The 56365-nt window shown below is 69.0% G+C and carries 56 protein-coding genes, 1 tRNA gene, 1 other RNA gene and 1 pseudogene (1 of these 59 cut by a window edge); 31 read left to right on the plus strand and 28 right to left on the minus strand.

Translation table 11 applies throughout. The annotated features are described in order from the left end of the window. From MCHUDSM44219_RS20165 to ffs, 3 genes are all read right to left on the minus strand, one after another. Positions 1 to 1412 (minus strand): DNA polymerase III subunits gamma/tau (locus MCHUDSM44219_RS20165; RefSeq protein WP_048420038.1); only part of this gene is annotated, 1412 nt, incomplete at its 3' end. 27 nt (positions 1413 to 1439) lie between these two features. Beyond that, positions 1440 to 2738, minus strand: a complete 1299-nt coding sequence (locus tag MCHUDSM44219_RS20170; RefSeq protein ID WP_048420039.1) for an aspartate aminotransferase type Ic — start codon at positions 2736 to 2738, stop codon at positions 1440 to 1442. A gap of 41 nt (positions 2739 to 2779) precedes the next feature. After that, positions 2780 to 2874, minus strand: an RNA gene (gene ffs / locus MCHUDSM44219_RS29120) — signal recognition particle sRNA small type. A 60-nt stretch (positions 2875 to 2934) separates the two neighbouring features. Here ffs and MCHUDSM44219_RS20175 point away from each other — a divergent pair. From MCHUDSM44219_RS20175 to MCHUDSM44219_RS20195, 5 genes are all read left to right on the plus strand, one after another. Beyond that, a tRNA-Ser gene (locus MCHUDSM44219_RS20175) sits at positions 2935 to 3020 on the plus strand. 70 nt (positions 3021 to 3090) lie between these two features. After that, on the plus strand, positions 3091 to 3831 hold the full coding sequence (locus tag MCHUDSM44219_RS20180) for a lipid uptake coordinator LucA (RefSeq protein ID WP_048420040.1): 741 nt from the start codon (positions 3091 to 3093) through the stop codon (positions 3829 to 3831). 47 nt (positions 3832 to 3878) lie between these two features. After that, entirely contained in the window at positions 3879 to 4898 is a 1020-nt protein-coding gene (locus tag MCHUDSM44219_RS20185) for a S1C family serine protease (RefSeq protein WP_413783629.1), read from the plus strand. A 15-nt stretch (positions 4899 to 4913) separates the two neighbouring features. Next, on the plus strand, positions 4914 to 5984 hold the full coding sequence (locus MCHUDSM44219_RS20190) for an NAD(P)H-dependent amine dehydrogenase family protein (RefSeq protein ID WP_048420042.1): 1071 nt from the start codon (positions 4914 to 4916) through the stop codon (positions 5982 to 5984). A gap of 55 nt (positions 5985 to 6039) precedes the next feature. Continuing rightward, positions 6040 to 6939 carry a DMT family transporter gene (locus tag MCHUDSM44219_RS20195; RefSeq protein ID WP_048420043.1) on the plus strand — a complete coding sequence of 300 codons (900 nt, stop codon included), beginning with the start codon at positions 6040 to 6042 and terminating at the stop codon, positions 6937 to 6939. Here the strand turns inward: MCHUDSM44219_RS20195 and MCHUDSM44219_RS20200 are convergent. From MCHUDSM44219_RS20200 to MCHUDSM44219_RS20215, 4 genes are all read right to left on the minus strand, one after another. Continuing rightward, a complete protein-coding gene (locus tag MCHUDSM44219_RS20200) occupies positions 6896 to 7648 on the minus strand; it encodes a thioesterase II family protein (RefSeq protein ID WP_048420044.1) in 753 nt (250 codons plus the stop codon). The two genes, MCHUDSM44219_RS20195 and MCHUDSM44219_RS20200, sit on opposite strands and share 44 nt — an antisense overlap. After that, complete coding sequence (locus MCHUDSM44219_RS20205) at positions 7645 to 8148, minus strand: hypothetical protein (RefSeq protein ID WP_048420129.1); 504 nt, start codon at positions 8146 to 8148, stop codon at positions 7645 to 7647. The genes MCHUDSM44219_RS20200 and MCHUDSM44219_RS20205 overlap by 4 nt, the downstream gene beginning before the upstream one ends. A 257-nt stretch (positions 8149 to 8405) precedes the next feature. Then, positions 8406 to 9455, minus strand: a complete 1050-nt coding sequence (gene ligD, locus MCHUDSM44219_RS20210; RefSeq protein WP_048420045.1) for a non-homologous end-joining DNA ligase — start codon at positions 9453 to 9455, stop codon at positions 8406 to 8408. A gap of 1 nt (position 9456) precedes the next feature. After that, positions 9457 to 10497 (minus strand): ATP-dependent DNA ligase, encoded by a 1041-nt coding sequence (locus tag MCHUDSM44219_RS20215; RefSeq protein ID WP_048420046.1) that lies wholly within the window; start codon positions 10495 to 10497, stop codon positions 9457 to 9459. Positions 10498 to 10650: 153 nt separating this feature from the next. Between MCHUDSM44219_RS20215 and MCHUDSM44219_RS20220 the strand changes: the two genes are divergently transcribed. Next, the gene (locus MCHUDSM44219_RS20220) at positions 10651 to 12069 is read left to right on the plus strand and encodes an FAD-dependent oxidoreductase (protein WP_236695528.1); all 1419 of its coding nucleotides are present in this window, start codon (positions 10651 to 10653) and stop codon (positions 12067 to 12069) included. Between the two features lie 2 nt (positions 12070 to 12071). Here the strand turns inward: MCHUDSM44219_RS20220 and MCHUDSM44219_RS20225 are convergent, their stop codons facing one another. The 7 genes from MCHUDSM44219_RS20225 to MCHUDSM44219_RS20255 form a co-directional block, all read right to left on the minus strand. Further along, positions 12072 to 13145: an acyltransferase family protein gene (locus MCHUDSM44219_RS20225; RefSeq protein WP_048420048.1), complete on the minus strand. Its 1074-nt coding sequence runs from the start codon at positions 13143 to 13145 to the stop codon at positions 12072 to 12074. Between the two features lie 47 nt (positions 13146 to 13192). Beyond that, the gene (locus MCHUDSM44219_RS20230) at positions 13193 to 13528 is read right to left on the minus strand and encodes a hypothetical protein (RefSeq protein WP_048420049.1); all 336 of its coding nucleotides are present in this window, start codon (positions 13526 to 13528) and stop codon (positions 13193 to 13195) included. Between the two features lie 25 nt (positions 13529 to 13553). Further along, positions 13554 to 15203 carry an acyl-CoA synthetase gene (locus tag MCHUDSM44219_RS20235; protein WP_048420050.1) on the minus strand — a complete coding sequence of 550 codons (1650 nt, stop codon included), beginning with the start codon at positions 15201 to 15203 and terminating at the stop codon, positions 13554 to 13556. Positions 15204 to 15232: 29 nt separating this feature from the next. After that, positions 15233 to 15415, minus strand: coding sequence for a hypothetical protein (locus MCHUDSM44219_RS30045; RefSeq protein ID WP_048420051.1), 183 nt, complete (start codon positions 15413 to 15415; stop codon positions 15233 to 15235). Between the two features lie 150 nt (positions 15416 to 15565). Then, complete coding sequence (locus tag MCHUDSM44219_RS20245) at positions 15566 to 15832, minus strand: hypothetical protein (RefSeq protein WP_112744707.1); 267 nt, start codon at positions 15830 to 15832, stop codon at positions 15566 to 15568. A 92-nt stretch (positions 15833 to 15924) separates the two neighbouring features. Further along, a complete protein-coding gene (locus MCHUDSM44219_RS20250; RefSeq protein WP_048420053.1) occupies positions 15925 to 16704 on the minus strand; it encodes a Fic/DOC family protein in 780 nt (259 codons plus the stop codon). 6 nt (positions 16705 to 16710) lie between these two features. Continuing rightward, positions 16711 to 17748: a putative nucleotidyltransferase substrate binding domain-containing protein gene (locus tag MCHUDSM44219_RS20255; RefSeq protein ID WP_048420054.1), complete on the minus strand. Its 1038-nt coding sequence runs from the start codon at positions 17746 to 17748 to the stop codon at positions 16711 to 16713. Between the two features lie 123 nt (positions 17749 to 17871). Between MCHUDSM44219_RS20255 and MCHUDSM44219_RS20260 the strand changes: the two genes are divergently transcribed. From MCHUDSM44219_RS20260 to MCHUDSM44219_RS20280, 5 genes are all read left to right on the plus strand, one after another. Further along, complete coding sequence (locus tag MCHUDSM44219_RS20260; protein WP_048420055.1) at positions 17872 to 19401, plus strand: amino acid permease; 1530 nt, start codon at positions 17872 to 17874, stop codon at positions 19399 to 19401. 27 nt (positions 19402 to 19428) lie between these two features. Continuing rightward, positions 19429 to 20499, plus strand: a complete 1071-nt coding sequence (locus MCHUDSM44219_RS20265; RefSeq protein ID WP_048420056.1) for an ATP-dependent DNA ligase — start codon at positions 19429 to 19431, stop codon at positions 20497 to 20499. A 46-nt stretch (positions 20500 to 20545) separates the two neighbouring features. Beyond that, entirely contained in the window at positions 20546 to 22906 is a 2361-nt protein-coding gene (locus tag MCHUDSM44219_RS20270) for an arylsulfatase (RefSeq protein WP_048420130.1), read from the plus strand. Positions 22907 to 22985: 79 nt separating this feature from the next. Then, positions 22986 to 23858 carry an LLM class F420-dependent oxidoreductase gene (locus MCHUDSM44219_RS20275; protein ID WP_048420057.1) on the plus strand — a complete coding sequence of 291 codons (873 nt, stop codon included), beginning with the start codon at positions 22986 to 22988 and terminating at the stop codon, positions 23856 to 23858. 155 nt (positions 23859 to 24013) lie between these two features. Continuing rightward, on the plus strand, positions 24014 to 24661 hold the full coding sequence (locus tag MCHUDSM44219_RS20280) for an MBL fold metallo-hydrolase (protein WP_048420058.1): 648 nt from the start codon (positions 24014 to 24016) through the stop codon (positions 24659 to 24661). On the opposite strand, the gene MCHUDSM44219_RS20285 is transcribed toward MCHUDSM44219_RS20280, so the two are convergent. From MCHUDSM44219_RS20285 to MCHUDSM44219_RS20300, 4 genes are read right to left on the minus strand one after another with little or no spacing between them, the layout of a single operon-like run. Next, a complete protein-coding gene (locus tag MCHUDSM44219_RS20285) occupies positions 24642 to 26342 on the minus strand; it encodes a diol dehydratase reactivase ATPase-like domain-containing protein (RefSeq protein ID WP_048420059.1) in 1701 nt (566 codons plus the stop codon). The genes MCHUDSM44219_RS20280 and MCHUDSM44219_RS20285 overlap by 20 nt on opposite strands. Beyond that, positions 26339 to 26668, minus strand: a complete 330-nt coding sequence (locus MCHUDSM44219_RS20290) for a diol dehydratase small subunit (RefSeq protein WP_048420060.1) — start codon at positions 26666 to 26668, stop codon at positions 26339 to 26341. The genes MCHUDSM44219_RS20285 and MCHUDSM44219_RS20290 overlap by 4 nt, the downstream gene beginning before the upstream one ends. After that, positions 26665 to 28905, minus strand: coding sequence for a propanediol/glycerol family dehydratase large subunit (locus tag MCHUDSM44219_RS20295; protein ID WP_048420061.1), 2241 nt, complete (start codon positions 28903 to 28905; stop codon positions 26665 to 26667). Before MCHUDSM44219_RS20295 ends, MCHUDSM44219_RS20290 begins: the two co-directional genes overlap by 4 nt. A gap of 23 nt (positions 28906 to 28928) precedes the next feature. Beyond that, entirely contained in the window at positions 28929 to 30467 is a 1539-nt protein-coding gene (locus MCHUDSM44219_RS20300; RefSeq protein WP_048420062.1) for an APC family permease, read from the minus strand. A gap of 195 nt (positions 30468 to 30662) precedes the next feature. On the opposite strand from MCHUDSM44219_RS20300, the gene MCHUDSM44219_RS20305 reads away from it, so the two are divergent. The 14 genes from MCHUDSM44219_RS20305 to MCHUDSM44219_RS20375 are packed head-to-tail and all read left to right on the plus strand — an operon-like array spanning position 30663 to position 43022. Then, positions 30663 to 31937: a class-III pyridoxal-phosphate-dependent aminotransferase gene (locus tag MCHUDSM44219_RS20305; RefSeq protein ID WP_048420063.1), complete on the plus strand. Its 1275-nt coding sequence runs from the start codon at positions 30663 to 30665 to the stop codon at positions 31935 to 31937. Positions 31938 to 31939: 2 nt separating this feature from the next. Further along, positions 31940 to 33493: an aldehyde dehydrogenase family protein gene (locus tag MCHUDSM44219_RS20310; protein ID WP_048420064.1), complete on the plus strand. Its 1554-nt coding sequence runs from the start codon at positions 31940 to 31942 to the stop codon at positions 33491 to 33493. Between the two features lie 3 nt (positions 33494 to 33496). Continuing rightward, complete coding sequence (locus MCHUDSM44219_RS20315) at positions 33497 to 34102, plus strand: BMC domain-containing protein (protein WP_048420065.1); 606 nt, start codon at positions 33497 to 33499, stop codon at positions 34100 to 34102. Continuing rightward, complete coding sequence (locus MCHUDSM44219_RS20320; protein WP_048420066.1) at positions 34099 to 34587, plus strand: hypothetical protein; 489 nt, start codon at positions 34099 to 34101, stop codon at positions 34585 to 34587. Before MCHUDSM44219_RS20315 ends, MCHUDSM44219_RS20320 begins: the two co-directional genes overlap by 4 nt. Then, positions 34584 to 34829, plus strand: coding sequence for a EutN/CcmL family microcompartment protein (locus MCHUDSM44219_RS20325; protein ID WP_048420067.1), 246 nt, complete (start codon positions 34584 to 34586; stop codon positions 34827 to 34829). Before MCHUDSM44219_RS20320 ends, MCHUDSM44219_RS20325 begins: the two co-directional genes overlap by 4 nt. A 47-nt stretch (positions 34830 to 34876) precedes the next feature. Continuing rightward, entirely contained in the window at positions 34877 to 35158 is a 282-nt protein-coding gene (locus MCHUDSM44219_RS20330) for a BMC domain-containing protein (RefSeq protein WP_043413363.1), read from the plus strand. A gap of 9 nt (positions 35159 to 35167) precedes the next feature. Beyond that, positions 35168 to 35821: a microcompartment protein gene (locus MCHUDSM44219_RS20335; protein ID WP_048420068.1), complete on the plus strand. Its 654-nt coding sequence runs from the start codon at positions 35168 to 35170 to the stop codon at positions 35819 to 35821. Beyond that, positions 35818 to 36813: a phosphotransferase enzyme family protein gene (locus MCHUDSM44219_RS20340; protein ID WP_048420069.1), complete on the plus strand. Its 996-nt coding sequence runs from the start codon at positions 35818 to 35820 to the stop codon at positions 36811 to 36813. Before MCHUDSM44219_RS20335 ends, MCHUDSM44219_RS20340 begins: the two co-directional genes overlap by 4 nt. Positions 36814 to 36835: 22 nt before the next feature. Next, positions 36836 to 37615: a 3-oxoacyl-ACP reductase FabG gene (fabG, locus tag MCHUDSM44219_RS20345; RefSeq protein WP_048420070.1), complete on the plus strand. Its 780-nt coding sequence runs from the start codon at positions 36836 to 36838 to the stop codon at positions 37613 to 37615. 54 nt (positions 37616 to 37669) lie between these two features. After that, the gene (locus MCHUDSM44219_RS20350; RefSeq protein ID WP_048420071.1) at positions 37670 to 38446 is read left to right on the plus strand and encodes a GntR family transcriptional regulator; all 777 of its coding nucleotides are present in this window, start codon (positions 37670 to 37672) and stop codon (positions 38444 to 38446) included. 13 nt (positions 38447 to 38459) lie between these two features. After that, positions 38460 to 39344, plus strand: coding sequence for a tRNA glutamyl-Q(34) synthetase GluQRS (gene gluQRS / locus MCHUDSM44219_RS20355; RefSeq protein ID WP_048420072.1), 885 nt, complete (start codon positions 38460 to 38462; stop codon positions 39342 to 39344). A 45-nt stretch (positions 39345 to 39389) separates the two neighbouring features. Next, positions 39390 to 40859, plus strand: coding sequence for an ABC transporter permease subunit (locus MCHUDSM44219_RS29125; RefSeq protein ID WP_201778164.1), 1470 nt, complete (start codon positions 39390 to 39392; stop codon positions 40857 to 40859). Next, positions 40856 to 41635 (plus strand): amino acid ABC transporter ATP-binding protein, encoded by a 780-nt coding sequence (locus MCHUDSM44219_RS20370; RefSeq protein WP_048420073.1) that lies wholly within the window; start codon positions 40856 to 40858, stop codon positions 41633 to 41635. The genes MCHUDSM44219_RS29125 and MCHUDSM44219_RS20370 overlap by 4 nt, the downstream gene beginning before the upstream one ends. Positions 41636 to 41660: 25 nt before the next feature. Beyond that, positions 41661 to 43022 carry a flavin monoamine oxidase family protein gene (locus MCHUDSM44219_RS20375; RefSeq protein WP_048420074.1) on the plus strand — a complete coding sequence of 454 codons (1362 nt, stop codon included), beginning with the start codon at positions 41661 to 41663 and terminating at the stop codon, positions 43020 to 43022. 6 nt (positions 43023 to 43028) lie between these two features. Here the strand turns inward: MCHUDSM44219_RS20375 and MCHUDSM44219_RS20380 are convergent, their stop codons facing one another. Together MCHUDSM44219_RS20380 and tgt are read right to left on the minus strand one after the other, a co-directional pair. Beyond that, the gene (locus MCHUDSM44219_RS20380) at positions 43029 to 44243 is read right to left on the minus strand and encodes a cytochrome P450 (protein WP_048420075.1); all 1215 of its coding nucleotides are present in this window, start codon (positions 44241 to 44243) and stop codon (positions 43029 to 43031) included. Between the two features lie 4 nt (positions 44244 to 44247). After that, the gene (gene tgt, locus MCHUDSM44219_RS20385; protein ID WP_048420076.1) at positions 44248 to 45471 is read right to left on the minus strand and encodes a tRNA guanosine(34) transglycosylase Tgt; all 1224 of its coding nucleotides are present in this window, start codon (positions 45469 to 45471) and stop codon (positions 44248 to 44250) included. 57 nt (positions 45472 to 45528) lie between these two features. On the opposite strand from tgt, the gene MCHUDSM44219_RS20390 reads away from it, so the two are divergent. After that, positions 45529 to 45972: a lipoprotein LpqH gene (locus tag MCHUDSM44219_RS20390; RefSeq protein WP_048420077.1), complete on the plus strand. Its 444-nt coding sequence runs from the start codon at positions 45529 to 45531 to the stop codon at positions 45970 to 45972. On the opposite strand, the gene MCHUDSM44219_RS20395 is transcribed toward MCHUDSM44219_RS20390, so the two are convergent. Beyond that, on the minus strand, positions 45956 to 46867 hold the full coding sequence (locus MCHUDSM44219_RS20395; protein ID WP_048420078.1) for a haloalkane dehalogenase: 912 nt from the start codon (positions 46865 to 46867) through the stop codon (positions 45956 to 45958). The two genes, MCHUDSM44219_RS20390 and MCHUDSM44219_RS20395, sit on opposite strands and share 17 nt — an antisense overlap. 124 nt (positions 46868 to 46991) lie before the next feature. Between MCHUDSM44219_RS20395 and MCHUDSM44219_RS20400 the strand changes: the two genes are divergently transcribed. Then, entirely contained in the window at positions 46992 to 47453 is a 462-nt protein-coding gene (locus tag MCHUDSM44219_RS20400; RefSeq protein ID WP_048420079.1) for a lipoprotein LpqH, read from the plus strand. Here the strand turns inward: MCHUDSM44219_RS20400 and MCHUDSM44219_RS20405 are convergent. Then, positions 47450 to 47794, minus strand: a complete 345-nt coding sequence (locus MCHUDSM44219_RS20405; RefSeq protein WP_048420080.1) for a DUF732 domain-containing protein — start codon at positions 47792 to 47794, stop codon at positions 47450 to 47452. The genes MCHUDSM44219_RS20400 and MCHUDSM44219_RS20405 overlap by 4 nt on opposite strands. A 91-nt stretch (positions 47795 to 47885) precedes the next feature. On the opposite strand from MCHUDSM44219_RS20405, the gene MCHUDSM44219_RS20410 reads away from it, so the two are divergent. Continuing rightward, the gene (locus MCHUDSM44219_RS20410; RefSeq protein WP_048420081.1) at positions 47886 to 48263 is read left to right on the plus strand and encodes a hypothetical protein; all 378 of its coding nucleotides are present in this window, start codon (positions 47886 to 47888) and stop codon (positions 48261 to 48263) included. On the opposite strand, the gene MCHUDSM44219_RS20415 is transcribed toward MCHUDSM44219_RS20410, so the two are convergent. Then, positions 48254 to 49279 carry an NAD(P)H-dependent amine dehydrogenase family protein gene (locus MCHUDSM44219_RS20415; protein ID WP_048420133.1) on the minus strand — a complete coding sequence of 342 codons (1026 nt, stop codon included), beginning with the start codon at positions 49277 to 49279 and terminating at the stop codon, positions 48254 to 48256. The two genes, MCHUDSM44219_RS20410 and MCHUDSM44219_RS20415, sit on opposite strands and share 10 nt — an antisense overlap. Before the next feature lie 175 nt (positions 49280 to 49454). Between MCHUDSM44219_RS20415 and MCHUDSM44219_RS28530 the strand changes: the two genes are divergently transcribed. From MCHUDSM44219_RS28530 to MCHUDSM44219_RS20430, 3 genes are read left to right on the plus strand one after another with little or no spacing between them, the layout of a single operon-like run. Beyond that, positions 49455 to 51170, plus strand: coding sequence for a sensor domain-containing protein (locus MCHUDSM44219_RS28530; RefSeq protein WP_131722334.1), 1716 nt, complete (start codon positions 49455 to 49457; stop codon positions 51168 to 51170). A 15-nt stretch (positions 51171 to 51185) separates the two neighbouring features. After that, positions 51186 to 51482 (plus strand): hypothetical protein, encoded by a 297-nt coding sequence (locus MCHUDSM44219_RS20425; RefSeq protein WP_048420082.1) that lies wholly within the window; start codon positions 51186 to 51188, stop codon positions 51480 to 51482. Positions 51483 to 51488: 6 nt separating this feature from the next. Beyond that, complete coding sequence (locus tag MCHUDSM44219_RS20430) at positions 51489 to 52142, plus strand: SGNH/GDSL hydrolase family protein (RefSeq protein ID WP_048420083.1); 654 nt, start codon at positions 51489 to 51491, stop codon at positions 52140 to 52142. Positions 52143 to 52151: 9 nt separating this feature from the next. Here MCHUDSM44219_RS20430 and MCHUDSM44219_RS20435 read toward each other — a convergent pair. From MCHUDSM44219_RS20435 to MCHUDSM44219_RS20455, 5 genes and pseudogenes are all read right to left on the minus strand, one after another. Further along, positions 52152 to 52373 (minus strand): annotated as a pseudogene (locus MCHUDSM44219_RS20435) (DUF4032 domain-containing protein); the annotation flags it as partial. 152 nt (positions 52374 to 52525) lie between these two features. Next, on the minus strand, positions 52526 to 53614 hold the full coding sequence (locus MCHUDSM44219_RS20440; protein ID WP_048420085.1) for an ABC transporter ATP-binding protein: 1089 nt from the start codon (positions 53612 to 53614) through the stop codon (positions 52526 to 52528). A 50-nt stretch (positions 53615 to 53664) separates the two neighbouring features. Next, positions 53665 to 54534, minus strand: a complete 870-nt coding sequence (locus tag MCHUDSM44219_RS20445; RefSeq protein ID WP_048420086.1) for a carbohydrate ABC transporter permease — start codon at positions 54532 to 54534, stop codon at positions 53665 to 53667. 2 nt (positions 54535 to 54536) lie between these two features. After that, complete coding sequence (locus tag MCHUDSM44219_RS20450) at positions 54537 to 55511, minus strand: carbohydrate ABC transporter permease (RefSeq protein ID WP_048420087.1); 975 nt, start codon at positions 55509 to 55511, stop codon at positions 54537 to 54539. Then, positions 55511 to 56365: the 3' portion of an ABC transporter substrate-binding protein gene (locus tag MCHUDSM44219_RS20455; protein WP_048420088.1), read on the minus strand. It continues 540 nt past the right edge of the window; only the last 855 of its 1395 coding nucleotides appear in the window; its start codon lies off the right edge, out of view — the gene reads right to left on this strand; the stop codon is at positions 55511 to 55513. Before MCHUDSM44219_RS20455 ends, MCHUDSM44219_RS20450 begins: the two co-directional genes overlap by 1 nt.

The following is a 56365-nucleotide window of genomic DNA, read 5'->3' on the forward strand; positions in this document are numbered from 1 at the left end:
GAAGGTCGATGCCCGAGGAGGTGCTGGCGGCAGCGGCGATCTGCGGCAACGGGTTTGGGCACCGGAGCGGGAGCCGGTGCCGGAGCAGGCGTCTCGGGCGCCGGTGGGGGCGCAGGCGTCGGCTCGGGTGGCGGCGGGGGCGCGGCCGCGGGCGCCGGTGCCGGTTCCGCTGCCGGCTCGGCCGCCCTGGTCTTGCGGACGTACTGCTTGACCTGGGCCGCGGGCCGCGCGGCGCCGTTCTCGTCGGCGGGGATCGACATGTCCAGCCGCGTCTCGATGCGCTCGATGCGCTGCAGCAGCGCGGCCTCGGTGTCGCTGGCCGAAGGCAGCAGCAGCCGCGCGCACACCACCTCGAGCAGCAGCCGCGGCGCCGTCGCACCGCGCATCTCCCCCAGCCCGGCGTGCACCACCTCGGCGTAGCGCGTCAGCGTGGCGGTGCCGATCCGCGAGGCCTGCTCGCGCATCCGCTCCATCTCGTCCTGCGCTCCGTCGACCACACCGCGCGCGACCGCGTCGGGCACGGCCTGCAGCACGATCAGGTCCCGGAACCGCTCCAGCAGGTCGGTGGCGAAGCGGCGCGGATCGTGGCCCGCGTCGACCACACCCTCGACCGCACCGAACAGCGCGGCGGCGTCCCCGGCCGCCAGCGCGTCGATCGCGTCGTCGATCAACGCCACGTCCGTGGCGCCGAGCAGTGCCAGGGCCCGCTGGTAGGCGACGTGGTTCCCCTCGGCGCCGGCGAGCAGCTGATCGAGCACCGACAGCGTGTCGCGCGGGGAGCCGCCGCCGGCGCGGATGACCAGCGGATAGACCGCGTCGTCGACGTCCACGCTCTCCGACGCGACGATCTTCTCGATCAGCGTGCGCATCGTGCGGGGAGCCAGCAGCCGGAACGGATAGTGGTGGGTGCGGGACCGGATGGTCGGCAGCACCTTCTCCGGCTCGGTGGTCGCGAACACGAAGATCAGGTGGTCGGGTGGCTCCTCGACGATCTTGAGCAGCGCGTTGAAGCCCGCGGTGGTCACCATGTGCGCTTCGTCGACGATGAAGATGCGGTACCGCGACTGGGCCGGCGCGTAGAACGCGCGGTCGCGCAGCTCACGGGTGTCGTCCACGCCGCCGTGGCTGGCGGCGTCGAGTTCGACGACGTCGACGTTGCCGGGACCGTTGGGGGCCAGCGCGACGCACGAATCGCAGACCCCGCACGGCGTTGCGGTGGGCCCCTGCGCGCAGTTCAGCGACCGCGCCAGGATCCGGGCCGACGACGTCTTGCCGCAGCCGCGCGGACCGGAGAACAGGTACGCGTGGTTGATGCGCCCGGAGTTCAGCGCCACAGACAGCGGCTCGGTGACGTGTTCCTGGCCGACGACCTCTGCGAACGTCGCCGGTCGGTACTTGCGGTAGAGAGCCACGCCGAGAAGGCTACCGACCCCGACCGACTACTTGTCGGCCAGCAACGACTCGGTGGCCGAGAGCAGCGCGCACGTGGCGAGCCCGTCGATGGCCTCCCGCAGATCCGACATCCCGGGGAACGTGGGTGCGATGCGGATGTTCTTGTCGTCCGGGTCTTTTCGGTAGGGGAACGACGCGCCGGCCTCGGTCACCGCGATGCCCGCGTCCTTGGCCAGGGCCACGGTGCGCTTGGCCGTGCCGGGCAGCACGTCGAGGCTGATGAAGTAGCCGCCCTTGGGCTCGGTCCACGACGCGATCTTGGACTCCCCCAACCGCTCGTCGAGGATCTCGAGCACCAGCGCGAACTTCGGTGCGAGCAACTCCTGGTGGCGGCGCATGTGCACCCGCACCCCGTCGGCGTCGCCGAAGAAGCGCAGATGCCGCAGCTGGTTGATCTTGTCCGGGCCGATGGACTTCTTGCCCGCGTGCTGCAGGTACCACGCGATGTTGCCCAGCGATCCGCCCAAGAAGCTCACACCGCCCCCGGCGAAGGTGATCTTCGACGTGGACGCGAACACCAGCGGCCGGTTGGGGTGGTTGGCCGCCGCGGCGAGAGCCAGCACGTCGACCTGCTTGACGAAGTCGTGGGTCAGCGTGTGCACCGCGTAGGCGTTGTCCCACATCAATCGGAAATCGGTTGCCGCCGTGGGCATCTGGACCAGGCGGCGGACCGTCTCCCAGGAATAGGTGGTACCGGTCGGGTTCGAGTAGACCGGTACGCACCACATGCCCTTGATCGCCGGATCGGCGGCCACCAGCTCTTCGATCAGGTCGACGTCGGGGCCGTCCTCGCGCAGCGGCACGGTGACCATCTCGATGCCGAGGGTCTCGGTGATCGCGAAGTGTCGGTCGTACCCCGGCGACGGACACAGGAACTTCACACCGGTGCCGTCGCGCAGGTCGTCGATCCACGGCCGCGGCGAGTCAACGCCGCCGTGCAGCAGCGAGTACACGACCACGTCGTGCATGAATTCCAGGCTGGCGTTGTTGCCCGCGATGAGGTTGGGCACCCCGATGCCGAGCAACTCGCCGAAGATCGCCCGCAGCTCCGGCAGCCCGTGCAGGCCGCCGTAGTTGCGGGTGTCGGTGCCCTCGCCGTCCCGGTACGCGTCGGGGCCGCTGCCCGGCAGGTCGAGCAGACCGTTGGACAGGTCGAGTTGCGCCGGCGAGGGCTTGCCACGGGTCAGGTCCAGGTGCAGGTTCTTGGCTTGCAGCTCGGCGTAATTGCGCTGCTGCAGCTCGTGCTGGCCGACGAGTTCGTCGCGGCCCAGCGACTGAAACGACACCGCTCGCCTTTCACCGTCGTGGGGTGGGAGTCCCGGAGAAACACAGGGGACCCCGCGCACCCGCCAGAGCCCGTTGACCCTTGCTGCCTTCCGGCCCTGGGGGAGTTCACAGGATGGACGCCGCGCGGGGTCCACGGAGAGTCTAGCCGGTGGGAGATGTGGGGAGTCACCATGTCGGTCGGCTACCATGGCCCGCGGAGGATTCGCCTAGTGGCCTATGGCGCTCGCCTGGAACGCGGGTTGGGTTAACAGCCCTCAGGGGTTCAAATCCCCTATCCTCCGCACTCGGCCCGGGGTGCGACCGGCTGACGACTCGCACGGTCGCACCCCGGGCACAGAATCGAGGAGGAGTATGGGCCGCACCGTCGCGGTGGTTTGGCACGCGTCGTTCTCCGTCGCCGCCGGTGTTCTCTACTTCTTCTTCGTCCTTCCCCGCACCCCCGAGCTGTTGGGCGACACCTCGCACACGCTGGGCACGGTGTTGCGCATCGTCACCGGCGCGCTGATCGGGCTCGCCGCGCTGCCGGTGGTGTTCACGCTGCTGCGCACCCGCCGGCCCGAGTTCGGCGTGCCGCGGCTCGCTCTGCGCCTGCGGACCACGTCGATCGCGCTGCACGCGCTCGCAGGTGCCTTGATCATCGGCGCCGCGATCGTCGAGATCTGGCTGTCGCTGGACAGCGTCGGACAGTGGCTGTTCGGCGTCTACGGCGCTGCCGCGGCGATCGCACTGCTCGCGATCCTGGCGTTCTACCTGGCGTTCGTGGCCGAACTGCCGCCGCCGCCGCCGAAGCCGCTCAAGGTCAAGAAGCGCACGTCGCGCCGGCGCGGCCGGAAAGCCGCCGACGGCGACGAGACCGCGGCCGAGGAGACGGAGACCACCGAGGTCGACGAGACCACCGGGGCGGATGAGGACGCGGACGTGACGCCGACGGCCGAGGCGGACTCCCAAGACGACACCGAGGACGACTCCGAGGACGATGCGGAGCCCGATTCCGACACCGGTGGCAAGCTGCAGAACAGGCGCCCGACCGGCAAGGGAACGCTGCTGAGCCGCCGCAGACGCACCCGCGGCGGCGTCGCGGTCGAGGACTGAGCTACCGCCATCTCGTTCGACAGCAGCCCTTCGCACGGCCACTATTGATGGTTATGGGCCCGTTACCCCCGCTTCGGCTTCTCCTGGTCGCACTGGCCGCGATGCTCGCTCTGGTCGCGCCCGCGGCTCCTGCTGCCGCGGCTCCCACTGATCTTCTGGCCGCCTCCGGGCAGGTGGAGCCGTCCGTCGTGCGGATCGACACCCAGGTGGACTACCAGGGCGTCCTCGGGGCAGGAACGGGGTTCGTGATCGACCCGGCCGGCCAGGTGGTGACGAACTTCCACGTCGTCCAGGGCGCCGACCGCATCACCGGGACGGTCAACGGCCGCCCCTATCCGGCCGTCCTCGTCGGCTACGACCGCAAACGCGACGTCGCGGTGATCCAATTGCAGGGTGCGGGCGGGCTCCCTCCGGCCAACATCGGCGACTCCAACGTCCTGGTGCCCGGCGAACCCGTGGTCGCGCTGGGCAACGCGTCAGGCACCGACAGCCCGTTGACGCGTGAGGTGGGGACGTTCACCGCGTTCAACCAGACCGTCACCGCGGAAGACTCGCTCACCGGCGCCAGCGACGAGATCACCGGACTGATCGAGTTCGCGGCGCCCGTGCGCGCGGGCGACTCCGGCGGTCCCGTCGTCAACAGCGCCGGACAGGTCGTCGGGATCACCACGGCGGCGTCGGTGAACTTCAAGATGGGTCCGGGCGGCAAGGGCTTCGCGATCCCGATCAACGATGCGATGGCGATCGCCAACCAGATCCGCGCCGGCGCCGCATCCGACAGTGTCCACATCGGCCCGCCGGTCCTGCTGGGGGTCGGGATCCGGACGGCGCCGCAGAACGAGCCCGGCGTGGTCATCCACGAGGTGCTGCGCGGCGGCCCGGCTGAACAGGCGGGACTGGCCAACGGCGATCTGCTCGTCGCGGTCGACGGGGTACGGCTGGATTCGTCGAAGTCGCTGCCGGCGGTGCTGGATCGCCACTACGCCGGAGACGTCATCGAGCTGACGTGGATCGATCGCAGCGGCGCCACCCGGACCGGCAAAGCGGTGCTCACGCCCGGCCCCTAGCCCTATGCTGAGCGAGTGCACAACACCGCTCCCCACCGCGTCGTCCAATGGACGACCGGGAACGTCGGCAAGAGCGCCGTCGCCGCGATCGCCGCGAATCCGCAGCTGGAACTGGTCGGCTGCTACGCGTGGTCGGCCGACAAGGTGGGCCGCGACGTCGGCGATCTCGCCGGGATCGCACCCCTGGGGGTGAGCGCCACCGATGACGTCGACGCGCTGCTGGCGCTGAAACCCGACGTCGTCGTCTACAACCCGATGTGGATCGACGTCGACGAACTCGTGCGGATCCTCGAGGCGGGGATCAATGTGGTCGCGTCCGCGTCGTTCATCACCGGGCACAATCTCGGCGACGGACGGGCCCGGCTGGCCGAGGCGTGCCGACGCGGCGGAGCCACGTTGTTCGGGTCTGGCGTCAGCCCCGGGTTCGCCGAACTGCTCGCGATCGTGGCGGGCACGGCGTGTGACCGCATCGACAAGATCACGATCGCCGAATCCGCCGACACCACGCTCTACGACTCTCCGGACACCGAACGACCCGTCGGCTTCGGCGCCGCGATCGACGATCCCGACCTGCCGCCGATGGCCGCGACCGGCACGGCCGTGTTCGCCGAGGCCGTCGCGCTGGTCGCCGACGCCCTCGGGATCGAACTCGACGACATCACCTGTGTCTCCGAGTACGCACAGACCACCGAGGACCTGCCGATGGCGTCGTGGACGATCCCCGCCGGCCATGTCGCGGGCGTGTTCGCCAGCTGGCAGGGCACGGTCGGCGGCAGGACGGTCATCGACATCAACGTCCGGTGGAAGAAGGGGCAGACGCTCGACCCGGACTGGAAGCTCGACGGTGACGGCTGGAAGATCACGATCGACGGCCGGCCGACGGTCACCATGAGCGTCGGCTTCCTGCCGCCGCAGGACATGATCGAAAGCGCCACGTCGATCGAGGACTTCTTCGTGCTCGGCCACATCATGACCGCGATGCCGCCCATCCACGCCATCCCTGCGGTGGTGGCGGCTGCGCCGGGCATCGCGACCTACACCGACCTGCCGCTGCCGATGCCGCGCGGGGTGGTGCCCACCGGCTGAGCGCCCGGCGCAATTCGGTTGCGTCGGCGGCCGCCGATGCGGTGGCATGGTGGGTATGAGCGTGCGCGGCTGGGTGCTGTTCGCCGCGATGAGCCTCATCTGGGGCATCCCCTACCTGCTCATCAAGGTTGCGGTGGAGGGGGTTTCGGTCCCGGTGCTGGTGCTCGCACGGACCGCGGTCGGCGCTCTGGTGCTCATTCCGCTGACGCTGCGCCGACAGGCGTGGGCACCGGTGCTCGCGCACTGGAAACCGGTCGCCGTGTTCGCGTTCTTCGAGATCATCGCGGCGTGGCTGCTGCTCTCCGACGCCGAGCGGCACCTGTCGAGCTCCCTGACCGGGCTGCTGATCGCGGCGTCGCCGATCGTCGCGGCGCTGCTGGACCGGCTCACCGGTGGCGAGCACCGGCTGACCCCTGTCCGGCTGGCGGGGCTCGGCGTCGGGCTGGCCGGGGTGGCGGCGCTGGCCGGCCCCGAACTCACCGGCGGCAGTGCGTGGTCGGTGACGGAGGTGCTGATGGTGTCGGTCTGTTACGCGATCGCGCCGCTGGTCGCGGCCCGCTACCTCGCCGACGTCCCGACGCTTCCGATGACGGCGGCGTGCCTGACGCTGGCGGCGCTCGTGTACGCCGCACCGGCGGCGGCCACGTGGCCCGAGGCCGTCCCGGCGACACGTGTGCTGATCGCGATCGCGGCGCTCGCGGTGATCTGCACCGCGACGGCGTTCCTGGTGTTCTTCGCGCTGATCCGGGAGGTGGGCGCCGCCCGGGCACTGGTGTTCACCTACGTCAACCCGGCGGTGGCGCTGGCGGCCGGGGTGCTGGTGCTGGGCGAGCCGCTGACGGCGTGGAATCTCGCCGGGCTGGCGCTGATCCTGACCGGGTCGGTGCTGGCGACGCGACGCAGTCCCGCGGTCAGTCCGGTACCGCCCGCAGCGTCCGTGCGATCACCTCGATGACGCCCTCGGGCTGCTTCTCCAGGTAGAAGTGGCCACCGGTGAACGTGTGCACCGTGCCACCGCCGGACGTGTGCTCGTGCCAGGCCGAGGCGTCGGCCACGGTGGTCTTGGGGTCGTCGGTCGCGGTCATCACGACGATCGGCGCAGAGATGCCGACCTCGGTGCCGCGGTGGTAGGCCTGCAGCGCCCGGTAGTCGTTGCGGAACGCGGGCAGGAACGTCTCGAGCATCTCCCGGTTCTCCAGCACCCGCGGATCGGTGCCGCCGAGTTGGCGCATCACGTCGACCAGTTCACGGTCGTCCTTGTGGTCACGCTCGTCGCCGTACCGGCTGGGTGCGCGTGCGCCGGAGGCGAAGACGGTCACCGGTGTGCGGCCGGTCCGGTTCTCCATCCGGCGGGCCACCTCGAAGGCCAGCACCGCGCCCATGCTGTGGCCGAAGAAGGCGACCGGCCCGGCAGGGACGGCGCCGAGTTCGGCGTGCACCTGATCGGCCAGGTCGTCGATGGTCTCGACGAACGGCTCCTTGTAGCGGTCCTGCCGCCCGGGGTACTGCACGGCGTAGACGTCGAACTCCGGCGAGAGCGCCCGCGACAGCGGGAAGTAGTAGCTCGCCGAGCCGCCCGCGTGCGGGAAGCACACCAGGCGCAGGCGCGCGGTGGGCGCGGGGGTGAAGTTGCGGATCCAGGGGCTGCGCTGAGGGTCGGTCATGGTTGCGGCGGCTCCGCGGGAGGCGGCGGCGGTGGCGGTGCGCCCGGCGGTGGCGGTGGTGGCGGCGGCTCCTCGACGACGCGCAGCACGTTCGCCGACAGTCGCGCACCCGGCGGACCCTCGATCTGGACGTCTTTGTAGATCTCCGCCTTCTCGCCCTGGACGGTGAACTTGCCCGGCTGCGGCTGGTTGCCGCCGGTGACCTCGTACTCCACGGTGAAGGGCGTCTCCGGGAAAGGATGCAGCCCAACGTATTTGGGCTCGATCGTGTAGGTGTAGACGCACGCGCCGACCGGATCGCAGGTCTGGGCGGTGACGGTCACCCCGATGAGGAACTCCTTGACCGTCGGCACCGACGGCGGCGGCGGAGCCGGCGGTTCGCGCCGCGGCGCGCTGGCCTGCTGGTCCGACTGGGAGACCAGGACCAGTGACGCGATGCCCACGCCGCTGGCCAGCACCCCGACGATCGCCAGCGCGGCGAGCAGCTTGCGGAAGGTCACCTGGGCAGGGTAGCGAGTCACCGCCGCGTACCACGCGATCGCCCTCGTCGTGCATCGAATCGTGACCGCGCAACCCGGTTGGTCGGCAAGGGGATGGGTAGTCCGGGAGAAGCGACGGAGAACAGAGAGCTGGTTGCGTTCACTTCTCCACGTCAGACGGCCGTTGGTGCAACTGTGGTGTTGAGCAGTCAGCATCAGACTGGCCGCCGTCGCACCCACCCTGTGCACAGACGCAGTTCACCTTCTTGGGCGGACGGTCATTCCCCCACCCGGTTGCCCTCGTCGTCCCAGTGCGCGGCGACCTTCTTCGACGGCTGCACCCGCGGCGGCTCGCCCGGCATCTTCGGATAGCTCGGCGGGTACGGCAGGTCGCCGAGACCGCGCTCCTCGTCGGCGGCGACCATCTCCAGCAGTCGGTCGATCGACTGGGCCGTGGCGTCGATGCCGGCCCAGGGATCGGGCCGGCCGGCGACGAACTCGGGCACGGTGCGGATCGTGTAATCGTCGGGATCCGCGGTGCGCAGTTCCTCCCATGTCAGCGGGGTCGAGACGGTGGCGATCGGGGTCTTGCGCACCGAGTAGGGCGAGGCGAAGGTGCGGTCGCGCGCGTTCTGGTTGTAGTCGATGAACAACCGCTTCCCCCTCTCCTCCTTCCACCACGACGTCGTCACCGCATCGGGTGCGCGCCGTTCCACCTCGCGGGCCAGCGCGATCCCGGCCCGCCGCACCGCGATGAAATCCCAGTCGGTGGCGATCCGCAGGAACACATGGACCCCGCGTCCGCCGGAGGTCTTCGGATAGCCGACCATCCCGAGTTCGTCGAGCAGCGGCTTGAGCACATCGACGGCGACCGTGCGGGCCTCGGCGAAGCCGGTGCCCGGCTGGGGGTCCAGGTCGACGCGCAGCTCGTCGGGATGTTCGGTGTCCGGGCAGCGCACCTGCCACGGGTGCAGCGTCACCGTGCCCATCTGCGCCGCCCACACGATCGCCGAGGGATGGGTGATCTTCAGCGCGTCGGCCGTGCGTCCGGACGGGAAGGTGACGGTACAGGTCTCGAGGTAGTCGGGATGCTTCTGCGGCACCCGCTTCTGGTAGATCTCTTCGCCGGTGATGCCGTCGGGGAAGCGCTGCAGATGTACCGGCCGGTCCCGTAACAGCGTCACCATCGGGCCGGCCACGGACAGGTAGTACTCGACCAGCTTGCCCTTGGTGCCGTCCTTGCCCAGCTCCGGGAAGTACGGCTTGTCGGGGTTGGTCAATCGGACCTTCACCCCGTGGACGTCGAGTTCAGTTGCGGGCGTTGCCATGTCAGGAACTCTCCAGCACGTCGTAGAGATCGTAGGTGATCGGCACGTCGAGTTGATCGAAGGTGCAGCCGGCGGGGTCGCGGTCGGGGCGCCACCGCACGAACTTCACCGCGTGGCGGAACCGGTCGCCCTCCATCTGGTCGTAGGCGACCTCGCACACCCGCTCCGGGCGGACCGGGATCCAGCGTTTGTCGGCCGCAGAATTCCAGCGGCTCGGCTCGCCGTCGCGCACGTCGTCGCCGATACGCAGCGGCTCCAGGTCGGCGAGCAGACTCAGGCGCGCCTTCGCGGTGAAAGACGCGGCCCCGCCGATCATCTGCAGCTCCCCGTCATCGCGGTACAGCCCGAGCAGGATCGAGCCGATTCCCTCGCCGCTCTTGTGGATTCGGTACCCGATCGCGACGCAGTCGGCGTCGCGGGCGTGTTTGACCTTGACCATGTCCCGCTTGCCGGGCAGATAGGCGCCGTCGAGCCGCTTGGCGATCACCCCGTCGAGGCCGGCGCCCTCGAATTCCTGCAACCACCGGGTGGCCAGGTCGGCGTCCTCGGTGGTGCGGGTGACATGACACCACTGCTTCTCGAAGACGGCCTCGCACAGAGCATTCCGCCGTGTCCGGAACGGTTCTTTGAGCAGCGAGGTGTCGCCGACGGCCAGCGCGTCGAAGCCGATGAAGTGCGCGGGGGTCTGCTCGGACAGCATCCGGACCCGCGATTCGGCGGGGTGGATGCGCTGGCTGAGCGACTCCCAGTCCAGCCGCACCCGGCCGCTGATCTCGCGGGGCACGACGATCTCGCCGTCGACCACGCAGCGCGGCGCGAGTTCGTCGCGCACGGCATCGAGGACCTCGGGGAAATAGCGGGCCAGATCCTTGCCGCTGCGCGACAGCAGCACCACGTCATCGCCGTCCCGGAACACCAACGCCCGGAACCCGTCCCACTTGGGCTCATAAGACCACACCCCCGCGTCGGAGGGCACGGTTGCCTGCGCCTTGGCCAGCATCGGCTCCAGCGGCGGCCGCACGGGAAGGTCCATGGTGTCCATACTCACGCAGACCCGAGTACCCAGGCAATCTCATCGTATGGTCCCGCGGTTCTCACATGGAGTTGAACAACTCGGGGATTTCAGTAGTGCGCTACTGGTGTGCCCTGCCACTCGGCCTCATAACTTGATGTCTGGCGGCAGACACACGACATCGTGAGGGGTCCGACAGTGCTGGTATCAGGGGAACATGCGGTCGTTCTCGGCGCGAGCATCAGCGGCCTGCTGGCGGCACGAGCGCTCGCCGACCACTTCCGAAGCGTCACCGTGGTCGAACGCGACGCGCTGTCCGAGGAGCCCGCGGATCGGCGCGGCGTACCCCAGGGCAGGCAACCGCACGCACTGCTGGCGCGCGGCGCGCAGACGCTCGATGAGATGTTCCCCGGAATCCTCGATGAGCTCGTCGCCGACGGTGCCCCGGTGTGGGACGACGGTGACCTGTCGCGGTTGCACATCTGCCTCGGCGGGCACCTGATGGTGAGGTCGGGCAAGGCAGCCGTCGACGATGTCAAGGCGGCTGCGATGTACCAGCCGAGCAGGCCCCTTCTCGAGTGTCATGTGCGGCGGCGGGTGCAGGGGCTCGACAACGTGACGGTCCTCGGTGGTCATGATGTCGCCGACCTCGTCGCGACCGCGGACCGCAAGCGGATCAACGGAGTTCGCATCGTCGACCGCGACGGCGGAACCGATCGACACCTGGCGGCGAATCTCGTTGTCGACGCGATGGGGCGGGGCGCACATACGCCGGCGCTGCTGGACAGTCTGGGTTACGGGAGACCGGTGGAGGACCACATCGTCGTCCACACCACCTATGTCAGTCAGTCTCTGCGGATCCCGCCGGGAATCTTGAACGAGATGCTGGTCCTCATCGGTCCCGCAGCCGGTCGGCCGACCGGCATGTTCCTGGTCCACAACGAAGACGACAAGTGGATCTTCACGGTGTTCGGCATGGCGGGTCAGGAACCGCCTCGCGACGTGGCGGGCATGACCGAATTCGCCCGGGGTTACGCGCCCGCGCACCTGCTCGCGGCCGTGCGCGCCGGCGAACCCCTGGGCCCTGTGGTGCGGCACCGTCTGCCGTCCAGTCAGTGGCGACGCTACGACAAGATGCGTAGCTTCCCGGACGGGCTGGTGGTGTGCGGCGACGCGATGTGCAGCTTCAACCCGATCTACGGACAAGGCATGTCGGTCGCGTCGATGGAGGCGTTGGCTCTGCAGGATGCGGTGCGGCGCGGCACGGACGACCTGCCGCGGCGCTACTTCCGTTCTGCGGCGAAGGCCATCGGCGTGGCCTGGAGGCTCGCGGCATCATCTGACCTGGCTTTTCCCGAGGTACAGGGACGGCGGACGACGTCGATGCGGTTCGCCAACCGGCTCTCCGATTGGGTGCTCGGAGCCGCCGAAACCGATGCCGTGGTCAATACGCAGTTCTTCAAGGTGACCGGGCTCGTCGATCCGCCCGCCCGGTTGCTGGACCCGCGGTTTCTGTCACGGGTTGCCCGCGTGAACCGGACCCGTGGGCGACAGGACAGGCGACCGGTGACCCCGCCGAGCCTGACGCCGACCGCCCCCTAGGTTCACCGGAGAGATCGTCGGGCCGCGGACTCCACCCGGCCGAACACGGCCACGAGAACCACCAGCACGGCGAGCGGGCCGACCAGCCACAGCCAGCGCTGCGCCCACCAGGCCGTGGTCGGCTCGTCGATCAGCGTGTGCCCCGACCACTCGTAGACCCACACCACCACCAGGTAGGCGGTCATGTGCCAGACGAAGACGGTCATCGCGATCGCGTTGACCGCGACCACCGGCTTCCACACGGCGGGCCGGCCCAGCAGCCTCCTCGCTGCCGGCGCCGCGAGGACCAGCAGCCCGAGCTGGAACACCGCCAGGGCCGCGATCGCGGCGTTCGTCGGGAAGAGGTTCGACTCGGCGGCGCCCACGGTGGCGACCATCGAGCGCGGAAAGCCGGCACACAGCGTCAGGACCAGCAGTCCGGCCAGGCCCGCCGCGGCGATCGCTGCCCGCACCGGAAGCGGCCGGCCGCCGAGATCGGCGCTGCGCCAGCAGTATCCGAGCTGGTGGCAGAACAGCCACACCAGCGCGGCGGTCGGCCAGGCGGCCGCGTCCAGGCCGTCGCCGCGCGTCAGGACCGTGCCGCCGGCGAGAAGTGCAACCAACGCCGCCAGCACGGTCGGGCCGGCGCGGACGTGCAGCGCCGCGGTGAGCGGCACCAGCGCGATCAGCACGCCGTAGACGCCGACGAACCACAGCGGCATGAGATAGCCGGGAAACCACTGCCACATCCAGCGGTGCGGACCCGGCAGCGCGGCCGCGATCATTTCACCGGCGAGCCAGACGGCCGCCCACGCCGCAGTCGGCCAGAGCAGCCGGCGCAGCCGGTCGCCGACGAACCGCACGCCCGAGGTGCCGGTGGCCCGGGCGCGTTCCCACGCCGCCAGGTTGGCGTATCCACCGACCACGAAGAACAGTGGCATGACCTGCAGGATCCACGTCGCGAGCCAGCTGCCCGGCACCGTGTGAACCGGGTTGGGCATCACCAGGGTGCCGTCGGCGGTTCGCTGCGTCACCGACAGCGTCCAGTGCCAGAGCACCACCACCACGATGCAGACGGCGCGGGCGGCGTCGACCACTCGGTCGCGGGAGTCGGGGGTCGCAGCGACCAGTCGATCCAGCGGCGTCAGAATCCGATGCCGATCCCGACGCCCCAGAGGCCGCCGTTGATCCAGATGTCGTCGTCGTGGTTGGGGCAGGAGACGTCGACATAGACGGTCGTGAACGTCTCCGGCGGCGGTCCGTTCAGATCGGGGTTGTGCACGCCGAGTACCTGGCACTCCCCCAGCGGGCGACTGCTCACGCCGCTCACCCAGTTGATCTGGACGTCGTAGCCCTGCCCTTTCAGCTCGTCGATCACTGCGGCGGCCGAGCTCGAGCCCGGTTCGGCGGCACCCGGGGCGGCCGACGCGAGAGCAGCCGCAGCCACGGAGGCGACGACGAGGACGCATCGGGTGGGCATCACTTTATGATGCGCCCTCACCCGGCTACTGCGCCGTCACGTCCATGTCGACCAGGATCCGTCGCAGCACCTTGCCGGTGGCGTTGCGCGGCAACTCCTCGACGAACACCACGTCGCGCGGCACCTTGTAGCGGGCGAGGTTGTCCTTCACGTACTGCTTGATGTCCTCGGCCCGCGGCGAGGTGCCGGGGTGGGGAACGATGAAGGCGCGCAACCGTTTTCCGAACTCGACGTCATCGACACCGACCACCGCGACGTCGGAGACGTGTTCGTGCTCGACGAGCAGGTTCTCGACTTCCTGCGGGAAGACGTTCTCGCCGCCGGAGACGATCATGTCGTCGTCGCGGCCGTCGACGAACAACAATCCGTTCTCGTCGAAGTGGCCCATGTCGCCGCTGGACATGTAGCCGTCGATGACCTGCTTGTGCCGGCCGTCGGTGTATCCCTCGAACGGTGACCCGCTGCGGATGAAGATCCGGCCCCGCTTGCCGGCGCCGTGCACCCGCTGGTCGTTCTCGTCGAACAGCACCACCTCACACGTCACGGGCGATCGTCCGGCGGTGCCCGGCGCCCGGCGCAGCTCCTGGGGTGTCGCCACCGTCGCCACCGCACATTCGGTGGAGCCGTAGAGGTTGTAGAGGACGTCGCCGAAGGTGTCCTGCGCCCGGGTGCACAGCTCCGGGCTCAGCGCCGACCCCGCGACGACGATCGCCTTCAGTGACGACGTGTCGTACTTGGCGATGGTCTCGGCGGGCAGCTCGACCATGCGGTGCAGCATTGTCGGGACGGCGACCAGCATGTCGGCGCGATGGTCGGCGATGAGCGCCAGCGTGCCCTCGGGGCTGAAGCGGCGTGCGGTGACGACCTTGTTTCCCAGCGCCGCTCCCACCAGATAGGTCGCGAGCCCGGTGCTGTGGAAGATCGGCGAGACGATCACCATGGTTCCCTTGCGGGGGAACGGGATCCGATCCACCACCTGGGCCGTCGCGAAGGGAGACACCTTGGCCCGCGGCGCGCCCTTGGGCAGCCCGGTGGTGCCACTGGTGAGGATCACGAAGCCGCCGGGCTTCCCGGGCGCGGGAAGTGGTTCGGCGGAGTTGGCCGCGATCAGGTCGTCGATCGTCTGCATGCCCGCAGGCCGGTCGGTGCCCTCGTCGAGCCAGGTGAGCACCCGCGGAAGTTCGGCGGGCAACGCGTCGAGCAGACCGAGGAACTCGCTGTCGTGCAACACCACCTTCACGTGCTCGCGTTCACACACCTGCGCGAACTGCGGTTTGGCGAATCCGGTGTTCATCAACACCAGGCGCGCACCGATCTTGCCGCACGCCGCCATCGCGATGATGAGGCCGCGGTGGTCGCGGCACAGGATGCCCACGACCGAGCCCTCGTGGACGCCGAGCCGGTTCAGCCCTCTGCCCAGAGCGGTGGACTGGTCGTCGACCTGCTTGTAGGTCAGGGTCCCTCGCTCGTCGGCGATGGCCGGCAGCGTCGGATACTTGCGGCCGCCCTGGATCGCCATCGTGGCCTGGGGGCCGTACACCGCGGCGTTCTTCGCCGTCGCCAGCGTGGCACCGCTGAACTCGAGGATCCCGGTGTCGTGCAGACGCTTGAGCGCCCTGGCCTTTTCGGCGGCGAGGTCGATCCGCCGGCGAAGGTGGGAAACTGTGTCGGTCATCGGACTCCTTCAGGTCACTCTCGGCCGGTTCACACCCGGCGCACCATCATGATCCAGCGCCGACCGGCCGACGCCGTTATCGAGACAACTGCCTGGCCGGCGGCCGCGCCCGCGGTGCCGGTCACCGCCAGCGCGGTCGTCCTCAGCCGCTGCCGGGCAGGAGACGGCACTCCGGTTGCGAGTCGCTCCACCCGGCCGAAGACGGCGACCACGGATGCGACCGTCCTCCATCACGATGGTGACCGCGAGCCAGTGCCCGAGGATGACGACGGTGATCGACAGGGCACGGAGGAAGTCGACGTACCGGTCCCGCTGGGCGGGCGTCGTCCTGGCGAGGTCGCGCGCACCCGCCCCGCGCGGTGTCATCGACCTGTGCGCAGGTGCCGAACCGTTCCGCGGCACCAGGACCGGAACGCGCGCATCGCCGCAGGCACGCACCGTTCGCCGACGCGGTCTGCGACGGCCAACAGCAGGAGCGTCGTGACGAGCAGCGTCACCAGCCCGAGCAGCGGGTTCAGTGCTGCCGCTACGGCGGTCAAATTGAAGCCCGCCAACGCGACGGCCGTGGTGACGATCAGGAACACCGCCGATCCGGCGAGGGGGCCGACAGGCTGTGGCCGAATGGACATAAGCGCCTCGCTTTCGTGACGCACACCCGCCGTCAGTATAGCGAAATCGAATTCGTCAATGCATCGTCGTTCGTGCGCGGGAGCAGATCCGGTCACCTCACGGCGCGGTTCAGCAGGTACAGGAACGGCCGATGACTCACACGGCCCTCTCGGCGCGCCGGCATGCTGTCGGCCGCCGCCGCGTACCACTCCTGCCGGGTGACCCGGGTCAGGTCGAGCCGGCGACCGCACATCGACGCGATCGCCAGCAGCATCAGCGCGCCGGTGCGCCCGTTGCCTTCGCGGAAGGGGTGGATCTGGTTGTACTCCGCGTACCAGCGGGCCAGCTCGTAGGCGAGCCGGGGGGCGTCGTGGTCGGCACGCTCGTCGACCAGTCGCCGCGCGGTGCGGTGCACGTCGGCCATCCTGTCCTCGATCGACGACACCGAGCCGAACACGTCCCGGCCGCGGCGCAATTCGACGATGCGGTACTGGCCTGCCCACCCGTAGGTGTCGGAGAACAGATGGCGGTGCATCGTTCTCGCGTCGAGCGTCCCGACCGTCGGCGCGCACAGCCAGCCGACCATCCGGCCCGCCGACGCCACGTACTCCAGGTCAGCCAGCGCTTCGGTCGTCGTCACGCCGAACTCGTTGCGCAGCAGCGTCGTTCCGGGAACGAGATACGGTGCGGGCCGGCGCAACCGTATCCTGCGACGGGGCCGCGCCGGCGGCGGATGGCGGGCGCGGTGGGTCGCGAGGAAGTCGGCGAACGGCAGGTCGCCGCGGGCCACGGCGCTCAGCGCGTCGACGTGGTCGTCGGTGGGGCGCCACCCCTCGATGCGGTGCACCGCGACCGTCGTCGCCACGGCGTGAGGTACGGGATCGCCGGACACGTCGGCCTACCGTTGCCCGAACGCCGAAATCGACGACAGATACGACAGCTTGCGCATCACGCCGGACACGTCGCGCGCGACGCTGCGCAACGCGGCCCGGTCCTGCGGTGGCAGCTCACCGAGGGAGATCACGTCTCCCGCGGCGCGGCCGGCCAGGAACGCGGAAACGTGTGTCCGCCAACGGAAACGCATCAGCCAGAGGTGGCAGTCGCGCAGCGTCGCGGCGTCGTCGGCGTCCAGCACACCGCCGGCCTCGCCGGCGGCGAGCCGCTCCCGGGTGGACAGCGCGGCGGAGCCGGTCGACAGCGCCGCCCAGCGGGCGATCTTCACCACCGGGTCGATCACGGCGCGCTTGACGTCGACGGCGTCGCCCCCGCTGACGAAAAGCTTCAACCGGGACGGGACCGTGGCCCGCACCGCGGTGGCGTCCTGCACCATCGCCTGCCGAACCGCGTAGTGCCGCCCGGCGGCCGCCACCGCCGCCGCGCGCAGGAAGTCGTCGGCGCAGGCACCCGGCAGACCGCTGGCGTCGGCCATCAGCCCGGTCATCACGACGCCGCGGTCCTGCTGCGGCTCGGCCGCCCAGCGCTCGATCCCCTCGGTCCAACTGCCCCGCCGCCGGCAGAACCGGGCCCGGCCGGCCAGCACACCGTTCGCGTCGCCGTGGATGCCACACCCCTCCACCAGGGCGTGCACCTGCGCGGCGCGGGCCAGCAGCGCGGCCTTCCCGTCGTCGTCGACCCCGTCGTCGAGCACGATCATCGTCTCAACGTCCGATCCGGGCACCGCCTCGCCGCGGGCCACGCTGCCCGACACGAACCACGTCCAGTCCGCCGGTCCCGCCAGCCGAACCCCGGCGGCCATACCGTGCCGCAGCACCGTCGACCAGGCCGCCGCCAGCGCCGGCGCATGAGCGCGGGACTCGCCGGTGACCGTCGCGGCCGCCTGCTCCATCCCGGCGCGCAGGGCGGCCTCGTCGGCGGCGGCGTCCAGCACCGCGACGGTCTCGGCGAGATCTCGCCCGGACGGCAGCACCAACGACATGACCGAGATTGTCACCCGACCGGCGCCTGGTCACACAGTCGTGACATCGAGGAAACGGCGAGCACACGAACGGTTTGTACTTTTCTGTCGCACGACAGGAATGTCCGACACCAGGAGCGCAGTATGACCGCCATCGATCCCGCCATCTCCTCGCAGGAGGACGCCTCCACGCTGGAGGAACTCGGCTACACCCAGGAGCTGCACCGCGGCATCGGCGGGTACGCGGCGTTCGCGTCGGGATTCTCGTTCGTGTCGATCCTGACCACGGTGTTCGCGTTCTTCCCGCTGGGGTTCGCGCTCGGCGGCCCCGCGTTCTTCTTCACCTGGCCGATCGTGTTCGTCTGCCAGTTCTGCGTCTGCCTGGTGTTCGCCGAGCTGTCGGGCAAGTTCCCGGTGGCCGGTGCCATCTACCAGTGGTCGCGACGGCTCGCGGGCAACGCGGTCGGCTGGTTCGCCGGATGGTTCATGCTGGTCGGCTACATCGTGTCGATCGCCGCACTGGCGATCGCCATGCAGACGGTGCTGCCGCCGATCTGGTCGGGCTTCCAGCTCGTCGGCCAGGACATGGATCCGCTGTCGGTCGACGGCGCCACCAACGGCATCATCCTCGGCGCCGTCACGATCGTGCTGTGCACGATCATCAGCGCCGCCGGCGTGCGGTTCATGGCCCGCATCACCGTCACCGGCGTGACGCTGGAGATCATCGGCGTCGTGCTGATCATCGGCGCGATGTTCCTGACCGCCGAACGCGGCCCGGCCCAGGCCGTCCTCGACACCGGCGGCCACGGCACCGGGGTCAGCTACCTGCCCGCGTTCCTGGCCTCGATGCTGATGGCCGCCTACGTGATGTATGGCTTCGACAGCGCCGCCGAGCTCAGCGAGGAGACCCGCAACCCCCGCAAGACCGCCCCGAAGGCGATCGTCAACGCGCTGCTCGTCTCGTTCCTCGGCGGCGGCCTGATGATCCTGGCCGCCCTGATGTCGGCCCCCGAGCTCGGTGACGATCTGGCCCACGGCGGTATGGCGTGGGTGATCGAGAGCCAGCTCGACACGTGGCTCGGCAAGACGCTGCTCGGCCTCGTCGCGGTCGCCATCTTCTCGGCCACCCTGGCCATCCAGGCGTCGGCCTCACGGGTGATGTTCTCGATGGCCCGCGACAACCGCCTCCCGTTCGGCTCGTTCCTGGCGAGGGTCAACAAGCGCACCGGCACACCCGTCATCACCGGCATCGCGGTCAGCACCCTGGCCATCGCGGTGCTGCTGGTCAACCTCGGGCAGTCGAGCGTGTTCGCCGCGATCGCGTCGGTGTCGGTGGTGATCGTCTACCTGGCCTACCTGATGGTGACCGTGCCGGCGCTCGTGCACCGGCTGCGCGGGACCAGCCTGTCCTACGGGAAGCCGATCATGGACCTGGGCCGGTGGGGGATCCCGGTCAACATGATCGCCGTCGTGATGGGCGGTCTGCTCGTGGTCAACATCGGGTGGCCGCGGCAGGAGGTCTACAACCCCGCCGGGGACTCGCTGTTCCTGCAGTACTTCGCGGTCATCTTCGTCGCGCTCACGCTCGTCGTCGGCAACGTCGCCTACCGGGTGGTCAAGGACCGCGACGGCGCCCCGGACCCCGTCGACGCGCTCGTCGGCCGGAAGGACTGAGTCTGGCGCGGGTCAGAATGGGAGTCGATGAGACTCCCTGTGATGCCGCCGGTGTCGCCGATGCTCGCGAAGTCGGTCACCGAGATCCCGCCGGACGCGTGGTACGAGCCGAAGTGGGACGGGTTCCGGTCGATCCTGTTCCGCGACGGCGACGACGTCGAACTCGGCAGCCGCAACGAACGGCCGATGACGCGTTACTTCCCGGAGATCGCGGCCGCCGCCGAGACGGAACTGCCGCAGCGCTGCGTCATCGACGGGGAGATCGTCATCGCCTCCGGCGCGGGCCTGGACTTCGAAGCGCTGCAACTGCGTCTGCATCCCGCCGCGTCGCGGGTGCGGATGCTGGCCCAGCAGACCCCGGCGGCGTTCATCGCCTTCGATCTGCTGGCGCTGGGTGAGCGCGACCTGACGGCGCTGCCGTTCGCCGAACGCCGGGCCGCCCTCGTCGACGCACTGGCCGGGTGCGGGCCGACGTTCCACGTCACCCCGGCGACCACCGACCTGGACACCGCGCACCGCTGGTTCGACGAGTTCGAGGGTGCGGGTCTGGACGGCGTCGTCGCCAAGCCGCCGACGCTGGCCTATCAGCCCGACAAGCGGGTGATGTTCAAGATCAAGCATCAGCGCACCGCGGACTGCGTCGTCGCCGGGTACCGGCTGCACAAGTCGGGCCCCGACGCGATCGGGTCGCTGCTGCTGGGGCTCTACGCCGCCGACGGATCGCTGGCGTCGGTCGGCGTCATCGGCGCGTTCCCGATGGCGCGCCGGCGTGCGCTGTTCACCGAGTTGCAGCCGCTCGTGACGACGTTCGACGAGCACCCTTGGAACTGGGCGGCGCACGTGGACCCGGAGGTGGTGCGCCGCCACGGCGGCGGATCCCGGTGGAACGCCGGCAAGGACCTGTCGTTCGTGCCGCTGCGCCCCGAACGGGTCGTGGAGGTGCGCTACGACCACATGGAGGGCTCGCGGTTCCGGCACACCGCGCAGTTCAATCGGTGGCGGCCCGACCGCGAACCGCGCTCCTGCACCTATGACCAACTCGACCGGCCTGTCACTTTCCGGCTCGCGGACATCGTTCCCGGTTTAGGGTCTGCGTGAATCACGACCGGTGAAGAAGTCGCCGGCGGGCACGAGTGAGGACAGCGTGATCCAGCGGACCCATCTCCCCATCCCGACACCGCCCCGCACGGGGCTGATCACCTATGACGCCAAGGACCCCGACACCAGCTATCCGCCGATCCAGCCGATCCGCCCGCCCGAGGGCGCCCCGAACGTCTTGGTGATCCTGCTCGACGACGTCGGCTTCGGCGCGTCCAGCGCGTTCGGCGGCCCCTGCGCGACCCCGGTCGCGGAGCGACTGGCCTCGAATGGACTGCGCTATAACCGGTTCCACACCACCGCGCTGTGCTCCCCGACCCGGCAGGCCCTGCTGACCGGGCGCAATCACCATTCGGCGGGCATGGGCGGGATCACCGAGATCGCCACCGGTGCGCCCGGGTACTGCTCGGTGCTGCCCAACACCATGTCGCCGATCGCGCGCACGTTGAAACTGAACGGCTACAACACCGCACAGTTCGGCAAGTGCCACGAGGTGCCGGTGTGGGAGACCAGCCCGGTGGGGCCGTTCGACGCCTGGCCGACGGGCGGCGGCGGGTTCGAGTACTTCTACGGGTTCATCGGCGGCGAGGCCAACCAGTGGTATCCGACGCTGTTCGAGGGCACCAATCCGATCGAGGTGACCAGTACCCCGGAGGAGGGGTATCACTTCATGGCCGACATGACCGACAAGGCACTCGCCTGGATCGGTCAGCAGAAGGCGCTCGCCGCGGACAAGCCGTTCTTCGTCTACTTCGCCCCGGGCGCGACCCACGCCCCGCACCACGTCCCCAAGGAATGGGCCGACAAGTATCGCGGTCGGTTCGACGATGGTTGGGATGCATTGCGGGAGAGGACCTTCGCGCGCCAGAAGGAACTCGGGGTGATCCCCCCGGAGTGTGAGCTCACCGCGCGGCACGCCGAGATCCCGGCCTGGGACGACATGCCCGACGAGCTCAAGCCGGTGCTGCGCCGGCAGATGGAGGTCTACGCCGGTTTCCTCGAGTACACCGACCATCACGTCGGCCTGCTCGTCGACGGCCTGCAGAGCCTCGGCGTCCTCGACGACACGCTGATCTACTACATCATCGGCGACAACGGCGCGTCGGCCGAGGGCACGATCAACGGCACCTACAACGAGATGCTCAACTTCAACGGCATGGCGGCGATCGAGACCCCGCAGTTCATGGCCGAACGCCTGGACCAGTTCGGTGGGCCCGACTCCTACAACCACTACGCCGTGGGCTGGGCGCACGCGATGGACACGCCGTATCAGTGGACCAAGCAGGTGGCCTCGCACTGGGGCGGCACCCGCAACGGCACGATCGTGCACTGGCCCAACGCGATTCGCGCCAAGGGTGAGATGCGCTGGCAGTTCCACCATGTGATCGACGTGGCGCCGACCATCCTGGAGGCCGCCGGGCTGCCCGAGCCGCTGTTCGTCAACGGCGTGCAGCAGCACCCCATCGAAGGGGTGAGCATGGCGTACTCGTTCGACGACGCCGACGCGGCCGACCGCCACGAGACCCAGTACTTCGAGATGTTGGGCAACCGCGGGATCTACCACAAGGGCTGGACGGCGGTCACCAAGCACAAGACACCGTGGTTACTGGTCGAGGACGACGTGCCCGCGTTCGACGACGACGTCTGGGAGCTCTACGACACCACCGCCGACTGGAGTCAGGCGCGCAACCTGGCAGCGGAGATGCCCGAGAAACTCCATGAACTGCAACGACTCTGGTTGATCGAGGCAACCCGCTACAACGTGTTGCCGCTCGACGACGACGTGGCGCGGCGGCTCAACCCCGACGTCGCGGGCCGCCCCGTCCTGATCAGGGGCAACACCCAGCTGCTGTTCGCCGGCATGGGGCATCTCTCGGAGAACTGCGTGCTGAACCTGAAGAACAAGTCGCACTCGGTGACCGCGGAGATCGAGGTGCCCGACTCCGGGGCACAGGGGGTCATCATCGCCCAGGGCGCGAGCATCGGCGGATGGAGTCTCTACGCCCACGACGGCAAGCTGAAGTACTGCTACAACCTGGGCGGCATCAAGCACTTCTTCGCCGAGTCCGAGGGTCCGTTGCCGGCCGGCGATCACCAGGTGCGAATGGAGTTCGACTACCACGGCGAGGGTCTCGGCGGCGGGGGGACGGTGCGGCTGTACGTCGACGGCACCGAGGTCGGCAGCGGTGAGGTCGAAGCGACGCTGGCGATGATCTTCTCCGCCGACGACGGCTGCGACGTCGGTCTGGACTCCGGGTCGGCGGTCTCCCCCGACTACCGCGCGGGCCAGACCACGTTCACGGGGCGGGTCAAGGGCGTGCAGCTCGCGATCGCCGAGGCCGCCGTCGCCGACAACCACCGCGTCTCCCCGGAGGAGGCGCTGCGGGTGGCGATGGCGCGGCAATAGCGGGTGGCAGTTCCCGGCGTCGTCGCCGAGTTGCCGCCAAACGGGAATGGTGACGCCGGGCACAGTCTTGTAGCCGAGTATGGACCTCGGAATACACGTACCGATCTTCGACATCGACGGCGGACCCACCGCGATCGCCCCCGAGTTGGCCCGCGTCGGCGCGGCCGCGGAGGAGGCCGGCGCGACCTGGCTGTCGTTCATGGACCACTTCTTCCAGATCGAGCCCACCGGCCTGCCCGCCGAGGCGCACATGCTGGAGGGCTACACCACGCTGGGCTACCTCGCCGCGCACACGTCGACGGTCAGCCTGGGGTTGCTCGTCACCGGGGTGACATACCGGCATCCGGGCCTGCTCGCCAAGATCGTGACGACGGTCGACGTGCTGTCGGGCGGGCGCGCGGTCCTCGGGATCGGCGCCGCCTGGTTCGAGCGGGAGCACCAGGGACTCGGTGTCCCGTTCCCGCCGATCGCCGAGCGGTTCGAGCGCCTCGAGGAGGCCCTGCAGATCTGCGACCAGATGTGGGACCCCGAGAACAACGGGGCGTACCAGGGCAGGCACTATCAGCTCGCCGAGACGCTGTGCTCCCCCCAGCCGATCAACAAGCCGAAGGTGATGATCGGTGGCGGCGGGGAGCGCAAGACGCTGCGCCTGGTCGCCCGCTATGGCGACGCGTGCAACCTGTTCGCCAGTTCGCCCGACGATGTGGCGCACAAGCTGGAGGTGCTGCGCCGGCACTGCGACGACGCCGGCCGCGACTACGCGTCGATCCGCAAGACCATCATGGCCAACAACCCGCGGCCCACGCCGGACACGCGCGACGAATTCGTCCGTGCGATGGCCGATTACGCGGCCCTCGGCGTCGACACGGTAATCGTGACGCCGACCGACGGCTCCCCGGCGGCGTGGATCGACGCCATGGCGCCGGTGGTGCGCCAGCTCGCCGAACTCTGACAAGCTTCGGCCCCAGCGGCCACAGCTCTTCACGTTCTGCAGGCAAAGTGCGAGTGGACGGCTGCAGAACGTGGGGAGCTGTGACGAGTGTGGTTCTGGAGTGCATCACCACCACCCCTTGACCTGAAGCATCGTTGAGGTTGCAGCCTGAAGGCATGAAACAGGTACTGAGCGATCTCTACGAAACCCGCACCGATTCACCGTTTCCGGGGCTGACCACCCACGCCTACCTCTGGACGCCGGCGAACATCATGTTCTACTCGCCGGCCACCGACGCCGACTTCGACGGACTCGACCGCCTCGGCGGCGTCGCCCACCACTACCTCAGCCACCGCGACGAGGCCGGGCCCATGCTCCGCCGGGTCGCCGAGCGCTTCGGGTCCACCCTGCATGCACCCGCAGGGGATCTCGCCGACATCAGCAGGCACGCCCATGTCGACGTCCCGGTGACGGGCCGCTACACCGACGTGAACGGCATCGAGATCATCCCGACGCCGGGCCATTCCCCGGGCAGCGTCTGCTACCTGGTGCCCGGCGCCGAGGGCCGCTACCTGTTCACCGGCGACACGCTGGTGCGCACCGCAGAGGGCGGCTGGTGGGCCGGCTACATCGACAGCTTCCACACGTCCAGCGATGCGGAGAAGATCGCCGAGAGCCTGCGGACACTCGCCGAGCTCTCCCCGGATGTGGTGATCTCCAGCGCTTTTCAGGGTGACTCCGCGGTGCACCGCATCGAACCGGCACACTGGCGGGGTCACATCGCGCACGCGATCGCGGGCCTTCCTACTGCTGCGCGAACATAGCGACCAACCCGCGCGCCACCGCGAACCGCGGCCCGTGCACGCCGTCGATGTCGGCGCGCCCGACCACCACCCGCAGCGGCCGCAGCGCCTCGGAGACCGTGCGCATCAACTCGTCGTCCAGCGCGCCACCGCCTGCCAGCACCAACGCATTCGGCGGATCGTCGAACGCGGTGAGACACCGGGCGATGTTCGCCGCGACGGTCTCCTGCTTGATCGCCAACCGCAGGCTGCGCCACTCCTCGGCGGCGAGCCTGTTCGAGAACGGCACCAGGCCCGCACTGCCGCGCGTGCACAGCCGGCCGATCGCGTCCGACGCCGCCGGCGAGTTCAGGAACACCCGCCGCCCGTCCTCCTCGTGCGCGACGTGCGGGCCCTCCACCCGCACCGCCGGTGTGCGTTTCACCGTCTCGGCCAGCGCGTGGGGGATGCCGAGCACACGGGCGATCGCGACGGTGATCGACTCCCCCGCCCCTGCCGCGACGACGGTCTTCTCGTCGCCGATGAGATCGACGGTGCCACCGCCGATGTCGCACACCATCGATCCGGGTGGGAAGCCCGGAGTGGTGCGGGCACCCCACGCCGCGGCCAGCGGTTCGGAACTCAGCGTGCGGGCGGGCCGACCCGTCAACTCACTCAGCATGTCCGCCGCGTCGGCCGCCTCCTCGGCGGCCAGCAACGCGACCACGGTGCCCTGCGCGTCGGCGACTCCGCGCCGCAGCCACGCGCCGCTGTCGATGGCCGCTAGGTTCGTGAAGAACGCGTCGTGCACGGCCAGGCCCTGTGCCGCGGTCGGAACCGACTGCAGCCGCACGTGTTCGACGATGCCGGGCGCCGAGCGGCGCAGCACCGCGTGCGCCTGGGCGGGCGAGTACCGCACCGTCCGGCCGTCGGCGCGGATGTCGACGTGATCGCCGTCGGCATCGGGCGGGGCGGGCGCGTCGGTGCGGGGGGTCACCGCGATCGCCGCCGAGTCGGCCAGTTCCCGACAGAAGTCGGCGACCTCGTGCAGGCTGTCGACGGGCAGGCGCAGTGCCGCGGAGAGCGCGATCGGATCGGCCATCGCGCGGTAGGCGCGGCCCTCCTCGACCACTTCCACCGCGATCAGCGCACCCGGTGCCAGACCCTCGACGTCCGCCTCGTCGACCACCGGCACGTCGATCGGAATCCGGTTACGGATCAACACCGCATCGTCCTGCGCGGCGACCACACCGACGATCCGCCAACCCCGGTAGACCGCCGCGCCGATCTCCCGGGCCGCCACCTCGAAGTCCGTGACCGCGTCGACGGACACGACCACGGGCTCCCCGGTCGGAGAGGTCGCCAGATCGGTCAGACGCACGTGGCGCCCGACCCCGTGACCGGCGCCGGCCGGCGTGCTGGCATCCGGTCGGCGCAGGCTGCGCACCGGGGACGACGGGGAGTAGGCCGGCGGAATCGGCGCGGTCGCGGTGTCCACGGGCCGCAGCGCCGACAACAGCAACTCGTCAGCCCGAAGACCGGCGTCGACCTCGATCCTGTGCAGCAGTGCGGCCGCGCCGTGCAGCGACTCCGGGCTGCCCTTGCGGCCCCGGGTGGGCGCCTGCCCGTGCGCGACGGTGCTGACGACGCCGCCGTCCAACCGCGCCAGCAGGATCTCGGTGGTGTGGTTACCGACGTCGATGCCGGCGACCGTGCGGATCAACGCAGCAGGCCGCGGCGGGCGTAGGCGGCGGCGGCCTGCTCCACCAGGGCCGCGCAGCGCGGTGCACCGCGGTTGATCAGCGAGGTGCGCAGCTCCTCGAGTTCGGCGGCGGTCGACCGGTGGGGACGCAGCGCCTCGTAGAGCGCCATCACCTCTTCGTCGTCGATCGTCGCGAGTTCGGCTGCGCGCCGGAAGTTCTCGGCGAGCTGCGGGTTACCGCCCCGCTCAGCGACGGCGGCCTGCCGATCCAGCGCGGCCGGGTCCATCCGCAGATCGGCCAGCCCCAGCTTGCCGTCGACGGCGTTGTCCACGGTGATGTCGGTCATGGCAGCTCCACCTTCACCGTCACCGGGGCCTCACCGGGTTCGCACGCCGCCCGTTCCAGGGCCACCAGCGCGACGGCGCGGGCGTGGTACCGGGCTGAGATCGACTCGTCGGTGCCTCCGGTGAAGATCGGCACCGGGGCCATCCCCTTGGCGTGCCGGGCCGCGTTCTTGCCCAGCTCGCGATACTGCGCGGCGGTGAGCAGCGGCGCCACACTGAACAACTCCAGGTTCGCCAGGGGGGCCAGATCACGGCGGTGGATCAGCGCGGTGCCTTTGCCCTGCAGCCCGATTCCGATGCCCGAGCCGGACAGTCGCGCGGCGGTCAGCCCGATCATGCCGACATCGATCGTGGAGCGCACCCGCACCGTGCGCGCGACGCAGCCCTCCTCTTCCAGGCCCGCCGAGATCTGCCGCAGCACCTCGCCGATGGTCAGCCCGCACAGGCTCAGCCACACGCTGCGGCCCCAGGCCGGCGACAGCCCGATGCACACCTCGCGGGGATCGCTGCCCTGCCGGGCCGGTTCGACGTCGGTCACGACGAGATGACCGCGGTGCTCCTCCTGATCGGCGGTCAACTCGGCGCTGCTGCGCGCCTGCCGGATCCCGTCGATCTCGGTGCGCCGGGCGTCGGTCAGCGCGTAACCCGTTGCCGGACCGCTGTAGTCGTTGGGATCGGTGAGCTTGGAAAGCACCTGGAACTGCTCGTCGAAGATGGCCGAGGTCTGCAACTGGTCGCCCTTGAGCCGTTCCCGGGTCAGGGTCGTGATCGCCTCGGCCTCGTCGGTGAAGCCGGTGCGGTGCAGCGAGGCGATGACGTCGAACACCGTCAACTGCTTGGCCTCGATGGACGCCGCGGCCTCCGCCACCATCTTGGGGTGGCCCGCAGGCAGGTCGCGAGAACCGTTGGCCGCCACCACCTGCTCCACCCGCGCGTCGTCGTAGTCGGCCAGGCCGAGGTCGCGGTACACCGCCTGAACCGCCTTGGCGGCGCGGCGGCGCACCGCCTCGAGATGGTCCGGGGAGACGGTGCGCAGGCCGCCGTCGGCGCCCCAGTCACGCTGCAGTACCAGGAAGTCGTCCATGTCGTCGGAGTTGAAGTTCGACAGCGCGAAGGCGTTGTCGTAGCGCGGTATCGACCCGAAGCCCGAGAAGATGAAGTCCGCACCGGCCAGCAGCACCGGCAAGGTGTGGGCACTGCGGCGGATGTCCGATTCGGAGATCAGGTTGTCGTTGCCCGCGCACGACTCCAAGTCGCGCATCATCACCATCAGGTTCTCGGCGAGCAGTTCCTTCATGCCCTCGGGCACTGAAGCGACCACACCGACCCCGTCGATGCCGCCGTTCTGCACGCCCTGCGATCCCAGCGCCCGGGCCAGCGACACACACCGGGACTCCAGATAGAGGATCGAGCACTGCTCCGCGGCGCCCATCAGCACCTCCGCCCCGCCGCCGCTGGTGACCCGCATCTTCAGGCCCCGTGACGCGTACGCCGAGGTGAGAATCGCCTTGCTGAACGGGGTGTCGTCGCCGTCGACGAACACCTGCTCGGTGCCATAGATCGAGATGGTCTCGGCGTAGCTGGTCAGCCCGCGCAGACCCAGGCGCAACTCGAGGGCCTCCTCGATCGAGCACTGCGCCATCGCGCCCGGGGTGCCGACCTGCGAGCCGATCAGCAGGGCGACCGCGTTCGACGGGGCGTCGCCGAGGACCGGCACCGTCGTCTCGACCTCGCGGAAACCGTAGGCGACAGCGCTGGCCGCGTCGGCGGCGATCAGCAGCGGGTCGTCGAGCTGGTTGGTGACGTGGGCCTGGTTGCTCGGGGTCCGGCGGGCGCGCATCTTGGCCATCGCCATCTGCATCTCGACCGGCGACATCAGGGCGATCACCCGGGCCAGCTTGGCGGGGGTGGTGCCGCCGATCAGCCGCACCACCTCCGCCCGCGGGACGTTGATGTCCACCGCCATCCGTGCCAGCGTCACGTCGTCGAGGGCCATCGCCTCCTCGGCGACCGCGAGATCGATGCCGTAGCGGGCGATGAACTCGTCGATCACGTCGAACTCGCCGGCGCCTTTGCCGTCGAGCTCGACGACCTCGCCCCCGCGTGTCACCAGCGAGGGCAAGGGGTCCTGGGGGCTGCTCATCGCGACCAGACCGAGCCGGGCGTCCGGGACGCTGAACCCGTCGAGGTTGACCGGCTTCGAGTTCAGTACCCGGAATCGGCCCAGCTCGTCTGCCACGAAGGCCTCCTGTTCGCGGACTGTCAGTCCCGTACTTCGTTGTCCTCGTATACGATCCGGCCGATCAGCTCGTACCGGCCCGGGTCCCTGAACTTGAAGTACAGCGCCATGGCCGCCCCGAGCGCGAACAGTCCGACCACGATCCATGGTGTCAGCTTGAACAGCAACGTGCCGGATGCGGCGCCGGCCGCCGCATCCTTGTGTTCCCACAGCAGGTACACGACGTAGAGCATGCCGATCCCGCCGAGCAGCGGAGCCAGGAACGTCTTGAACCAGTGCGCGCTGGAGGGGTGGTTCTTGTGGAAGTGGAAGTACGCGACCACCGAGAAGGCGCACAGCGACTGAACGATCAGGATCGCCATCGTGCCCAGGATCGCGAGCAGTGTGTACATGTGGATGTAGGGATCCATGCCGGCGACGAAGAACGCCAGGATCAGCACCAGCGTGATCCCCGTCTGCACGAACGACGCGATGTGCGGCGATCCGTGGTGCTTGTGAGTGGCGCCCAGCGTCTTCTGCAGGCCTTCGTGCAGCCCTTCACGGCCCATGGCGTACAGGTAGCGCGACGCGCAGTTGTGGAACGCCATGCCGCACGCGAACGATCCGGTCACCAGCAGGATGTTGAACAGCGTGATGGCCCACTCGCCGTAGGTGCTGCGCACCGGGCCGAAGAAGATCTCGGAGCTGGTGTCGGCGCTCTGGGCGAGCTCGATCGACTTCTGCGGGCCACTGCCGGCGATCGCCATCCAGGACACGAAGATGTAGAAGATGCCGACGCCGAGCACCGCGATCATGGTGGCGCGCGGGATGATCTTCTTCGGATCCTTGGACTCCTCGCCGTACATCGCGGTCGACTCGAAGCCCACCCACGACCAGAACGCGAAGAACAGGCCGAGTCCGGCACTGGCGCCGGCGATCGCGGCGGGCTGGAAGGCGCCGACCGGGTTGAGGATCTGCCCGACCGCGAAACCGTCGGGGCCGCCGCCCTTCACGGCGACGGCGAGCGCACCGAGGGAGAGCATGACGATCTCGGTGATCAGGAACACGCCGAGCACCTTGGCCGTCAGGTTGACGTCGAAGTAGGTCAGGATGCAGTTCAGCGTCAGCATCAGCAGGGCCGGGATCAGCCAGTGGATCTGGATGCCGAACTGACTGTCGAACAGGTTCTGGAAGAAGAACGCGAAGATGCCGATCAGGGAACCCTCGAACACGACGTAGGCCATCGTGATGATCAGACCGCTGGCCATTCCGATGACGCGGCCCAGGCCGTGGGAGATGTAGCCGTAGAACGCGCCGGTCGACGTGATGTGCTTGGCCATCGTCGCGTAGCCGATCGCGAACAGGCCCAGCACGATCGTGGCGACCAGATAGCCGGCCGGTGCGTGGGCACCGTTGCCGAAGCCGACGGCGATCGGCACGTTGCCGACCATCGCGGTGATCGGCGCGGCGGTCGCGACCGCCATGAAGATCACCCCGAAGGTGCCGACGGCGTTGCGCTTGAGCCGTTGCACGGAGTCGGTGGTGGTCGGGCGCGGGGCCACGGTTGCAGAGTCTTCTGTCATTGACGAACACCTTCCGGATGAAGGAGGACCAGCTCACGGGGGCCGGTCACTGTGGTATAGACCACAATGGGTAAACCTCAGTCATATTGGCACTACCAATAGGTCTGCGCAAGACCCAATTGGTCGCTGTTGACATAAATGGTCCTACCCTTTAACTTTTGGTCACACCCGGCCGAGCTCACGACAGGGAGTCCCGTGTACGACTACGGCACGTTCTCGTTCGATTCCAAGGCACAGGTGCTCGAACGCGCCAAGGAGTACTGGAACCCGGACAAGACGCAGTTCTGGACCGACTCCGGAGTCGACCTGGTGATCGACCGCCGGCAGGACTATTTCCTGTGGGACATGAGCGGGCGCCGGCTGATCGACATGCACCTCAACGGCGGGACCTACAACCTCGGCCACCGCAATCCCGAACTGGTGCAGGCGATCACCGAAGGCATGCAGTACTTCGACGTCGGCAACCACCACTTCCCCTCGGTCGCCCGCACCGCACTGGCGCAGAAGCTCATCGAGTCCGCCCCCGCGTCGCTGAGCAAGGTGGCCTTCGGGTCCGGCGGCGGCGAGGCGATCGACATCGCGCTCAAGAGCGCCCGCCACGCCATGCAGCGCCGCAAGATCGTCTCGATCGTCAAGGCCTACCACGGGCACACCGGCCTGGCCGTCGCCACCGGCGACGACCGATTCGCCAAATTGTTCCTGGCCGACCGGCCCGACGAGTTCGTCCAGGTGCCGTTCGGCGACACGGACGCGATGGAGCAGGCGCTGCGCGGTCGCGACGTCGCGGCGGTGATCATGGAGACGATCCCGGCCACCTACGGATTCCCCCTTCCACCTGTGGGTTACCTCGAGGCGGTCAAGGATCTCTGCGAGCGCTACGACGCGCTGTACATCGCCGACGAGGTGCAGACCGGCCTGATGCGCACCGGTGAGATGTGGGCGATCACCAAGCACGGCATCGAACCCGACATCATGGTCACCGGCAAGGGACTCTCCGGCGGCATGTACCCGATCACCGCGGCCCTGCTCAGCGACCGCGCCGCGCAGTGGCTCGACCAGGACGGATTCGGCCACATCTCCACCTTCGGCGGCGCCGAGCTCGGCTGCGTCGCCGCCATCAAGACGTTGGAGATCACCAGCAGGCCCGAGGTCCGCTCGTCGGTGCACTACATCGCCGACATCTTCGCCCGCGGCCTGTCCCGCATCCAGGCCGACCACCCCGAGTGGTTCGTCGGCATCCGCCAGAACGGGGTGGTGATCGGTCTGGAGTTCGATCATCCCGAGGGCGCGAAGTTCGTGATGCGCGAGCTCTACCAGAACGGCGTGTGGGCGATCTTCTCGACCCTGGATCCCCGTGTCCTGCAATTCAAACCGGGCCTGCTGCTCAACCGTGACCTCTGCGAAGACGTGCTCGACCGCGTCGAGGTGGCCGTGGGACGGGCGAAGCTGGCCGCGACCGGACGGAGATAGCAGTGACCAGCAAAAGTGCGGTGCCCCACGCCGGCCAGCTGCTCGAGCGGGCGCGCTTCGCCGCCGCAGCCTACGGCGAGTACGACCAGGCCGCCGTTGCGCGCATCGTCGACGCAGTCGCCGAGGCCGGCCACCGCAACGCCGAACGCTTCGCCGCGGCCGCCGTCGCCGAGACGCAGATGGGTGTGGTCGAGGACAAGATCGTCAAGAACCGCGCCTGCTCGCGCGGCATCGTCGACTTCTACCGGGGCCAGGACTACGTAACGCCCCGGATCGACACCGCCCGCAAGATCGTCGAGATCCCCCGCCCGGCGGGTGTGGTGCTGGCGCTGTGCCCCACCACCAATCCCGTTGCGACGGTGTACTTCAAGGTGATCCTCGCGCTGATGACCCGAAACGCCGTGGTGGTCGCCCCTCACCCCAGGGCGCGTCAGTGCTCAGCCGACGCGGCCCGGGTGCTCGCCGATGCGGCCGTCGCCGCCGGCGCGCCCGACGGCATCGTGTCGGTGATCGAGGATCCCTCGCTGCCGCTCCTCGAGGCGATGATGTCCGACGAGCGCACCGACGTCATCGTCGCCACCGGCGGCACCGCGGTGGTACGGGCCGCCTACTCCTCGGGCAACCCGGCCCTCGGCGTCGGACCAGGCAACGTTCCCGTCTTCGTCGACGCGAGTGCCGACGTCGACGCCGCCGCCCGCCGGATCGTCGGCAGCAAGGCCTTCGACAATTCCGTGCTGTGCACCAACGAGTCGGTGCTGATCGCCGAGGATGCCATCGCCGCGAAGCTCAGCTCGGCGCTCACCCGTCACGGCGCGCACATCTTGGATGCCGACGCGACGCAACGCCTGCGGGAGTTCATGTTTCCCGAGGGCCAGCTCAACACCGACGTCGTCGGCCGGGACGCGGCGTGGATCGCCGAGCGCATCGGTGTGCGGATCACTCCCAAGACCCGGGTACTCATCGCCCCGTTCACCGACGTCGTCGGCGAGGAGGTGCTGACTCACGAGAAGCTCAGCCCGGTGCTGGGGATGACCACCGTCGCCGACGCGCCGCGCGGCATCCGCGCCGCCCGCGCGGTGGTGCGCATCGCCGGGGCCGGCCACTCGGCGGCCATCCACAGCGAGGACGCCTCGGTGATCACCGAGTTCGCCGCCACCGTGCCGGTGCTGCGCGTGTCGGTCAACGTCGGGAACAGCACCGGCAGTTCGGGTCTGGAGACGAACCTCGCTCCGTCGATGACGATCGGCACCGGCTTCGTCGGGCGCAGTTCGATCGGGGAGAACCTGCAGCCCGAGAACCTGATGAACTGGACGCGGATCGCCTACAACGCCGACGCCGGCGTGACGATGCCGAATTTCGCCGGACTGTCGCCGTGGCGTTCACCCGACGGGCCGGTGCCCGCCTACCCGCGGGCGTCCAACGACTCCGCGGCCGCGCCTCCGGTGCCCGCCGGCAGACCCACTGCTCGCCGTGCCGCCGATCCGGGCATCGAGGCGCTGCGCGCCGAGCTGCGTGCGCTGGTGGCCGAAGAACTCGCTCAACTGATCAGGCGGTGACCCGTGGCTGAACTGCGTTCGTTCATCTTCATCGATCGGCTCCAGCCGCAGACGATGTCGTATCTGGGCACCTGGATCAAGGGCGCCCTGCCGCGCGCGGGTGTCGCCGCACAGATCATCGAGGTGGCCCCCGGTCTGGACATCGAGGGCGTCACCGACGTCGCGGTCAAGCACGCCGAGGTCCAGGCCGGCATTCTGGTGGTGGAGCGCCAGTTCGGCTACCTGGAGTTCCACGGTGACACCGACGCGGTGCAGGCCGCCGCCGACGCCGCGCTGGCCGAACTCGACCGGGACTCCGGCTCGGCGACCCCGCCGCAGATCCTGGCCTCGCGCATCATCTCCAGCATCGACGCCCAGCACGCATTCCTGATCAATCGCAACAAGATGGGTTCGATGGTGCTGGCCGGCGAGACCCTCTACGTCCTCGAGATGTCCCCCGCGTCCTACGCGATCCTCGCGACCAACGAGGCCGAGAAGGCCGCCGACATCAAGGTCGTCGACTTCCGGATGATCGGCGCGACCGGCCGGGTGTACCTGTCCGGCAGCGAATCCGACATCCGCCAGGCCGCCTCCGCGGCCGAGGAGGCCCTGGCCCGGAGCGTGCCGTGAGCATCGACCGCGACGCGCTGCGACAACTCGTCCGTGAGGTCGTCCGCGAGGCCGTGGGCGACCTCTCCAACCCGGCCCCGGTCGCGACGGCTCCCCCTTCGCCGGCTCCCCCTCCGCCGGCCCCGGTGGGCCCCGTCGCGACCGGGCCGCTGGCCGCCGACGAGAGGTCGCGGGTCGACACCGTGCGGATCGCCTCCGACCGGGATCTCGACGTATTCGTACGAAACCTGCTGCGGCTGTTCGAGAATCCGAAGACCCGTGCCGACCTGCGGCAGGGCCGGCTGTCGTTCCGGCTCGCCGGCACCGGCCGGCCGGGGCCCGGCAGTAGCCGACGCATCGAACGCGGCGCGGTCACCGAACGGCAGATCGCCGACATCGCCGCGTCCGGCGCGACCCTGGTGCTCGGCCCCCGGGCCGTGCTGACCCCCCTGGCCCGCGAGCGCGCCCGCGCACTGGGCGTGACGATCCACAAGGAGCGCACATGATTCGTGGCACGGTCGTCGGCCAGGTCTGGTCGACCCGCCGTATCGACGGCATCCCGGCCGGGGCCTTCCTGGAAGTGGAGGTCGACGGCTCCGGGGCCCGGCTCGTCGCATTCGACGTGCTGGGCAGCGGAGTCGGCGAGCACGTTCTCGTCACTCAGGGCTCCGTGGCGGCGAGCTGGTTCACCGGCACCCCGCCGCCTGTCGACGCACTGATCATCGGCTCCATCGACGCAAGCGGATAGCCGCCCGGCATCCGGCCCGACAATTCAACCGACACAAAGGAGAAATCATGGCCAGCAACGCGATCGGAATGATCGAGACCAAGGGCTACGTCGCGGCGCTCGCCGCTGCCGACGCGATGGTCAAGGCCGCCAACGTGACGATCACCGATCGCCAGCAGGTCGGTGACGGTCTGGTGGCCGTCATCGTCACCGGTGAGGTCGGCGCCGTCAAGGCCGCGACCGAGGCGGGCGCCGAATCCGCCTCGCAGGTCGGAGAACTCATCAGCGTGCACGTCATCCCGCGCCCGCACAGCGAGCTCGGCGCGCACTTCTCCGTCTCCGCCCAGTAGTCTCGCGAGATGGCCGTCACGGACGCACCGACACGGACCGACATCCGCGTCTACCTGCTCGTCGAGGACCTGCAGCAGCAGTTCGCCGCCTACCTCGGCACGCCGACGCGGGCACGCGGCTATCCGCCGTACGCCGGGGAGCACGCCCTCATCGTCGAGGTGTCCCCGGCGCTGGCGATCGAGCGGGTCATCGACCTGGCGCTGCGGGAGGTTCCGGGTATCCAGCCCGGAATCCTTTACGTGGAGCGCCAGTTCGGGGTGCTCGAGATCCATTCCAGCGATCTCGAGGACGTGCGACGGGCCGGAGAGGCGATCCTGAACGGCACGAAGAACTCCGCGGCCGACCAACTGCGACCGCGAGTGCTCTACCACGACGTCATCGCTGACATCACCGATCAGCACGCGGTGATCCTCAATCGCAACCGGCAGGCGTCGATGGTGCTGCCCGGCCAGTCGCTGCTGGTGTACGAGATGACGCCCGCACTGTTCGCGGCTGTGGCGGCCAACGAGGCCGAGCGCGCCGCGCCGGGGCTGACGCTGGTCGACGTACAGATGATCGGCGCCGCGGGCCGCCTCTACATCAGCGGCAGCACCGCCGATGTGGTGACCGCACGTGATGCGATCACCACGGTGCTGGAGTCGATCGAGGGGCGGGACCATTGAGCGGCGACGTCGGCGACGACCGCGCGGTGGCGGAGAAGGCGCTCGAGGCGTTCGACCTGCCGCAGGGCTCGGCGCTGCGACTGCTCAACCTGTCTGAAAACGCCACCTACGCCGTCGAGGAGCCCGGCTGCGGGCACCGATCCATCCTGCGGGTGCACCGCAAGAACTACCACCGGGTCGACCAGATCGAGTCGGAACTGATGTGGCTCGACGCGCTGCGCCGCGAGAGCGACATCACCGTGCCGACCGTGATCCCGGCGCACGACGGCCGCCGTGTGGTCACCGTCCACCACGACGGCGCCGAGCGTCATGTGGTGCACTTCGAGATGGTGCCCGGCGCCGAACCCGACGAGAACACGCTGACGAGCACGGACTTCCACACGCTGGGGTCCATCACCGCGGCGCTGCACGACCATGCCCGCAGCTGGCAGCGCCCGCCGACCTTCAGCCGGTTCGCCTGGGACTGGGAACACAGCCTGGGGACGTCCCCGCGCTGGGGCCGCTGGCGCGACGCGGTCGGCGTCGGCGAGCACGAGGCGGAGGTACTGGGCCGCGCCGAGCAGCTGCTGGCCCGCCGGCTCGCCGAATACGGCACGGGCAGCAACACCTTCGGGCTGGTTCATGCCGACCTGCGGCTGGCCAACCTGCTGGTCGACGGTGACACCATCACGGTCATCGACTTCGACGACTGCGGATTCGGCTGGTATTTCTACGATTTCGGGACGGCGGTGTCGTTCTTCGAGGACCACCCGTCGGTGCCGGAGTGGCAGGACGCCTGGGCCACGGGTTACCGCACCCGCCGGGAGCTGGCCGCGGCCGACGAGGACATGCTGGCCTCGTTCGTGCTGCTACGCCGGCTGCTGCTGCTGGCGTGGATGGGGACGCACAGCCATTCCCGGGAATCGCAGGCCATTTCCGTCACCTACGCCGCGGGCAGCTGCACGCTCGCCGAGCGGTACCTGTCCTCCGACGGTCACCTCCTGACCGCCTGAATCATCCACCGAAAGGTTCGTCATGTTCACCTCGCTGCAGGGCCGCTCGGCCATCGTGACCGGCGGCAGCAAGGGCATCGGGCGCGGGATCGCCGAGACCTTCGCGCGGGCCGGCATCAACGTCGTCATCACAGGGCGCACCGAGTCCGACATCGAGCGCACGGTGGCGGATCTGGCGGGACTGGCCGGCACCGTGACCGGCGTGGCCGCCGATGTGGCCAGCCCCGAAGACTGCCGGCGCGCGGTGGCCACCGCGACCGAACGCAACGGCGGACTCGACATCGTGTGTGCCAACGCCGGCATCTTCCCGTCGGCGTCGCTGGCCGACATGACCCCCGAAGACCTCGACCGGGTCCTCGGAACCAACGTCAAAGGCACCTTCTACATCGTGCAGGCCGCGATCGACGCGCTGACCGCCAGCGGTCACGGCCGCGTCATCATCACGTCCTCGATCACCGGAACCATCACGGGTTTTCCCGGCTGGTCGCACTACGGCGCCAGCAAGGCCGCGCAGCTGGGGTTCCTGCGCACCGCGGCGATCGAACTGGCGCGCAAGAAGATCACCGTCAACGCGGTGCTGCCAGGCAACATCCTGACCGAGGGGCTCGTCGAGATGGGTGAGCAGTACATGAACCAGATGAAGGCCGCGATCCCCACGGGGACTCTCGGCACCGTCGCCGACGTCGGCAATGCCGCGCTGTTCTTCGCCACCGATGAAGCCGGCTTCATCACCGGCCAGTCGCTGGTCGTCGACGGCGGCCAGATCCTCCCCGAATCGGCCGAGGCGCTTGCCGACCTCTGACGGATACGTACCCTGAATTTGGTCGTACCAATTGCCACGAGCCCAGGAGGTCGGGTGCCCACGCAAACCGAGGACCTGCGGCGCCGGATCGTGGCCGACATCAACGCCGGCGTCCCCGGCGCCAAGCTGGGTAGCGAGCGGGAACTGGCCGAGCGGTACCGCACCAGCCGCTCGAGCCTGCGCCAGGTGCTCGCCGCCCTGGAGGAGGCAGGCCTCATCGACCGGGTGATCGGCCGGGCCGGCGGGATCTTCATCAGCCACGCCCAGGTCCAACGCAGCCTCTCTGACGTCGTCGGGGTGCCCGCGTTCCTGGCCAGCCAGGGCTACGTCGCGGGCACCCGGGTGCTGTCGACCAAGATCGGCGCACCCGACGCCACCACCCAGAACGCGCTCGGCCTCGCCGCCGACGACTTCGTCGTCGAGATCCAGCGGGTCCGCCTCGCCGACGGGTCGCCGATCTCGCTGGAACTGGCCCAGTTTCCCGCCGACGCCTTCCCCGGTCTGCTCGAACAGCAACTCGGCGGCTCGCTCTACGAGATCCTGGAGACGCAGTACGGACTGGTCACCGCACGCGCCGACGAACGCATCGAGGCCGTCAACGCGACGCCCGAGGAGGCAACGCTGCTGGGCATCAAACCGAAATCGGCGCTGCTGTTGATCACCCGGGTCACCTACGACCAGCACGACACCCCGTGCGAGTTCTCCCGCGACCTGTTCCGCGGCGATCGCACCCGGCTGGCCGTCACCGCCCAGGGCCGCGGAATCGGGGTGGCCGCGTCGGTGGCGGCGGCCTCGGTGGCGCTGCAGAGTCAGGGGCGGCGGGCGGTCTGAGGCGAGTGGATTCATGACGAACCCACCCGGCGCGGGCCGGTTCGCGCCGAGCCCGTCGGCGGATCTGCACATCGGCAACCTGCGCACCGCGGTGCTGGCCTGGCTGTTCGCCCGCTCGACCGGGCGGCGCTTCCTGATGCGCGTGGAGGACCTCGACGACCGCACCCACACCGACATCGCCGACCGCCAACTCGCCGACCTGGCCGCACTCGGCGTCACCTGGGACGCGCCGGCCACCCGCCAGACCGAGCATCCACAGCGCTACGACGCCGTGGTCGACACGCTGGCGCGCCGCGGCCTGCTCTACGAATGCTATTGCACCAGAAAGGATATCGCGCAGGCGCCGCGCGCTCCCCACGCCCCTGAGGGAGCCTACCCGGGAACGTGCCGCGACCTCTCCGACACCGAGCGTGCACGACGGCGCGCGGAGACGGGCCGCCCGCCGGCCCTGCGGCTGCGCACCGACACGTCGACCCACACCGTGCGCGACGTGCTGCACGGCGACTACACCGGTCTGGTGGACGACTTCGTGGTGCGCCGCGGCGACGGGGTGCCGGCCTACAACCTCGCGGTGGTCGTCGACGACGCCGCCTCGGGCATCGACCAGGTGGTGCGCGGCGACGACCTGCTGTCCTCGTCGCCGCGCCAGACACACCTCGCACGGCTGCTCGGGCACCCGGAGCCGATCTATGCGCACGTGCCACTGGTCCTCAACGCCGACGGCGCACGGCTGGCCAAGCGGGACGGGGCGGTGACCCTCGCCGAGATCGGGGTGGACCGGGCGCTGGCCCAGATCGCGGACTCGCTGGGGTTCTCCGCGCGCACGGTGGCGGGAATGCTGCCGGAATTCGATCCGGCGCGTCTGCCCCGCGGCCCGTGGGTATACCTGCCCGGGTGAGCAGAACCCTTCTGATCGTCGGCCGGTGTTGCTAGCGTGCGGCCGGTGCATCGACTACGCCGCACGCTGCCGGCGATCCTCCTCCTCGCGGCGCTGATCCTCGCCGGCTGTGCCGGCTCCTCCGGTGGGGGTGACACCCCCATCAAGTCCGCCGGCGTCCTGCGCGTCGGCACCGAGGGGGTCTACTCCCCGTTCTCCTACCACGACGCCACCGGCCAGCTCGTCGGCTACGACGTCGACGTGGCCCGCGCCGTCGCCGACAAGATCGGCGTCACCGTGGAGTTCGTCGAGACGCCGTGGGACTCGATGTTCGCCGCCCTGGAGGCCAACCGGTTCGACGTGGTCGCCAACGAAGTGACGATCAACGACGAGCGCAAGGCGAAATACGATCTCTCGCAGCCGTATTCGATCGGCGAGGGCGTGATCGTCACCCGCGCGGACGACAACTCCATCACCTCGCTGGACGACCTCAAGGGCAAGGTCGCCGCCGAGAACGCCACCAGCAACTGGTCGGAGGTCGCCCGCAAGGCCGGCGCCCGGGTGGAGTCGGTCGAGGGCTTCACGCAGGCGATCACGCTGCTCAGCCAGGGCCGCGTCGACGTCGTTATCAACGACAGCATCGCGGTGTACGCCTATCTCGCCGAGACCAAGGACTCCTCGGTCAAGATCGCCGGCACCGTCGGGGAGAAGAGCGAGCAGGGCTTCGCGGCCCGCAAGGACAGCGGCATGCTGCCCGAACTGAACGCCGCCCTGGATGAACTACGCGCCGACGGCACGCTCGCCGCGATCTCGCAGAAGTATCTGAACGCCAACGCCTCCGGCGCCCCGGAGGCGGCCGATGCGAAGCCCGGCCGGTCGACGTGGCAACTGATCGGCGAGAACCTCTGGCCGCTGGCCCGCGCCGCGCTGACCATGACGATCCCGCTGACCATCATCAGCTTCGCCCTCGGTCTGGTGATCGCGCTGGCGGTGGCGCTGGCGCGACTGTCGTCGAACGTCGTCGCGAGCAACGTCGCCCGGTTCTACATCTCGGTGATCCGCGGGACGCCGCTGCTGGTGCAACTGTTCATCGTGTTCTTCGCGCTGCCGCAGTTCGGGGTGAGGATCGATCCGTTCCCGGCCGCGGTGATCGCGTTCTCGCTCAACGTCGGTGGCTATGCCGCCGAGATCATCCGATCGGCGATCCAGAGCATCCCGAAGGGCCAGTGGGAGGCCGCGCAGACCATCGGCCTGGACTACACCGGCACGCTGCGCCGGATCATCCTGCCCCAGGCCGCCCGGGTGGCCGTGCCGCCGCTGTCGAACACGTTGATCTCGCTGGTCAAAGACACCTCCCTGGCGTCGACGATCCTGGTGACCGAACTCCTGCGACAGGCGCAGATCATCGCGGCACCCACGTTCGAGTTCTTCGCCCTGTACGGCACGGCGGCCGTGTACTACTGGGTGATCTGCCTGGTGCTGTCGTTCGGTCAAGCCAGGATCGAACGCCGACTGGAGAGGTATGTGGCGAAGTGACCGAGCAGCCCACCGAGAGCCGGCGCGAGAACCGGATCGTCGCCGACGGCGTACGCAAGTCCTTCGGGCCGCTCGAGGTGCTCAAGGGCGTCTCGTTCACCGTGCCCCGCGGCTCGGCGACCACGATCATCGGTCCGTCCGGGTCGGGGAAGACCACGCTGCTGCGGGCACTGAACGCGCTCGACACCCCCGATGCCGGCGTCATCGCGGTCGGTGACGTCGAGATCGACTTCTCCGGCCCCGTCACCAAGGACCAATTGCGGCGCTACCGGGCCCAGAGCGGTTTCGTGTTCCAGTCGCACAATCTGTTCCCGCACAAGACGGTGCTGCAGAACGTCACCGAGGGACCGGTGATCGCGCAGAAGCGGCCCCGCGAGGAGGCCGAGGCCGAGGCGGTGCAACTGCTCGAGCAGGTCGGGCTGGCCGACAAGCGGGACCAGTACCCGTTCCAGCTGTCCGGCGGCCAGCAGCAGCGCGTCGGCATCGCCCGCGCGCTGGCGATGAAACCGAAGGTGGTGTTGTTCGACGAGCCGACCTCGGCGCTGGATCCCGAGCTCGTCGGAGAGGTTCTCGCGGTCATCCGCGACCTGGCTGTCGAGGGCTGGACCCTGGTGATCGTCACCCACGAGATCCAATTCGCCAAGCAGGTTTCCGACCAGGTGCTGTTCACCGACCAGGGTGTGATCCTCGAGCAGGGGCCGCCCGCGGCGGTGATCGGAGATCCGCAGCACGAGCGCACCCGGCAGTTCCTGCAGAGAATTCTCAACCCGCTGTAGCGGGCACCGTGAGAGGGTGTGCTGCATGGCAGTACACGAGGCCGACGTCATCATCGTCGGTGCCGGCATCTCCGGGTTGATCGCGGCGCGCACCGTCCTCGCGGCGGGTCTGACCCCACTGATCCTCGAGGCCGACGAGCGGGTCGGCGGGCGGATCCTCACCGAGGAGGTGCTGCCCGGCCTCCCCGTCGAGATCGGCGCGCAATGGATCGGCGACACGCATCACCGGATGTTCGCGCTGGCAGACGAACTCGGTGTCGAGACCTATCCGCAGTACGACGAGGGCGAGACGTCCTACCAGCTGGCAGGGTCGCCGGTACTGCGGCAGAACGACTTTCACCGCCGCTTCGGCGACGAACTGGCCGAGCTCACCAAGGTGCTGCGGCTACTCGACGAATTGGCGGCCGAGGTACCGCCCGAGGCGCCGTGGCGGGCGCCGCGCGCCGAAGAGTGGGACGCGATCACCGCGGGTGCGTGGTACGACGGGCAGGGCCTGTCACCGGTCGCCCGGACGCTGCTCGAGATCTGCACCGTCGGGATTCTCGCGGTGCCGACCGTCGAGGTGTCGTTCCTGCACCTGCTGTTCACGATCCAGACGTGCGGGGTCACCGCGGAACTGTTCGCCGAGTCCGAGGGCGGTGCGCAGACCACCCGTTTCGTGGGCGGCACGGCCGAGATCCCGAACCGGTTGGCGGCGCTGGTCGAAAGCCATCTGGTGCTCGACGCGCCCGTGCAGGAGATCGAGCACACCGCCGACAGCGTGACCGTTCGGTGCCGCGGCGGCCGGACCGCCCGAGCGCGGCGCGTCATCATCGCGATCTCCCCGATGCTGGCCGGGCGCATCATGTACGACCCGCCGCTGTCCGGCTACCGCGACCAGCTCACCCAGCGGATGCCCAATTCCGCAGCGATGAAGGCGTTCTTCGTCTACGACGAACCCTTCTGGCGGACAGACGGTTTGAACGGGCAGCTGATCTCCGACGTCGGGCCCGCCCGGATGTCCAACGACACCTGTCTCCCCGGCGACGACCACGGGGTGATCCTGATGTTCCTCGAAGGCGAACAGGCACGCACCCACGGCCACTGGTCGCAGGAGGAGCGGCGTGCCGCGCTCACCGCGGAACTGGTACGCCACTACGGCGACAAGGCCGCCCGTCCGATCGCCTACGTCGACGGCGAGTGGGGCAGCCGCCAATGGACCCGCGGCTGCTACAACGCGAACTGCGGACCGCTGGTGTGGACCACGTACGGATCCGCGCTCGCCGAGCCCATCGGCGTCATCCACTGGGCGTCGACCGACACCGCGACGCAGTGGAGCGCCTACATGGAGGGTGCGGTCGAGGCCGGTGAGCGCGCCGCCCGGGAAGTGATCGAGGCGCTGAGCTAGCCTGCGTCACAACGTGATCGGCAACTCCGTCATGCCCCGCAGCGTGACGTTGGGCTTGTAGCCGGGGTCGGCCGCCAGGGTCGCGCCAGGAAAGCGGGCCGTCAACGCGGTCAGCGCCACGGTGGCCTCCAGCCGGGCCAGCGGCGCGCCGATGCAGAAGTGCGGCCCCTTGCCGAACCCGAGGTGGCGGATCGACGGCCGATCCGGATCGAAATCGTCGGGCCGCTCGACCGCCACGGGATCACGGTGGGCAGCAGCCAGCAGCAGCAACATGTTGTCCCCCCGAGGGATTCGCACACCGCCGATGGTCATGTCCTCCCCCGCGATCCTGCCGATCAACTGCACCGGCGGGTCGTGGCGCAACGTCTCTTCGATCACCACGGCGGCACGGCCCGGGTCGGCGGCCAGCGCCGCCCACTGATCCGGGTGGCGCAGCAGCGCCAGGATCGCGTTGGCGATCAGGTTCACCGTGGTCTCGTGGCCCGCGACCAACAGCAGATTGCACGTCGCGACGATCTCGTCCTCGGTCAGGACGTCCCCGGACTCCTCCACCCCGATCAGCGCCGACATCAGGTCCTCGTGCGGCTCGCGCCGCCGCCGTGCGATCAGCTCGCGCAGGTAGTCCCGCAGCCACAGACCGGCCTGCAGCCGCTCCTCGGCGCCGTCGCCGGCAGCCCCGGTGATGGTGAGGAACGGGTCGAGGGACTGGGCGAGCAGCGCCGACGCCGCGCGAAACTCTGGCTCGTCCTCGACGGGCACACCGAGCAGACGGCAGATCACCGCGACGGGTAGCGGGTAGGCCAACCCGCTGATCGCGTCGAACGGACTCGCCGCCTCGCCGAGCAGGGTGTCGACCAGCCCGGCGATGTCGGGTTCGAGCGCCTTGACCACCTTCGGGACGAACGCCTTGCTCACCAGGCGGCGCAACCGGGTGTGGTCGGGCGGGTCGAGGAACAGGAAGCCGGGCGGCCCGAACGGGCGGGGCGCGGCGCCCTGGGCGATCGCCCGCTGCGCGACCGTGGACTTGAGCCGGTCGCTGCAGGCCGCCGGATGGCGCAGCACCTCGTCGCAGTCGGCGTAGGAGGAGAACACCGTCAGGTTGTTGTCGGGCAGCTGCAGCGGGCCGCGCTCCCGGATCGCGGTGTACAGCGGGTACGGATCGGCGCGGTGGGCCGGGTCGAGCAGCTGCATCAGCAGTGCCTGCGCCGTCGCGGTGGTCATCTCCCTATTGTGCGGAGGTCACCTCGGAGGCACCGTAGTACCGGCCCAGCACGTGGTCGCGCAGGTCGTCGAACCGGCCGGCGAGGATCGCCGCGCGGATGTCGTCGACGAGACGGACGACGAAGCGCTCGTTGTGGATCGTGGCCAGCGTCGAGGCCAGGATCTCCTTGGCCTTGAACAGATGGTGCAGGTAGGCACGGGTGTAGTGGGCGCAGGTGTAGCAATCGCACTCAGGGTCGATCGGGGTGAAGTCCCGGCGGTAGCGCGATCCGGTGATGTTGAACCGGCCGGTGTGGGTGTACACCGCCGCGTTGCGCGCCACCCGCGACGGCGACACGCAGTCGAAGGTGTCCGCGCCCGCCGCGACGGCGGCGAACAGATCGTCAGGCTCGCTGATACCCAGGAGGTGGCGCGGTTTGTCGGCGGGCAGCTCGCTGCTGACCCAGCCGACGATGGTGGCCAGGTTCTGCTTCTCCAGCGCGCCCCCGATGCCGTAGCCGTCGAAGCCGTTCCCGTGCGCGTCGACGATCTCGGTCAGGCCGCGCGCGGCCTGCCGCCGCAGGTCCTCGTACTGGGCGCCCTGCACCACCCCGAACAGCGCCTGTGTCGGCTTGTCCGGCCGCATCGCGGTGAGCCGGCGGTGCTCGGCCAGGCAGCGCACGGCCCACTCGTGGGTGCGCTGCACCGACCTCTCCTGGTAGCCGCGGGTGTTCACCAGCGTGGTGAGCTCGTCGAACGCGAAGATGATGTCGGCGCCGAGCTGATGCTGGATGCCGATCGAGACCTCGGGGGTGAAGCGGTGCGTCGACCCGTTCAGATGCGACCGGAACGTCACCCCGTCGTCGTCGACATGGGCGAGCCGCTCCTTGCCGTCGGCGATGACATCGTCGGCCTGCACCCGGGCGGTGTCCATCGCCAGCACCTTCTTGAACCCGACGCCCAGCGACATCACCTGGAATCCGCCGCTGTCGGTGAAGGTGGGCCCGGGCCAGTTCATGAACGCGCCCAGTCCCCCGGCCTCCTCGACGATGTCGGGCCCGGGCTGCAGGTAGAGGTGATAGGCGTTCGCCAGAATAGCTTGTGCACCAAGCTGTTTCATGGAATCCGGCAGCACCGCCTTGACGGTGGCCTGGGTGCCGACCGCGATGAACGCCGGAGTGGCGATGTCCCCGTGCGGCGTGTGGATCACACCTGCGCGGCCCAGGCTCCCGGGCAGCTCTGCCTCCACTCGAAAGAACGGATCGCTGATATCGGGGGCCGCCACGTCGTAGATTCTCCCATTGTGATGATCCGACGAGCTTCGGCCGCCATGGTGGGCGCAGCCGCCCTCGCGGCGGTGGCCGGCTGTTCGTCGTCGCCGCCGGACTATCGACCGCCGGCCGGCCAACTCGTGGCGGGCACCGCGCAGGTGACCGTCAACGGTCAGGACGTCGGCACCACCGAAGCCGTGCAGTGCACACCCGCGGGCACGATGACGACGATCAGCACCGGCGACGCCGGCAGCGGCGTCTCGGCCGTGGTGTCGAACGCCGACGCGCTGACGGTGCGCGCGGTCGGGATCCGTGACCTCGGCGGGTTCACCGGCAGCTACAACGAAGGGCTCGGCGGGAAGGCGGCGGTGACGATGAGCGGCCGCACCTACGAGATCACCGGCACCGCGGACGGCTTCGCCACCGACAACCCGAGCTTCCGCACGTCGGGCACCTTCGCGATCAGGGTGTCCTGCTGAGGAACGCGACGATCGCCGCGGCGAGTTCCTCGCCGGCGTCCTCCTGGAGGAAGTGACCGGCCTTGCCGATCACCGGGTGCTCCACACCGGCCGCGCCGGGCAGCGCCGCGGAGAAGATCGGCGCCATCGCGCCGGTGATCGGATCGCCGTCGCTGAACGCCACCAGCACCGGCGTCGTCCTGCCGGTCAGCGCCTTCCATGCGGCGCGGTTGGCCTCCGAGGCCGGGTCGTCGGGGGTGGTGGGGACGAGCAGGGGCATCGCCCGCGGACCGGCCAGGTAGGTCGGGTCCGGGAACGGTGCGTCATAGGCCGCACAGATGGCGTCGTCGACCGGGCGCACGCAGCCGGCCCGCACGTAGTCGCTGACCCGCAGTTCGGGGTTGGCCTCCACCGACCGGCGGAACTGCCACCACACCTCGGGCATCGGGTGGTCCCCGGTCGGCAGCCCGGTGTTGGCGACGACGAGCCGCGCGAACACGTCGGGGTTCTCCGCCGCGACGCGCAGCCCGATGAGCCCGCCCCAGTCCTGGCCGACCAGCGTGGCGCCCCGCAGCCCGAGCACGTCGACGACGAGCGCGCGGATCCACCCGACGTGGCGGGCGTAGCTGTGGTCCTCGACCTCGGTGGGCTTGTCGGACCGGCCGAAGCCGACAAGGTCGGGGCAGATGACGCGGCGCCCGGCCGCGGCGAGGATCGGGATCATCCGCCGGTACAGGTAGGACCACGTCGGCTCGCCGTGCAACATCAGCACCGGGTCGCCGTCGGCGGGCCCGTCCTCCACCCATGCGATGCGCAGGGTGGCCCCGTCACCGTCGGGGATGTCGGTGTATCGCGGCGGGTAGTCGAAGCCGGGCAGATCGGCGAACCGGTCCTCCGGTGTTCGCAACGTCTTCATCTCAGCCACCTTCCGCGCTCGTCACATTTTCGTAATTTGGCTAACCCGGGCGAGGGCGCCACCCATACTGCTGGAGATGATCCGCCGGTGTTGACGGATCACACGACACAAAAGGAGAACCGTGGTGAAGCGTGAAATCCTGGTCGCCGTCGGCGGCGCAGCGATCATCATCGCCGGCCTGTCGGGCTGTTCCTCGGAGAAGAAGTCCGAGACCTCTGGGGAGACCTCGTCGGCCGCCGCAGCCGAAGGCAAGACGACCGTCACCATCGACGGCACAGATCAGGAGATCCAGGGCAACGTCGTCTGCTCGGACATGGGCGGCAACACGAACATCGCGATCGGCAACGCCAGCACCGGCATCGGCGCCGTCGTCAGCTCCGGCGACAGCCCCTCGGTGGTATCGGTGGGCCTCGGCAACGTCAACGGCGTGACGCTGGGCTACCAGAGCGGCGCGGGTCAGGGCGAAGCCAAGGTCGAGAAGAACGACAAGACCTACAAGATCTCCGGCACCGCCACGGGCGTGGACATGGCCAACCCGATGCAGCCGGTCAACAAGCCCTTCGAGATCGAGGTGAGCTGCCCCTAGCTGGGGATGTAGCCGGCGGCCGACTGCCGCAGTTGCCAGATCTGCGCGGGGCACAGCTCGTTGACGGCCTGATTGATCAGGTAGGCGCCCTGGTAGTAATCGGCGGTGCGGAAGTCGGCCTTCACCTGGTTGACCAGATCGGCATAGCTCGTCTTCGCGGCCACCCGGTCGCAGATGCTGCGACCGTAGCCGAGCGCGGCGTCGGCGTTGGGGAAGTTGTACCCGGGCCGCACCGTGACGTTCACGAGATAGGCCACCACGTCGGCGCCGGCCGGGGCCGCGCCGAACAGGGCACCCACCCCGAGCACCACCCCCGTCACCGCACTCACCAGCGCCTTCATGGTCGGTCACCCTACGCGCTGCGGGCCGATGTCGCGGCAATGCCGGCAAACTCCGCTCATGATCGCGGGGCGACGATCTAGGCTCGTGCCCATGAAGCGCAGTGGTGTGGTCGCGTTCGCGGGTGGTCTGCTCGTCGCTCCGTTGCTCGGACTCGGTGTCGGCTCCGCCGCGGCGTCCCCCGGGGCCTGCGACGACGCGGGCTGTGTTCCGTATGTGGACCGGGGTGTTCAGGCCGGCGGCGAGTGCAACCAGGGCACCCGGTACAACTTCGGACTGGACGCCGGCGGCAACACGCTGGCGTGCAGCTCGAAGGGAGCATGGGTGTCATCGCCGCCCCTGACCGGGGTGCGCCTGCTGCGCTCCCCCTGCGGCGACGCGACGGGCGTGGCGCAGACGCCCGACGGCGTGCCACTGAAGTGCTCCGGCGGCGCGTGGACTGCCGACTACTGGGTGATGTTCTACGGCTGAGCGTCGAAGGCCCGCGCGTTGCGGATCAGCGGCAGCGTCGCCGTCGTCGCGAAACCGACCGGGGCCCGGCAGATCTCGGGCACGGCGTTGAGCACCTGCATCGCGGTGGCTACGTTCGCCGACCGCACGTGCTCGGCCATGCTCGCCGGGCGGCTGAAGCTGGCCAGCGAGACGAAGTGCGCCTGCATCGACGGGTCGCCCTCGATCGTCAGCGTCCAGCCGTGCCGGGGGCTGGGCCAGTGGCCGGGGTACTCACCACCGACCGTCCACAACGTCTCGATCTCGACACGGGGCACACCGGCGCGGCGGCCGACCCAGTTCCAGCGCTGTCCGGCGGTGGTCCCCGCGTCCAGCCGGTACTCGAAGATCTGGTGATCCTGTTGCGCGGCAACGGCTTCCACGGTCGCGGTGACATCGTCGAGGTCCACTCCGAGCGCGTCACCGATCATCCACACCTGCTCGACGAAGATCGAGCTGTTGAACGCCAGGAAGTCCGTGGCCGTCGGACTGATCGATTCCACCGGCTGCCCGAAAGCCATGTTGTCGAACGTGATTCCGGTGCTCTCGTAGACCGACCAGTCGGCTCGTTCGCACAGCGTGATCTTCTCGATCCGCCGGCTCATGCCCGACAACGCAAGCGGAAGCACTCCGGACAGATTGCCGGGGTTCAGCCCGCTGCCGTGCACGGAGGTGCCGCCCAGTTCGCAGGCGGCGAGCACCCGGTCCCGGTCGGCCGGCGCCATGCGGCGCGGATGGAACATGAAGGCGGTCGTGGCGACGTTCTTGCCGCTGGCCAGCAGTGCGCACACCTCGTCGACCCGCGCGGTGCGCGGCGTGTAGAGCACGCAGTCGGCTTCCACCGCGAGGATCTCCTCGACGTCGGTGGTGGCCGCGACACCGACCGGGTCCCGTCCGGCCAGGACGCCGACGTCGACGCCGTTCTTGTCCTCGGAGTAGACCCTGGCCCCGACGAGGTGCAGATCGTCGCGACGTCGATCGAGGATCGCGGTCAGCATCTCGGTCCCGACAGCGCCTGTGCCCCACTGGATCACCCGATACACCCCGCGGACGGTAGCACCGCCGGCACCCACGGCCGGCAGGTTCTTACGGACCGATGACAAATCACCGTCGCCGGCAGGTCATTGCGGTGTCAAAGAAACGCGGAAGCGGTCCGGGGTGTACTCAGTAAGGGTGACTGACGAGGCGGCACGCGCCGTGGCGGCAGCAGGGGCGGTGGGACTGACGGTCGGACCCGGTGAAGTGGCCGGACTGGTCGTGCAGTCCGCAGAGGGCGTCATCGAGGCGGCCACCCCTGAAGCCGAGGACATCCTGGGACTGTCGCTGGCTCAGATGCTGGGCCGGGGCTCGGCGGACCCCCGGTGGGCCGCGGTCGACGTGCACGGCGTAGCGCTCCGGCCGCAGGACCATCCCGCGCTCCAGGCGCTGGCGACCGGCCGACCGGTGCGCGGCGCGGTGCTCGGCGTGCACCGTCCCGGCCGCGACCGCGCCGGCGAGCATGTCTGGCTGCGGGTGGACAGCGTGCCGTTCAACGTCGTCGACGGCGCCGCCCGCAACGTGGTGGTGCGCTTCGCCGTGGTGTCCGGTCAGCAGGCCACCGAGCTCCGGCTGGCCGAATCCGAACGGCTGTACCGCTTCCTGATCGACCACGCTCCCGACGTCGTCGCCTGGCAGCTCGTCGACACGACGTTCCTGTGGGTGTCGCCGGCCGTGCAGACGATCCTCGGGTATTCGCCCGAAGACCTCGTGGGCCGGACCGCGTACGCGTTCATGCACCCCGACGACGAGTCGACGGCACGAGCCACCGAGTGGTTCGATCCCGCCGCGGCGGCGCCGGCGCCGATGCTGCTGCGGATGCGGCACAGCGACGGCCGCTACCGGTGGATGGAGGTCGCCGGGCAGCTGGTGCGCGATGCGGACGGGGCGCCGGCCCAGTTGCGCACCTCGTGGCGCGACGTGACGGCGCGGGTGAAGGCCGAACAGGATCGGGATGCGGCCGTGCAGCTCGTGCAGTCGGTGGTGGCCAACTCACCGATCGGCATCGCGGTGTCGGACGGCACCGGGGTGCTCGAACAGGTCAACGAAGCGCTGTGCTCGATGCTCGGTTGCGCGTCCGACCAGCTGCTCGGGCACCGCGTCGCCGAGTTCGTCCACCCCGACGACTCCTGCCCGGACGGCAGTGCGCAGCTGCTCAGCGGTGCGCTGACAGCACACGAGTCGGAATGCCGGTATCTGCGTCCGGACGGTACGGCGATGTGGGGGCACCGCACCACGATGGTGCTGCGCGGCGGAGACACCGATGACGGCGCCCGTCTGTTGATCCACCTCCAGGACGTCACGGCCCGCCGCCTCGCCTACGACGAACTCCGCCACGCCGCGACCCACGATCCACTGACCGGACTGGCCAACCGGGTGGCGTTCGACGCGCACCTGGCGTCGACCCGTGACGACGGGGCGCCGGAGGACTGCAACGGTCTGCTGTTCATCGACCTCGACGATTTCAAGACCGTCAACGACACCCACGGCCACGAGGTCGGCGACGAGTTGTTGACCATCGTCGCCGACCGCATCCGTGGCTCGATCCGCCCGCAGGACTTCGCGGCCCGGATGGGCGGGGACGAGTTCGTGGTGCTGTGCCTGCGCCTGCCGGACCACCGGACGGCGGTGGGCATCGCCGAGCGCATCGTCGAGGCGCTGGCGACCCCGTTCACGGTGGGCGCGCTGACGATCAGCATCTCGGCGAGCGTCGGGGTCACCACCGGCAGCGGCGAAGACCGCCGAAACCTGATGACATCGGCCGACCGCGCCATGTACCGGGCAAAACAGGCCGGCCGCGGGGTGGTCACGCACCTGACATCCGCAGGTGACCATCAGTGTTCGTCCGCGTAGGGCAGACTTTCGGGCATGGACAGTGACGGCGACTACGACGACGCAGGCCCCGACAACACCCTCGGACCGAGCGAGTCCCTCGACTCCGACGAGGTGCGCAACGACGACGGCGACTCCGTCGTCGACCCGCCCGACGAGTGGATCGAGGCCGAAGAGGACGAGACCCTCGACGAGAAGCTGGCCGCCGAGGTGCCCGACGTGCTGCCCGCCGGCGCGCCCGACGAGGTTCGACCCGACCGCCGCACCCTCGGGCAGATCGACGGAACCCCCGAAGACGGCGAGTCCTTCTACACCGTCCTCGACGACGAGTGAATCACCATGCCGGACAAGAGGATTCTCTGCTTCGGTGACTCGCTGACCTGGGGCTGGGTGCCCGTCGCCGACGGGATGCCCACCGAGCGGTTCCCGCGCGACCGACGGTGGACCGGAGTGCTCGCCGATCAGCTGGGCGACGGACATGTCGTCATCGAGGAAGGTCTGTCGGCCCGCACCACGAACATCGACGACCCGACCGACCCCCGGCTGAACGGGGCGGCATACCTGCCGTCGTGTCTGGCCAGCCATCTGCCGCTGGATCTGGTGATCCTCATGCTGGGCACCAACGACACCAAGGCGAACTTCCACCGCACCCCGCTCGACATCGCGCTCGGGATGTCGCTTCTGGTGACGCAGGTGCTGACCAGTGCGGGCGGGGTCGGCACCGCCTACCCGGCACCGCAGGTGCTGGTGATGGCGCCGCCTCCGCTGGCGCCGACCCCGCATCCGTGGTTCCAGCTCATCTTCGGCGGCAGCCAGGAGAAGACGGCGCAGCTGGGGCAGGTGTACAGCGCGATGGCCAGTTTCGTGAAGGTGCCGTTCTTCGACGCCGGCTCGGTGATCTCCACCGACGGCGTAGACGGCGTGCACTTCACCGAGCAGAACAACCACGATCTGGGGGTCGCGCTCAGCGAGCAGGTGCGCGGCCTCCTCTAGGCGCGGATCTCAGTCGTCGTCGAGGCTGAGTACGGCAAACGGCGCCGTCGGTATCTCGGCGATGGCCATTGTCGCGGCCGAATCAACCGGGACGACTTGGCGGGTGAGCGCCGCGAGCGCTGCGGTCGTGCCGACGTCGCGTCCGACATCTTCGCTGAGAAGCCAACGCACCTCGAGCAGATCGCAGTAGGCCTGGATGGGAGTCCCCGTGTGATCACGTGCGGCATGGGCGAGTTGTTCGGAGGCGGCGAGCCGCCGCAGGACGTCGTACTCCTTCACCGCCACCCGCGGAGGCATGTCCTTGACTGCCCACAGATGACCGTCAGCGTCGACGAACTTCACCAGGTGGCGGCTTCGCCCCAAGCCTGCGGAGCGCCCGCATGTCAGTTGAGGCGTTCGCCCGACTTCGGGTCGAAGAGGTGCACCGCCCCCTCGGGATGCCTACGGAGGCGCACCGTATCGGCCAGTCTGGGCGCCGTGCGCGGATTGCAGCGTGCCACCAGTTCCACACCGCTCGAGCCCGAACCCGCGTGCGTATAGACGAATGCCTCACTTCCGAGATCCTCGACCAGGTCGACGACGACCTCGGCGCCACCGGACTCGGTGATTTCGAGTTGCTCGGGCCGTATGCCGACGGTGACCTCGGTGAGCCCTGCCCCCGAGAGGATCGACATCTGATCGCGCTCGAGTTCGAACACCGAGTCGCCAACGCGAACACCGTTGTCCACCACCGACGCGGTGAACAGGTTCATGGCCGGCGATCCAATGAAGCCCGCGACGAAGGCGTTGGCCGGACGGTCGTAGAGCTCGTTCGGCGCGGCGAACTGCTGCAGTTTGCCGCCTTTGAGCACCGCCACGCGGTCCCCCATCGTCATCGCCTCGACCTGGTCGTGGGTGACGTAGACCGTCGTGGTCCCCAACCGCCGCTGCAGGGCGGCGATCTGGGTACGGGTCTGCACACGCAGCTTGGCGTCGAGATTCGACAACGGCTCGTCCATGCAGAACACCTGTGGCTCACGGACGATGGCACGTCCCATGGCGACCCGCTGCCGCTGACCGCCCGAGAGCTTGGCGGGCTTGCGGTCGAGGAACTCGGTGAGGTCGAGCACCTTGGCGGCTTCCTCGACCTTCCTGCGCCTCTCGTCAGCCGGCACGCCCCGCAGTTTCAGTGCGAAGCCCATGTTCTCGGCGACCGTCTTGTTGGGATACAGCGCGTAGTTCTGGAACACCATCGCGATGTCGCGGTCCTTGGATGGCACACCCGTCATGTCCTTGCCACCGATCTCGATGGCGCCCTCGTCGATGTCCTCCAGGCCGGCGAGCATCCGCAGCGCAGTGCTCTTGCCGGAACCGGACGGCCCCACCAGGACGACGAACTCGCCGTCCTGGATGTCGAGATTGAGGTTGTCGACCGCGAGCTTGTCGGAGCCCTCGTAGATGCAGGTCGCGTTCTTGTAGGTGATCGATGCCATGTGTCTAGCTCTCTATCCTCGGGAGTGTCGGTGGTCAGGGGGTGGAGGTTCTACTTGATCGCGCCGAACGAGAGTCCGCGCACCAGCTTGTTCTGTGCGAACCACCCGCACAGGATCACGGGAAGTGCCGCCATGGTCGCGGCTGCCGAGAGCACGGCCCAGTACTGGCCCTCGCCGGCGATGAAACCGACGAGGTACACCGGCATCGTCTGGGCGTTCACGGCGGTCAGGTTCACGGCGAGAAAGAACTCGTTCCACGCGAAGATCACGCAGATGAGCGCAGTCGCAGCGATGCCGGGTGAGACCAACGGCAGGATCACTTCTCGCACCGACCGCCACAGGCTGGCGCCGTCCAGACTTGCGGCCTCGAGGAGCTCACCCGGCACTTCGAGGAAGAACGAACGCATCATCCAAATCGCGATCGGCAGGTTCATCGACGTGTAGAGAATGACCAGGGCCCAAATGTTGTCCAGCAGGCCGAGATTGGACACGATCACGTACAACGGCAGGATCGCCGCGACGACGGGCAGCATCTTGGTACTCATGAAGAAGAACAGCGCATCCGAGGTCTTGCGAACCGGTCGAAGCGACAGCGCGAACGCGGCCGGCACACCCAACAGCAGCACCAGGATCGTCGACATGGCGGTGGCGAACACCGAGTTCAGCATGGCGGGTCCGATGCCCTGAGAGAACACCGCACCGTACTGATCCAGCGTCGGGGTGAAGAACAACGTCGGCGGTTTAGTCGCCGCGGCACTTTCCGGCTTGAACGACGTCAGGACCATCCAGAACACCGGGAAGAAGAACCCGAGCCCTACCAGCCAGGCGACGACACCCCACGGGCTGAACTTCTTCGACTTCTTCTTCCGCACCGGAACGGCATCGTCTGTCGCCGTGTCTCTTTCAGCAGTAGTCGTCATGATCAGGCAGCCTCTTCCTTGCCGGAGAACGATTTGAAAATCAGCCGAAGCGCGAAGCTGGCGATGATCATCGTGAAGATGACGACCACCACGCCCATCGCCGCGGCCTGGCCCATGTCGAAGCCCAGGAACGCGCGCTGGTAGATGTAGAACGGAAGGTTCGCACTGGCCACGCCGGGACCACCCTGGGTCATCATGAATATGGCGTCGAACGTGTTGACCAGGTACACCGCGCCGAGCACCACGCCCAACTCGATGAACCGCCGCAGGTGGGGCAACGTCAACTCGCGGAAGAGCTGGAACGCAGTCGCCCCGTCGACCCGACCCGCCTCGAGCTGGTCACGCGGCATCGATGTCAGACCCGCGAGGATCAACAGCATCATGAACGGCGTCCACTGCCAGATCAATTCCACCATCACCATCGTCAGCGGGAACTGACCGATCCAGTCGACCGGTCCGAGACCCGCCAGCGACAGCACCCAGTTGAGGATGCCGTTGTTGGGATCCAGAATGGTGGTCTTCCAGATCAGGGCGCCCGCAACGGGGGTGATCAGGAACGGGGTGATCAAGAGTGTGCGAACGGCGCCACGCCCCACGAACGTCCGGTCCAGCAGCAAGGCGATCAACAAGCCGAACAGCGCCGAGATGAGCACCACCCCGACGATCAGAATGACGGTGTTGCCCGCCACCGACCAGAACTGACTGTCCTTGACGACCGCGACATAGTTGTCGATCCCGATGAACTGGCGTGACCGCGGCCGAACCAGGTTCCACGACAATGTCGAGTAGTACAACGTGAACAGGAACGGCACCTGCGTCACCGCGATCATGAAGATCAGCGCGGGCAGCAGCGGTCCCCGCCGCCGCCATCCCTCGGCGCGGCTCACCCCGATGTCCTGGCGCTCGCGAATCTTGCGGACCCGTTCGGCGACTGCCCCCTGGCCGGCATCCGATTCGGTATGAGCAGTAAGAGTCATCACTTCTCCTGGTAGCTCTTGCCGACGACTTCGGCGTATTGCTGTGACTGCTTGAGCGCCTCGTCGACCGATATCTGGCCGGCGATCGCCGCGCTGATCTGCTGACTCACCCGCGTGCCCAGATCCTGGAACTCGGGGATCCCGACGAACTGCACACCGGTGTACGGAACCGGTTGCACCGTAGGCTTGTCCGGTGTCGAGTTGGTGATCGACTTCAGTGTCAGAGGACCGTAGGACTTCGAGATCGCCTCGTATTCCGGAAGATCCGTGTACGTCGAGGTCCGGCTTCCGGGTGGGACCCGGGCCCAGCCCAGCTTCTCACCGACCAGCTTCATGTAGTCCTTGCTGGTCATCCACGAGATGAACTTCCAGGCGCCGTCGGGATTCTTGGCGGCCTTCGGGATCCCCAGCGACCAGGTGTAGAGCCACCCCGAATTGGGCTTCTCGACAATCGGCGCCGGCAGGTAGCCGATCTTGCCGACCAGGTCCGGATATGTTTCGGGATCCTCGAGCACCGACACCGCCGACGTCGCGTCGTACCACATCGCCGTCTGCCCCTGGCCGAAGAGGTTGGCGCATTCCTGGAAACCGGTCGAGGATGCGCCGAGTTCGCCGGACTCCTTGATCGTGTCGACGTAGAAGTTGACCGCCTTCTTGACCTCGGGGCTGTCGAGCTGAGCGTTCCACTTCTCGTCGAACCACCGACCACCGAAGGTGTTGATCACCGTGTCCAGCGGCGCGAGCACCTCACCCCAACCCGGCTTACCGCGTAGGCAGATACCGGCGTCCGAGACCTGCTTGGCCTTGATGGTCTTGGCCCAGTCCGCGACCTCCGGCCAGGTCGGCTGGTAGTT

Origin of the sequence: Mycolicibacterium chubuense (assembly GCF_001044255.1) — a bacterium.
Lineage (GTDB): Bacteria > Actinomycetota > Actinomycetes > Mycobacteriales > Mycobacteriaceae > Mycobacterium > Mycobacterium chubuense.

Bases quoted from the DNA above. Each gene is read 5' to 3' on its own strand.
- MCHUDSM44219_RS20300 (WP_048420062.1), bottom strand. From the start codon at position 30,467: ATGACAGAAGACTCTGCAACCGTGGCCCCGCGCCCGACCACCACCGAC.
- MCHUDSM44219_RS20390 (WP_048420077.1), top strand. From the start codon at position 45,529: ATGATCCGACGAGCTTCGGCCGCCATGGTGGGCGCAGCCGCCCTCGCG.
- MCHUDSM44219_RS20195 (WP_048420043.1), top strand. From the start codon at position 6,040: ATGAGCGTGCGCGGCTGGGTGCTGTTCGCCGCGATGAGCCTCATCTGG.
- MCHUDSM44219_RS20430 (WP_048420083.1), top strand. From the start codon at position 51,489: ATGCCGGACAAGAGGATTCTCTGCTTCGGTGACTCGCTGACCTGGGGC.
- MCHUDSM44219_RS20405 (WP_048420080.1), bottom strand. From the start codon at position 47,794: ATGAAGGCGCTGGTGAGTGCGGTGACGGGGGTGGTGCTCGGGGTGGGT.
- MCHUDSM44219_RS20185 (WP_413783629.1), top strand. From the start codon at position 3,879: ATGGTTATGGGCCCGTTACCCCCGCTTCGGCTTCTCCTGGTCGCACTG.
- gluQRS (WP_048420072.1), top strand. From the start codon at position 38,460: ATGACGAACCCACCCGGCGCGGGCCGGTTCGCGCCGAGCCCGTCGGCG.
- MCHUDSM44219_RS20280 (WP_048420058.1), top strand. From the start codon at position 24,014: ATGAAACAGGTACTGAGCGATCTCTACGAAACCCGCACCGATTCACCG.
- MCHUDSM44219_RS20445 (WP_048420086.1), bottom strand. From the start codon at position 54,534: ATGACGACTACTGCTGAAAGAGACACGGCGACAGACGATGCCGTTCCG.
- MCHUDSM44219_RS20200 (WP_048420044.1), bottom strand. From the start codon at position 7,648: ATGACCGACCCTCAGCGCAGCCCCTGGATCCGCAACTTCACCCCCGCG.
- MCHUDSM44219_RS20290 (WP_048420060.1), bottom strand. From the start codon at position 26,668: ATGACCGACATCACCGTGGACAACGCCGTCGACGGCAAGCTGGGGCTG.
- MCHUDSM44219_RS20265 (WP_048420056.1), top strand. From the start codon at position 19,429: ATGAGACTCCCTGTGATGCCGCCGGTGTCGCCGATGCTCGCGAAGTCG.
- MCHUDSM44219_RS20450 (WP_048420087.1), bottom strand. From the start codon at position 55,511: ATGACTCTTACTGCTCATACCGAATCGGATGCCGGCCAGGGGGCAGTC.
- MCHUDSM44219_RS20330 (WP_043413363.1), top strand. From the start codon at position 34,877: ATGGCCAGCAACGCGATCGGAATGATCGAGACCAAGGGCTACGTCGCG.
- MCHUDSM44219_RS20235 (WP_048420050.1), bottom strand. From the start codon at position 15,203: ATGACCGACACAGTTTCCCACCTTCGCCGGCGGATCGACCTCGCCGCC.
- MCHUDSM44219_RS20375 (WP_048420074.1), top strand. From the start codon at position 41,661: ATGGCAGTACACGAGGCCGACGTCATCATCGTCGGTGCCGGCATCTCC.
- MCHUDSM44219_RS20230 (WP_048420049.1), bottom strand. From the start codon at position 13,528: ATGCCCACCCGATGCGTCCTCGTCGTCGCCTCCGTGGCTGCGGCTGCT.
- MCHUDSM44219_RS20440 (WP_048420085.1), bottom strand. From the start codon at position 53,614: ATGGCATCGATCACCTACAAGAACGCGACCTGCATCTACGAGGGCTCC.
- MCHUDSM44219_RS20255 (WP_048420054.1), bottom strand. From the start codon at position 17,748: ATGTCGTTGGTGCTGCCGTCCGGGCGAGATCTCGCCGAGACCGTCGCG.
- MCHUDSM44219_RS20260 (WP_048420055.1), top strand. From the start codon at position 17,872: ATGACCGCCATCGATCCCGCCATCTCCTCGCAGGAGGACGCCTCCACG.
- MCHUDSM44219_RS20425 (WP_048420082.1), top strand. From the start codon at position 51,186: ATGGACAGTGACGGCGACTACGACGACGCAGGCCCCGACAACACCCTC.
- MCHUDSM44219_RS20415 (WP_048420133.1), bottom strand. From the start codon at position 49,279: ATGCTGACCGCGATCCTCGATCGACGTCGCGACGATCTGCACCTCGTC.
- MCHUDSM44219_RS20380 (WP_048420075.1), bottom strand. From the start codon at position 44,243: ATGACCACCGCGACGGCGCAGGCACTGCTGATGCAGCTGCTCGACCCG.
- MCHUDSM44219_RS20245 (WP_112744707.1), bottom strand. From the start codon at position 15,832: ATGTCCATTCGGCCACAGCCTGTCGGCCCCCTCGCCGGATCGGCGGTG.
- MCHUDSM44219_RS20325 (WP_048420067.1), top strand. From the start codon at position 34,584: ATGATTCGTGGCACGGTCGTCGGCCAGGTCTGGTCGACCCGCCGTATC.
- MCHUDSM44219_RS20180 (WP_048420040.1), top strand. From the start codon at position 3,091: ATGGGCCGCACCGTCGCGGTGGTTTGGCACGCGTCGTTCTCCGTCGCC.
- MCHUDSM44219_RS20275 (WP_048420057.1), top strand. From the start codon at position 22,986: ATGGACCTCGGAATACACGTACCGATCTTCGACATCGACGGCGGACCC.
- MCHUDSM44219_RS20395 (WP_048420078.1), bottom strand. From the start codon at position 46,867: ATGAAGACGTTGCGAACACCGGAGGACCGGTTCGCCGATCTGCCCGGC.
- fabG (WP_048420070.1), top strand. From the start codon at position 36,836: ATGTTCACCTCGCTGCAGGGCCGCTCGGCCATCGTGACCGGCGGCAGC.
- MCHUDSM44219_RS20335 (WP_048420068.1), top strand. From the start codon at position 35,168: ATGGCCGTCACGGACGCACCGACACGGACCGACATCCGCGTCTACCTG.
- ligD (WP_048420045.1), bottom strand. From the start codon at position 9,455: ATGGCAACGCCCGCAACTGAACTCGACGTCCACGGGGTGAAGGTCCGA.
- MCHUDSM44219_RS20215 (WP_048420046.1), bottom strand. From the start codon at position 10,497: ATGGACACCATGGACCTTCCCGTGCGGCCGCCGCTGGAGCCGATGCTG.
- MCHUDSM44219_RS20410 (WP_048420081.1), top strand. From the start codon at position 47,886: ATGAAGCGCAGTGGTGTGGTCGCGTTCGCGGGTGGTCTGCTCGTCGCT.